The organism is Metabacillus niabensis (assembly GCF_902829255.1).
In the GTDB taxonomy this organism is placed as follows: domain Bacteria; phylum Bacillota; class Bacilli; order Bacillales; family Bacillaceae; genus Metabacillus; species Metabacillus niabensis.
Genome location: NZ_CADEPK010000298.1, coordinates 1 through 49,014, shown reverse-complemented (window position 1 = coordinate 49,014; position 49,014 = coordinate 1). Strand labels below are relative to the sequence as shown.

Sequence of the window (49,014 nt, the reverse complement as noted above, 5' to 3'; positions counted from 1 at the left end):
ATATACTAGTCATCATTAAGATTTATTATAATATTAGTTTCTTTAATTCTATACTTTTGTTTTGTCTTTATTTTTGTTTGGTTTTGTTTTTTTTTTTTCAAGCAGAAGACGGCATACGAGATAGGAGTCCGTCTCGTGGGCTCGGTTATGTGTATAAGAGACAGGGCTTAATCGATAAAGCAAAAGTGTCGGTGTTTTCATCTGACACTTTTTTGTTAGCGGAAAATGGTTAGCATTGGTGAATTCTAGATTTAGTGCAATGTACAGCAATTTAAATTTCTATTTTAGGAAAAGTACAATCATTTTGTAAGCGTTTTCTAAATTTTTGTATGATTTTTGGTGACAATAGTTAGGTATTTTTTAAGTAATAATTCAAATACAATAAAGTTACAAGGAGGGGGATATATGGAGTTACAAAAACAGAAAGCGTTTCCAAGTGACGCTGTTGCGACGGAAAGGATAAATAAGCGTAGCTTTTGGAAGGTGTTTGCTAGTCAGAAAATTTTATATATGATGTCACTTCCTTTTGTTGCGTTAGTATTCGTTTTTAATTACTTGCCACTTTGGGGATGGACAATGGCCTTTCAAAATTTCAGACCGGGAAAGGCATTTCTTGAGCAGGAATGGGTTGGTTTTGAGCATTTTATTCAATTATTTACCGATGAACGTTTTTATATGGCTCTGAGAAATACATTGGCGATGAGTTTATTAGGATTAATCGTTGGATTCACTGTTCCAATTATTTTTGCCATTTTACTAAATGAAGTAAGGCACTCCGTTTTTAAACGGACAGTGCAAACTGTTACGTATTTACCACACTTTGTATCATGGGTAGTTGTAGCAGGAATTGTAACAAAAGTGCTCTCTACTGATGGCGGAATTGTGAATGATATTTTACTAGGCTTAGGTATTATAGATGAACCATTTCAATTTATGGCACAGGAAACATGGTTTTGGGGGATTGTAACGGTCTCTGATTTATGGAAGGAAATGGGCTGGAATGCAATTATCTTTTTAGCTGCCATTGCAGGTCTTGATCCTCAACTATATGAGGCAGCAAAGGTAGATGGTGCCGGAAGATTGAGAAGAATTTGGCATGTGACATTACCAGGGATTAGACCGACGATTTTAGTTGTTCTTATTTTAAATATTGGACATTTAGTTAGCATTGGCTTTGAAAAGCAAATGCTATTAGGAAATTCTCTAGTTGTTGATTACTCCGAGGTGCTAGATTTGTATGCGCTTAACTATGGGATTGGCTTAGGTCAGTTCTCGTACGGTACTGCAATCGGGATTTTTAATTCGGTCGTAAGTATTACATTATTATTCCTTGCAAACGGAATATTTAAGCGTTTTTCAAATCAAAGTGTCATGTAGGAGGTTGGAAGAATGAATAGAGTCGGAACGAAACGTTTAAGTAAAGATTTTTTGTTTGATTTCCTTAACTATACATTGCTGACAGTTATTATGATTGTTACGCTTTATCCCTTTTTGAATGTGCTTGCGATTTCGCTAAATGATTCAACAGATACGGTTCGAGGTGGCATTCATATTTGGCCTCGTGAATTTACATTCAATAATTATTTGGAAATTGCAAAATACGATAATCTTGTTACAGGTTTTATGAACTCTGTATTACGGACTGTTATCGGAACAGTAATTGGAGTATTTGCACAGGCAATGGTCGCATTTACATTGAGCCGTGCTGATTTTCAGGGGAGAAAATTTGTCTCAACATTCATTGTGTTAACGATGTATTTTTCAGGTGGTCTTATTCCTGGGTATATGCTTATTCGTGATTTAGGATTAATGAATTCATTTTGGGTTTATATTCTACCTGGGCTAGTAAGTGCGTTTAACATTATCATTATTCGTTCATTTATGGATGGGATTCCTTTTTCACTTCAGGAATCAGCAAAAATGGATGGGGCAAATGATTTCACGATTTTTTATCGGATTATCTTGCCGCTTTGTAAGCCAGTATTAGCAACCATTGCACTGTTTGTTGCAGTCGGACAATGGAATAGCTGGTTTGATACGTATTTATATAACAGCATGAATGAAAGCTTAACAACGTTACAGTACGAGTTAATGAAGATTCTCGATAATACAACAGTTGGTGGTAATATTGATGCAAGTCAAATGAAGCCAAACGAAGCTGAAAGTAATCATGTATCACCAGATTCAATAAAAATGGCGATTACGATGGTAACTGTTATTCCAATTATGATGGTATATCCATTCGTTCAAAGATATTTCATCCAAGGGATGACATTAGGTGCTGTTAAACAATAATCATATGTTGGTGTCTACAGCTTAGGCTGTTTATACAATAAATCAGAGCATATAAAAGGGGAGGAATTCTTAAGTGAAGCCTTTAAACAAACTATTTACCTTTCTGGTTTTCGCGGTCCTTATGACAGTTATGGTTGCTTGTAAAGATTCGAGTGAGGATGCTTCAACAAAACCTAAAAAGACATCTGATGAAGGGACACCGATTACGTTTACGGTCTTTGACTCAGATGCTAATAATGATTGGGAGAACATGGAAAGCCCGATAGGAAAAAAGATTACTGAGGACACTGGGGTAACACTTGATCCAGAATTTGATATTGATGGCGGTCAAACAAAGATCCCATTAATGGTTGCTAGCGGTGAATATCCAGATTTGATTACTTCAAAAGGGGCAAGCCAGCTAGTTGAAGCAGGAGCATTAATCGACCTTGCACCACTTATTGAGGAGCATGCGCCTAATATTAAAAAAATGCTTGGTGATGAAATTGACCGTCTAAAATGGAGTAAAGAAGACCCATCCATCTATGTTTTGCCAAACACGGCAATTGACCACCAACCAATGACACCTGGCTTTGCAGCACTTGTGCAGCATGATGTTGTAAGAGAGCTAGGTTATCCTGAAATGAAAACGTTAGAGGATTTGGAAAATGCGTTAAGAGAATATGCTGAAAAACACCCTGAGATAGATGGTCAACCGACAATTCCATTAACCTTGCAAACAGATGGCTGGCGCTTCCAAGCCTCCACTTTGAATAGCGGATTTATGTTTACTGGTGCATCAGATGATGGCGAATATTATATTGATCCAGAAACATATGAGGCGACACTTCATTACCGTCGTCCAGAGGAAAAAGAGGTCTTTAAATGGTATAACCATATGAACGCAGAAGGATTATTAGATCCAGAATCATTTGTTCAGAAAGAAGATCAATGGTTAGCGAAAATGTCATCTGGCCGAGTGCTAGCAACGATAGCTCCAGATTACATGATTTATGATGCGCAAAATGCCTTACGTGATGCAGGTAAACTTGAAAGAATGTACGGTTTCTACCCAATTACATTAAGTGAGGAATTCAAGCATCATGCATATCAAAGCAATGGCTTCCAGGTTGGCTGGGGAATAGGAATTACAGTTGATTGTGAAGATCCTGTTCGTGCAATTAAATTCCTTGATTATCTAGTATCAGAAGAAACGCAGATTATGCTTAACTGGGGTATCGAAGGAGTTCACCATGAAGTTGTTGATGGTAAGCGTGTTATCCCCGAAGAGGAATGGGAAAAGCGAAGAAATGACAAAGATTATTTAAAGAAAACAGGTATTGGCTATAATTTCCAACGATTTGCACCACGATATGGTGATGGTGCACTTGATTCAACAGGGCAAACCTTTACCGTGAATACTCGTGAGCTTGCGATCGAAGGGTTAACAGATGTAGAAAAAGAAGTGTTAAAAAATTATGGTGTTGAGCTTTGGAAGGACTTATACCCAAGTGCAGATGATTTTCCAGTTAAGCCTTGGGGAGCAGCTTATAACTTAGCAATTCCAGCTGGCTCAAAGCTTGAGGTAGCAAATCAACGGATGCTTGATATTACATTTAAGCGGATACCTGAAGCGATATTGGCTGATCCAAATGAATTTGATGATGTATGGAAGAAGTATATGGATGATTTAGATAAAGCAGGAGTCGAGGAAGCAGAAGAGGAATTTTCGAAAATTGTAAAAGATACTGTTGAATTATGGAGTGAGTAAGCAGATGTTTTTTGGAAAGGGTTCTTATTTTGGAACCCTTTCTCAATTTATCAAACGATGATTTGGATAAAGCTTGCAGAAGTTTGTTTCAACTAAAATGGAGAAGCAAAGATAAAACAGGCCTATCTAATATAAGAGGTGAGAAAATGAGCAATATCGAGACTAGTCATAAAGTGAAAATGATTTTTCAGGCAGAAGAAGGAAGTTTATCAGGAGGATATATCTCAACTTCATTATCAGGTTTTTCGGGAAAAGGCTATGTTACTGGTCTCCTGAATGAAGGAGATAGTCTTGAGGTTAAAGCAGACATTCCGAATGATGGTCAATATAAGCTTTTGATTAGACTTGCTTCAATGGAAGGGGAGAAGAGAAATTTTCTTTACATTGATGGTGATTGTTATGGACAATTTATATCTGAAAAAACGGATAGCTTCGAAGAATTAGAGTTATGCACGCTCTTTTTTACGAAAGGGCTACATACAATAAAAATTGCTAAAGCCTGGGGTGGAGTGGATATTGATCGCTTCATGATCACGTCTACAACACCTACCAATCTTTACACCCCAACATTTCAGCTAGTGAATAAAGACTCATCTGCAAGTGCAAAAAAGTTAATGAATTTTTTTCGTGAGATATATGGTAAAAAAATCATTACAGGTCAGCATACAGCTGCTGCCCATGGACCAGAATTAGATCATATTAAGAAGGTGACTGGAAAGCTGCCGGCTTTAAGAGGATTTGACCTACTAAGCTATTCCTTTATGACCGAAACAGATGAACCTACAGACCATAAATTAATCGAAATTGAAGAAAATAAAGGATCGATTGAAAGTGCGATTGAATGGTCAACAAGATTTAATGGAATCGTAACGTTTTGCTGGCATTGGTATGCACCTACTGGAGGAAAGGATAAAACGTTTTATACCGAAAATACGCAATTTGACTTGAACAAAGCGCTTATTCCCGGTACTACTGAATATGAAGCATTGCTTTCAGATATGGATGAAATTGCTCTGCAGCTAAAGAAATTAAAGGATGCCAACGTACCTGTTTTATGGAGACCACTTCATGAAGCTGATGGTGGATGGTTTTGGTGGGGAGCGAGTGGTCCGGAAACCTATAAAAGTCTTTATAAATGGATGTTTGAGCGGTTTACAAAGGAACATCAATTAAACAATTTAATTTGGGTCTGGAATGCGCCGAATAAAGAATGGTACCCAGGAGATGATTATGTAGATATTGCAGGTGTTGATACATATGTTCCAAACGGTGAGTATGGACCGTTAAAATGCCAATTTGACCACCTGCAAGCACTAATAAATAATCAAAAACCAATTGCCTTAACAGAAAACGGACCGATTCCAGATCCGGAAAAGCTCATTAAAAGCCGGACACCTTGGTTATGGTATATGCCGTGGTACGGAGATTTTGTTTTTAACGGATTAAGCACTAGTGAAGAGCAGCTGAAAAAGGTGTACGATCATCCGTATTGTCTCACCCTTGAAGATTTACAAAGTGTAAGTTTAAAAGAATCATAAGTGGCAAAAAGAGGCTGGCTCCTTGAGTCATCCTCTTTCTGCGTCTCATGTAATCTAGCTCAAGTTATTTTGCTAGTTTCTTCATTAACTCTATCGCATTTTCCTTGTTTTCTGCACCCTTTTTAATAGCAGCAACAATTTGTGTTTCCTTCATATCAAATCCTTTGAAGATGCTCATGTCTTCAATGATGATTCCGTATAATTGCTCTGTTTTGTCCTCTTCAGTACTGCTAAATATAAGCTTGCTACTATCTACAGCTTCTTTTATCGAAGGATCAACCTGATCGATAGGCTGAAATACATCTGCTGCAACGAGCCGTTCATAATTAGCATAATCCATTAAGAAGATATCTGAATTGTCCTCAACAAGAGTAACGACACTTTTTTGCTGACTCGCAACATCCATTGAATCATTGACCGTTAAAGGTGAGTAGTTCAAGTTGACTGTGACTCGTTCCCAATCAGGAAATTGCGCTAAAATATTGTCAGCAACAGGCGTTGTTTCATTGCTAATATTAAAATACTCTCCTAGTAATAAGACGCGTACGTTTTCAGGTGGAAGATTTTCTAATGCTTTCTTTTCCTGGTAATTTTCAACAATTGTAAAGATGATTGAACCTAAAACTGCCAAGAGTACGAGAACACCAACGATATGAAGCTTGTAATAATAAAAGAAATGCCCTACCTTTTTTTTAAAGCTCTGTTCTTCAACAGGTGTAACCGAACCGTATTGTCTAAAGGTTTTAATTGTATTGTATGCTGTCGTTATTTCGTCCATATTTAGATCATTATTTGAAGTTTGTTCAGTTAATAGAGCGCGATTTCGTCTTACCCATACCATATATTGCTTTTCAACTTCTTCATCACTAGCAGTCTCGGAAACTCCCAATATTTTATATGCTTCGTTTATGTCCACGAAAATGCTCACTCCTTCTACCTATTGTTGTTCATGCAGTGTTGATTGTATTTAAATAGTTTGTTAAATCTATATATGTATTATATAAGGTAATTCCCAGAAAGGTAAGCGATTTCACTGATTGTTAGTCTCGCCTAGTTTTTTTGAAAATTTTTTAAAGTAAGAAATGATAAAAATTTGTACAACGTTTTGATGTCAATGCTCATTTCCAATATGTCTTTTACTTGCCAGTGCTGAACGAGGCGCTTGTACTCTATTTAGTTCAAACCTATCAATTATTATAACATAGGTTGTTATATAGGATGGATTATAATTAAGGAGCTGACTTACTACTAGTCCACATTAATTTCTTTTTTTTTAAACTCGTTTATTGTATCTACAAAATAATATAGATGAAAATATGCTATTTATTGTAAAATGCTAGATAATAAAAGGGTGATGAGGGGGAGCTGTAGTTGATTCAATATATTTCAAAGAGCTTACCTACAAAAGACCTGTATCTTAATCAGTTCGGATTTGAACAGTGTTCACCAGGTCATTATTTTGGACCTGCGATACGGGACTATTATTTAATTCATTACATAACAAAAGGAAAGGGAAGCTTTCGTGTCGGCGAGCATCTGTATGAATTAAAACGAGGACAGGGTTTTTTAATATGTCCAGATGCTGTAACCTTTTATCAGGCTGATAAAAAAGACCCTTGGCATTATTATTGGGTAGGGTTTAATGGCGAAAAAGCAGATCAGTTTTTAAAGGAAGCAAATTTAACTCAAGAGAATCCCATTTTATCTTATACGAAAGATGGATTTTTCGAAGAGCAATTTGAAAAAATGTGTAATGTAAAAAATGTTGAAAAGAATGGTGAATTAATGGGGTTAGGCTATCTGTATATCCTTTTGTCAGCATTAATTGAGTGTAATACTAAACTAGATTCGTTAAAAACATCTGGAAATAAGAAAAAGGAATATGTGAAACAAGTTCTTGATTTCATTTGTACCAACTATGCTAGTAAGATTACCGTAACAGAAATTGCTTCTGTGATTGGTTTAAATCGAAGCTACTTAAGCTCAATTTTTAAAGAAACAACACAATTAAGTATTCAGGAATATATCGTGCATTATCGAATTTCGAAGGCAAAAGAGCTGCTTGATAAGAAGGAGCTATCGATAGGTGATATTTCACGTTCAGTCGGTTACACTGACCCATTATTGTTTTCAAAAATATTTAAAAAGGTGAATGGTGTATCACCTTTGAATTATCGGAAGAAGAAGCAAAAAACATAAGTGGAGGCTACTGCTAAGTCAATAGAACGCAAAAAAACTAGAAACTTTTAGTGTTCTGAAAGGATGACGTGATATGAAAGGGAAAACGAATGGGATGAGACTGCTTGATTCAAAAAAGATCATGTATGAAATCATCACATATGAGGTTGATGATGGTGAAATAAATGGGGTAGCTGTCGGAAAAAAAATAAATAAGCCAGTTGATATGGTTTATAAAACACTTGTTGCTAGATGGGACAAGTCCATTTATGTCTTTGTTATTCCAGTCGCAGAGGAGCTTGATTTAAAAAAAGCGGCAAAGGCAGCTGGAGAAAAAAGGCTCGAGATGGTAGCAGTTAAGGACCTTTTAAAAGAAACAGGCTACATAAGGGGAGGCTGTTCTCCGATCGGTATGAAAAAAATATATCCGACCTATATCGATAAACGAGCAGCATTATTGGAAAAAGTCATTGTAAGCGGCGGAAAAATTGGATTTCAAATCGAATTGAGCCCTAATGATTTAGTAGGTGTTGTGAATGCAAAATATGTTGATTTAATAAAATAAAATTTATAATATTTTTCAGTTGCTAAATAGGCCAAAATATACGTTTGAAATATAAGCAAGAATTTGTTCAAAAAAAGTTCATTTTGATTAAGAAAATGGTTTCTTTTGGGGACAGTCCCTCATCATTATTGCGAGGGATTTGCAGTTTCGAAGGAGCCATTTTTTTATTTGGCCAATTTTCCCAAACGAAAATAAAAGAAATAGTTTGTGATCTTTTTCACATTATGGTAATATACTTTTCTGGAAGGAGATTTTTTTCATCTAATGATATTAATGGTGAAAATAAAGGAATTCGAAACCAATTAATCTTCCAAACAATAAATTCTTTTCCAAATTTGTTGAGAATTTGTGAAGAAACTTCGTCTAAATTTCGAAAATTGGTGAAAAATTGCTGAAAAATAGATTTCAAGAGTTTCGTTTTTCTATTCATTTGTTAATATATGTAGGTGATATAAATCTTACATGAAATTTTCTATTTGTATTATGACTTGTCTTGAAAGGATGGTGAACATAGATGTTCAAAAAAATGAAGCCATTTTTTATGTTAGTTACAGGGCTATTATTTGTTATGGTTTTAAGTGGATGTAGCGAAATGGCGATATTTGACCCGAAAGGTCCAAATGCAGAAACATTACGTGACTTAATTATGCTATCAATCTACTTCATGATTGGAATTATGGTAGTTGTTTACGTCTTGTTTACCTTTGTGATTGTGAAATTTAGAGACCGTAAAGGCAGAGGGGATAAAGATTATGAACCGAACATGCACGGTAGCACAAAATTGGAAATTATCTGGACAATAATTCCGATTATTATCGTTGTTCTGCTTTCTATTCCAACTGTTAAGGCGCTTTATGAATTAAAAGAGCCACCAAAAGAAACGGCTCATATTGAACCGATCGTTATTCATGCAACATCAGCTGACTGGAAGTGGATTTTCTCTTATCCTGAGGAGAATATTGAAACAGTTAACTATGTTAATGTTCCAGAGGATCGTCCTGTTCTCTTCAAAATTACATCTGCTGATTCAATGAGTTCATTTTGGGTACCGCAAATCGGTGGTCAAGTGTATGGAATGCCAGGAATGGTAAATGAACTATACTTACAAGCAGATGAGCCAGGAACATATGAAGGTCGTAACTCAAACTTTACTGGTCAAGAAATGGCAGACCATGAGTTTGAATTCCATGCTCTTAAAGAAGATGAGTATGAAGCTTGGGTGAAGGATACTCAAGAAAATGGAGAAAAATTAACAGAAGAAACATACGAAAAATTAATGATACCTGGAACAGTTGACGAAATGACGTTTTCATCAACACATTTAGATTTCGTTGATCATGGAATCGATTCAGGTGTATATGCATTAAAAGTTCGTGAGAAATACGGAATCGAACAAAATAAACATGGTCATGAAGAAAAGGTTGACCTAGATGAACTAGAGCCAGTAAAAGATGTAGAAACACATACAGACGATAGTTCTAGTCATCATCATCACCACTAAGAGGGGAGGAACTGCTCATGTTTGATTTTATAAAGGATAATTTAATCCTTAATGATCCAATGCTTATCGGAGCGAACATTTCCATTGTTTTAACAATGATTGCGATAGTGTTCATTCTTACTTATTTTAAAAAGTGGAAATGGCTTTGGACAGAATGGTTAACAACAGTAGACCATAAGAAAATTGGAATTATGTACATTATCGCGGCGGTTATTATGTTATTCCGTGGTGGTGTCGATGCATTATTAATGAGAGCTCAACTAACAGTTCCTAATAATGAATTTTTAACATCACAGCACTATAATGAAATTTTTACAACACATGGTACGATCATGATTATTTTCATGGCAATGCCATTTATTATGGGATTAATGAACGTTGTTATTCCACTCCAAATTGGAGCTAGAGACGTTGCATTCCCTTATTTGAACGCACTAAGCTTTTGGGCATTTTTCTTTGGAGCGATTCTTTTTAATATTTCCTTCGTGTTCGGTGGATCACCAGATGCAGGTTGGACGAACTATGCTCCATTAGCTATTGAAGGTAGCTCAGGGCCAGGTATTAACTATTACCTACTCGGTCTGCAAATATCTGGTATCGGAACGTTACTTACAGGTATTAACTTTATCGTAACAATTATTAAAATGCGTGCTCCAGGTATGACATTAATGAGAATGCCAATGTTTACTTGGACAGGATTAATTACAGCATTTATTATCGTGTTTGCATTCCCGGTATTAACTGTTACATTAGCCTTAATGACATTTGACCGATTGTTCGGCTCACATTTCTTTACAATGGCTGATGGTGGTATGCCGATGCTTTGGGCAAACCTATTCTGGATTTGGGGACATCCTGAAGTATATATCGTTATTTTACCAGCGTTTGGTATTTTCTCTGAAATCTTTGCAACATTTGCGAAGAAAACATTATTTGGTTATAAATCAATGGTTGTTTCAATCGTATCGATTTCATTCTTAAGTATGTTAGTTTGGGTTCACCACTTCTTTACAATGGGTGGCTCTGCTGCAGTTAACTCAGTGTTCTCGATTACGACGATGGCGATTGCGATTCCAACCGGTATTAAAATCTTTAACTGGTTATTAACCCTTTATAAAGGGAAAATTGAATTTACAGTTCCGATGTTATGGTCTGTAGGGTTTATTCCGACATTCCTTATCGGAGGGGTAACAGGGGTAATGCTTGGTATGGCAGCAGCTGACTTCCAATACCATAACAGTTACTTCCTAGTAGCTCACTTCCATTACACATTAATTTGTGGTACTGTATATGCTTGTTTTGCTGGATTCGTATTCTGGTATCCAAAAATGTTCGGTCATAAATTAAACGAACGATTAGGAAAATGGGTATTCTGGTTATTCAATATCGGATTTAATGTATGTTTCTTACCACAATTCTTATTAGGTTTCGACGGTATGCCAAGACGTATTTACACATACGGACCTGAAGATGGCTGGACTGGACTAAACGTTGTATCAACAATCGGTGGTCTCTTAATGGGTGTTGCCTTTATTATTCTTGTATATAACGTATACTACAGCTTCCGTTATTCAAAACGTGAAACTTCAGGCGATCCATGGGGTGTTGGCCGTACATTAGAATGGGCAACATCATCAGCTGTTGCACCACACTATAACTTTGCGGTAACACCAGAAGTAAAAGGACTTGACGCTTTCTGGTTAATGAAACAAGAGAAAAAAGCAGGTAAGAAGGAAAAAGTTGAATATAAACCAATTCATATGCCAAGCAATGCGGGTACACCTTTTGTCATCTGTGTATTCTTCTTTATTGCAGGATTTGGTCTAGTATTCAAATTGTGGTGGATGGCAATTCTTGGCGGTATCGGAATTTTAGCATGCATGGCATTACGTTCATTACGTTCTCATAAAGAAGATGAAGGATTCTATGTCAGCGTGGAAGAAATTATACAAACAGAACAGAATAAGGAGGCGTGAGTTTATGGCACAAGTAAATAGTAATATGAGTCCTAACACGCCCTTGGAATATCAATCTAGTATTGGTAGATTGAATATATTTGGATTCTGGGTCTTCTTGGGCGCTGAAATGGCATTATTTGCAACAATCTTTGCAACATTTTTTGTACTAAATGGCAACACAGGCGGAGGTCCTCTGCCTGGTGAGCTATTCGACTTGAAGAATACAATGATCATGACATTACTTTTGTTAACAAGTAGTTTTACGAGTGGCTTAGCTATTCATGAAATGAGAAGAAACAATACAAAGTCAATGGTCATTTGGACAATTATTACATTATTGTTCGGTTTAGGATTTTTATATTTAGAAATTGAAGAGTTTGTTCACCTTGTTCATGAAGGTGCAACAATCGGTACGAATGCATACTGGTCTAGCTTTTATTTCTTAACAGGTACACATGGACTTCACGTATCTATCGGGATTTGCTGGATTACATTAATTCTTTTACAAATAAAAAGTAGAGGTTTAACACCAGATACAGCTAAAAAGGTATTTATCTCAAGTTTATACTGGCACTTTTTAGACTTTGTATGGATTTTCGTCTTTACTGGTGTATACCTATTAGGGATGGTGGGATCATGAGTAGTAAAGCAAATAATCACCATTTTCCATGGATGCAAATTATCGGATTTTTACTTTCAGTTGGCCTAACTTTCCTAGCAGTATGGGTTGGACTTGATGCAGGCTTAGCAATGAACACAATCATTGTTATCGTTTTTGTACTTGCATTTTTACAAGCTGCGATTCAGTTATTTATGTTCATGCACGTAACAGAAGGTGAAGGTGGATGGCAAGTAGGTAAAATGCTATCAGCTACATTTATTGCACTTGTTATTGTTGTCGGTTCCGTTTGGGTTATGACATCAATGCACTAATAAATATAGAATCGACTGAGAGATGACTTTCTAAAGTTACTAATAAAAGCCTCGGCTAAAGGGTATTGACCTTTAATCGAGGCTTTTTATTTTGCATTCCTCACATTATAAAGTGAAATTGTTACTTTAGACTCTTCATATAAAGCGATTAGTAGCCCTGTTCTCAAAGGGTTATTAGAGCATATCAGCTGGATAAAGAACAAGCTCTTCATCACTATATAAGAAAAAGTATCTAGAAAAATATAAAAATAATATTGTACAAACCTATTTTCTATGATATATTTTATTTGCAAGTTAAGTGCAAACGATTTCGCAAATAGTTGCACAAATGTAGACGTATACATATTAAATATAAGCGAGAATAATGTAGAAAATTCAGTTATTTTCGGGGATTAATATGTAGAACAATTCGTTTATATTGCTTGTTAGTGCAATCGTTTTCCTTGATTGATGCACAAAATAAATATACGGGGGTATTAAGATGGGTAAAAAGAAATTCTTTTTAGGGCTTTTCTCTATTTTATTTCTTGTAAGCGTTGTATTAACTGGCTGCTCTTCTTCTGATGATGCTGGTTCGGGAGATGGTGGCTCAGATGGAGATAAAGTCACATTAGATGTGTTTCAATTCAAAGTTGAGTTTAAGGATCAGTTCGAAGATGTAGCAAAGCAATATGAAGAAGCAAATCCTGGTGTGAAAATTAACATTCAAACTGTTGGTGGTGGAGAAGATTACGGTGCAGCATTAAGATCAAAATTTGCATCTGGTGATGAACCAGCAATCTTCAACATTGGTGGACCAACTGATGTTATTGACTGGGAAGATAACCTAGCTGATTTAACAAATACAAAGGCTGCAGGTGCAGCGCTTGAAGGTACACTTGATGGAGTGACAAAAGATGGTAAAGTTTTAGGATTACCATTTAACCAAGAAGGATATGGTTTAATCTACAATACAGAAATTTTTGAAAAAGCAGGGATTAATCCTGATGATATTAAAGATATGGCTTCATTAGAAGCTGCTGTAAAAACGTTAGATGAGAAAAAAGGTGACCTTGATCTTGATGCTGTATTCGCATTACCAGCAAAAGAAACTTGGGTAACTGGTCAGCATTTAGCAAATGCATTTATTTCACCTGAATTTGATGGAAACGTAACAAAAGCATTTGAATCGAAAACAATTGGCTTTGAATATAGCGATGCAATGAAGGCATTCGTTGATTTACAAAACAAATATTCTGTACAACCTACAGTAAGCCTTGATTATTCTCAACAAGTTGAAGAATTATTCTCAACTGGTAAAGTTGCGATTATTCAACAAGGTAACTGGGTATATGGCTCTATCGCTGGCATTGATGAAGAGCTAGCTAACAGCAAGGTTGATTTCTTACCAATTCCTGTTCCAGGCTACAAAGAAGATTCTATTCCTGTTGGCGTACCAATGTACTGGGCTGTAAATAGCCAAAAGGATAAAAAGGTTGTAGAGGAAGCAAGCAAGTTTTTAGATTGGTTATATACATCTGACGAAGGAAAAGAAGTTGTAATAAACGATTTCAAATTCGTTCCTGCATATGAAGGGTATGATGCATCAAAAATTAGTGATCCATTATCAAAAGCAGTTTATGAATACTCAGAAGCTGGAAAAACAATTGGCTGGACATTCAGTGGTTATCCATTGAACTGGGCGCAAAATGTTCTTGGAGCAAATATCCAAAAATATTTACTTGAAGAAGCATCATGGGATGACATCATCAACGATTCTAAAAAGCAATGGGAAGAAGCAAGAGCCGAATAAATGTAAGTAGAAATGAGATTTGCTAGGGTCAGTCTCCTTTTAAAAAGGGACTGGCCCCTAATTAAAAAAGTGGGTCATTCCATAATGGAAGGCAAGTAATGCTATCTATTATGGAGTGCCTTACTTGTTCATCGTGCAGGGCGCTGAAAAAATAAAAATGAAAAAATTTGAACTTGAATGGTATCGTTCATTTATTGCTGAACAAGGTTCTAATTTACATCATGTGGAGGGATTATACATGCGTACTAGGGATTTGGCCTACTGGTTGTTTTTAGCTCCGGTGTTACTAGCATTATTATTAGTAATCATCGTGCCCTTATTAATAGGTGTTTATTATTCATTTACAGACTGGAATGGAATTAAAGTAGGTTCATTTGTTGGACTTGAGAATTATATCGATGCATTTAAGGATAAGGAATTTCTCGCATCTCTTTGGTTCACAGTGAAATTTTCGGTTGTATCGATAATCTTTACAAATGTAATTGGTTTAGGGTTAGCCCTTATTGTAACAACAAAAATTAAATCTAGTAAATTGTTAAGAACGGTCTTTTTTATGCCGAACTTAATTGGTGGATTAATTCTAGGGTTCATTTGGCAATTTATCTTCATTAAAGTTTTTGCTGGTCTCGGTGATATCCTTGGAATAGAGGGGTTAAAAGGCTGGTTATCTACTACTGAAACTGGTTTTTGGGGCTTAGTTATTCTAATGAGCTGGCAAATGGCAGGTTATATTATGATTATCTATATTGCCTACTTAGAAGGCCTACCAGGAGAATTATTAGAAGCTGCTGAAATTGATGGAGCGGGCCCTTTCAAAAAATTCCGTTATGTGATATTTCCATTAGTTGCTCCGGCTTTTACAGTTAGTATGTTCTTAACATTATCGAATTCTTTTAAACTATATGACCAAAACCTTTCATTAACTGCAGGTGGTCCTTTTAATTCAACACAAATGGTTGCGATGGAAATTTTTAAAACAGCGTTTGGTGAAACAGAAATGGCGTTTGCACAATCTAAAGCAGTTATTTTCTTCATTATCGTTGCCGTGATTTCATTAACACAAGTGTATATCAACAAGAAACGGGAGGTTGAAATGTAATGCGGAGAAAAAGCCTTCTACCTATAGAAATTTTAGGGATAATACTTGGATTGCTATGGTTATCACCCTTTTATTTGATGATAGTTAACTCATTTAAAACAAAAAAAGAGATTTTTACAGATGTTTTAAAATTACCTAGTGAATTTACGTTTGATAACTATATTGAAGCGTTTGAAGAGCTTGATTTTATGCATACACTAGTAAACTCTCTCATTATTACCGTTATAAGTGTTGTTATTATCGTCATCTTTTCATCAATGGCTGCATATGCGTTATCTCGTAATAAAAGCAAAACTAGTACAGTTTTATTTATGTTATTTGTTGCAGCGATGTTAATACCTTTCCAATCGGTAATGATTCCACTTATTACGGTATTCGGGCAGGCGGATATGCTAAATCGTGTGGGACTTATTTTCATGTATCTAGGCTTTGGTAGCAGCTTATCGATCTTCCTATTCCATGGGACGTTAAATGGAATTTCTAAATCATTAGATGAAGCTGCAATTATTGATGGCTGTAACAAGTTCCAAGTTTTTTGGTACATTATCTTCCCGATGCTTAAACCGATAACTGTAACGGTTGCGATTTTAAACATTATTTATATTTGGAATGACTACTTATTACCATCATTAGTTATTAACCAAGAGGGATTACAGACAATTCCTTTAAAAATGTTCTTCTTCTTTGGAGAGTATACGAAGCAATGGCACCTAGCTTTGGCAGGTTTAACAATTGCGATTATCCCAGTTATTCTCGTTTATTTCTTTGCGCAACGCGAGATTATTAAAGGGATGACAGAGGGAGCTGTTAAGTAAGTAGAAAGGTATCATGCTCCATGAGCTATATAAATTTCTTCTTACTAAAGAAAGAGCTATCGTAAAATAGGCTTGCTTCCCAAGGTGTCTCCGCTTTTCTTCTAATTGAAAAGCGGAGTTCCTGCAACTATTTAATGAATAAGATTTTTTGTGGATACCGTTTCCAAGTATTTGTTTCTTAAGTAAAATAGAAGAATATATAACTAAAAGAAAATAAGAACTTATTGTAGATTTGTATTAATTAAATTATAAAAAAGGGGTTCTCTTTCTTATAAAGGGGCAGCTCCATAAGAGACAGCTTGAGGGTAAGGTGGTTGTTAAAATGATCGTTACAATAAAAGATGTTGCCAAAAAGGCAAATGTTGCACCATCTACGGTGTCAAGGGTGATCGCGAATAGCCCGCGTATAAGTGAAAAAACGAAAAAGCGTGTTCGTGAAGTGATGGAGGAGCTAGGATATTATCCAAACTTTCAAGCGCGTAGTCTTGCGGCAAAAAGTACGCAATCTATTGGAGTCATTATGCCAAATTCGGCTTACCATGCATTCCAAAATCCATTCTTCCCAGAAGTATTAAGAGGAATAAGTAAAAATGCCCATGCGAATAAATATGGAATTTATTTATCAACAGGATCCACGGAAGAAGAGATTTATGCAGAAGTAACGTCTATGGTTCAAGGGAGACGTGTTGATGGTGTTATCCTCCTCTATTCACGAATCAATGATAAAACGATGAAATTTCTACAGGAAACTAATTTTCCTTTTACGGTCGTTGGGCGTCCTGATCAAAATGAAGAGCGAATTACCTTTGTTGATAACGATAACATTTTCATAACAAAGCAAGTAACAAAATATTTAATCGAGCTCGGTCATCGTCATATTGCATTTGTAGGTGGCAGCCTTGACTTTGTTGTGACAATTGACCGCCTTAATGGATATAAGCTAGCCCTTAATGAAGCAGGTATACCTTTTAATAAAGACTATATGGTACATGAAGAATTTATTAAAGATAATGGAAAAGAAGCGCTAAAATCACTTATGTCTTTAGATTCACCTCCTACTGCGCTTGTGACACAGGATGATCTTATAGCATATGAAATGATTAGTCATTTAGGAGACATGAACATTAAAGTGCCTGAAGATATTTCAATTGTTAGTTTCAATAACTTAATGCTCTCAGAACATTCAAAACCACCATTAACATCAGTTGATATTTGTATTGACCAGCTAGGTTTTGAAGCAACGAGCTGCCTTATTGAAAAAATAGAAAAGCCTGATACATTACCAAAGAGAATTACGATCCCAACGAAATTTATTGAGAGAAAATCATGTGAACGAAGACAATCATAATTTGATAAATAATTAGGTTAAAGAGAGGAATCAACATGAAGAAAGCATGGTGGAAAGAAGCCGTAGCCTATCAAGTTTATCCAAGAAGCTTTATGGATTCAAACGGTGACGGAATCGGAGATCTTCAAGGGATGATTTCCAAATTAGATTATATTAAAGAGCTCGGAATTGATGTCATTTGGATTTGTCCGATGTACAAATCTCCAAATGATGACAATGGATACGATATAAGCGATTATCAGGATATTTTAGATGAATTCGGAACAATGGCTGATTTTGATGAGCTTTTAGCTGAGGTCCATAAACGCGGGATGAAGCTAATTATCGATTTAGTGATAAATCATACGAGTGACGAGCATCCATGGTTTATTGAATCACGCTCGTCAAAGGATAATCCAAAGCGAGATTGGTATATTTGGCGGGACGGAAAGGATGGAAAAGAGCCAAATAACTGGGAAAGCATTTTTAATGGTTCGGCATGGGAATATGATGAAAAAACAGGTCAATATTATATGCACATCTTTTCAACAAAGCAGCCTGATTTAAATTGGAAGAACGAAGAGGTTCGTCATTCTTTATATCAGATGATCAATTGGTGGCTTGACAAAGGAATTGATGGATTCCGAGTCGATGCGATTAGCCATATTAATAAAGAAGAAGGCCTAAAGGATATGCCGAATGAAAAAGGTCTAAAATATGTCCCATCCTATGAAAAACATATGAACGTTGAGGGAATCCATAAATATTTAAAGGAATTAAAGGAAGAAACCTTTGTGAAATATGATATTATGACCGTTGGTGAGGCGAATGGTGTTAGCGCTGACAATGAAAAGGATTTGGATGAATGGGTCGGCGAGGAAAATGGGAAGTTCAATATGGTCTTCCAATTTGAGCATTTAACTTTATGGGATGCAAGCAAGAAAAAGAAATTAGATATAATAGAATTAAAGGATGTTTTATCGAGATGGCAAAAAGGTCTTGAAAATAAAGGGTGGAATGCATTATTCATCGAAAATCATGACCAGCCGCGAAGAGTCTCAACATGGGGAAATGATGAGGAATATTGGTATGAAAGTGCGACTGCATTAGGAGCAATGTATTTCCTTATGCAAGGAACACCGTTTATCTATCAAGGCCAGGAAATAGGTATGACAAATGTGAAATTCAATCATATTGAAGACTATAATGATGTTGCCACAAAAAATCTCTATCGTTTTAAACGTGAGGAAGGTATGTCACATAAAGAGGTTATGGAAATCATTTGGGCATCAAGCAGAGATAATTCGCGAACGCCAATGCAATGGTCTTCTGAAGTCAATGCAGGTTTTACAACTGGGACACCATGGATAGGAATAAATGAAAACTATAAAGAAATTAATGTAGCTGCTCAACAGGAAAATAACCGTTCAGTGCTGCAATTTTATAAAAATATGATTCGCTTAAAAAAGGCAAATGAAGTATTCACATATGGAACATATAATCTTATCCTTGATGATCACCCACAAATATATGCTTATACACGAACAACAGAAGATAATCAAGTTGTAGTGTTTGCAAATCTTTCAGAAACGATGGCGACTTGGGAGGAACATTTAGCTTTCCATGTTCATTCTAACGACCTTTTGTTAGCGAATTACGAAGTAGAAGACCATGATTCTGTGAATGTTTTCACATTGAAGCCATATGAAGCAAGAGTATATCGAATCAAATCATAAGAGAGAAGGATATCACTAATTTAATGTGGTATCCTTTTTTCTTTGGAAACTATTAAAACAGGTTAACCTGGCTCCGTTATCACGGATTTCTATTTATTGTAAGCATAGCAAATGCTTACAGTAAAAAAGCTATGGTAAGATGAAAAGGATTGACGTGAGGGAGTGAATAAACATGGCTCAACATGATTTTACTGAAGGGAAAGTTGGAAAGCAAATATGGTTATTTTCCCTTCCTATCATGCTAACAAACTTATTGCAAGTTTCCTATCAGTTTATCGATAGCTTATGGGTTGGTAATCTATTAGGAGCAAATGCTTTAGGGGCTATTTCTGTTTCAAGTACAATTATTTTCACGATACTATCGTTCATTATAGGAATTAATAATGCAACATTAACAATCCTATCTCAGCATAAAGGACAAGAGAATGATGAAGGATTAAAAAGCTATGTAAATGCCTTTGTTGTCGTCCTTTTATTTTTATCAATTGCGTTAGGGATAATTGGCTATTTATGTTCAGAATGGCTCGTAACAATGCTTGGGACACCAGAATCAATGATTTCTGATGCAACTGTGTATTTGCAAATCAATTTTATTGGAATCCTCTTTTTATTTGGCTATAACTTCATTGGAACGGTGATGCGTGCACTTGGTGATAGCAAAACACCAATCCGTTATGTTGCGATCGCTGTTGTATTAAATGCAATTCTTGATCCGATTTTTATTCATAGCTTTAATTTAGGAATTGATGGTGCTGCATATGCAACTGTTATCTCACAAGGAGTTGCATTTTTGTACGGGATGATTGACTCTATTAACAGACGTCTTGTTCCCTTTACGATGCCAAAATTACCGAAAAGAAATGAAGTCTTCACAATCTTAAAGCTAGGTATTCCATCAGGTCTACAAATGACCGTGATTTCAGCTGGTGTGATGGCGATAATGGGTGTTGTCAACACGTTTGGTGATAATGTTGTAGCGGGATTTGGAGCAGCGCAACGATTAGATAGTATTATTATGCTCCCGGCGATGGCACTCGGGACGGCTGTAAATAGTATGGCAGGGCAAAATATAGGTGCGGGTAAATGGAATCGTGTCCATCAGATTGCCAAATACGGTGTCCTAATGAATTTGTTCATTATGTTTATCATTAGTTTTATAGTTGTTGGATGTGCAAAGCTTGCAATCGGTCTATTTATTGATGAGGAAGCAGCCGTTCATTTTGGGATGAGGTATTTGCAAATTATTGCCTTCTTTTATCCGTTTTTAGGTATTAATTTTATTTTAAACGGAATTGTTAGAGCTGCAGGAGCGATGCTGCAAGTTCTAGTCCTAAATCTTATTTCGTTTTGGGTATTAAGAGTCCCGTTAACTTATTTATGTTCCCTATCGTTAGGAGAGAATGGCATTGCAGTTGGAATGGGTGTAAGCTTTGTCATTAGCAGTGCTTTTGCCTATGGGTATTATAAATATGGGAAATGGAAGGAAATGAAAATAACTAAAATAGAGAAAGGATAATAATGTGATTAATCAGAAAAATTACTGGAAAATCATTTAACTGCCTTGACACTTGCTCTATTTATCGTCATAATAGGTGAAAATTAAGAATTGCTTAAAGATGGTATAGAAAAAGCAATAAAATCCACGTATAATAAAATTAAGAATAAACATTGAACGTATATAGAGGACTAGTAGGCGTCCCTTTTTGTTACAGAGAGTGAAGTTTAAAGCTGGAAGACTTCATACAATAAAGCCGCTGAACCTACCTCTTTTAGTCCTATGTAAACATAGGCGTTTCCCAGCGTTAATGGGTAAAGTGGGATGTTGGTAGCAACATCCAAGCAAGGTGGTACCACGGAAGCAGAGCTCCTTTCGTCCTTATTTATTAGGATGAAAGGAGCTTTTTTATATTAAGTTACATCCGTAGGTAAGAGAATGTTACGGAGGAGAAATAATCATGGAAAAGAAGCGGATCGTTGTCAAAATTGGCAGTAGCTCATTAACGAATGCGAAAGGACAAATTGACCAAGAAAAATTTTCTGATCATGTGCAGGCTGTAGCGATGCTTAGAGAAGCAGGACACGAGGTATTGCTCGTTTCATCAGGTGCAGTAGCTGCTGGCTTCGCTCGATTAGGCTATCCAACTAGACCAACAACTTTAAAAGGAAAGCAAGCTGCAGCTGCAGTTGGGCAAAGTTTACTTGTCCAATCTTATATAGACATGTTTGCTCAATATAACATTGTACCTGCGCAAATCTTGTTAACAAGGAATGACTTTTCGAAACAGGAGCGATACAAAAATGCATATGCGACAATATCGGAATTGCTGGAGCGTGGAATTTTACCGATAATAAATGAAAATGACACGGTTTCAGTTGAGGAGCTTACCTTTGGAGACAATGATATGCTTTCGGCACTCGTAAGTGGGTTAATCCACGCAGACCAGCTCATCATTCTAACAGATATTAATGGCTTGTATGATGAAAATCCACGAAAAAATCCGTTAGCAAAAAAAATTGACTACTTACCGGAAGTTACGGATGAAATGCTAAATGCCGCTGGTGGCTCAGGTTCTAAGGTAGGAACAGGTGGAATGAAATCAAAGCTGATGGCTGCTAAAACAGCGATATCATTAGGTGTTCAAGTGTTTATCGGATTAGGGAAGGGCAAGGAAAAGCTTCTTACGATACTTCATGGTGATGGAGATGGAACATATATCGGGAAGGAAGGGCTATCTTCCATTAATAACAGTAGACAATGGATTGCATTTCATTCAGAGGTATCAGGTTGGATCTATGTTGATCAAGGAGCAGAGGAAGCGTTATTATACAAAGGAAAAAGCCTGCTTCCCGCTGGAATCTTCAATTTTACTGGAAGCTTTCAAAAAGGTGATGTCGTTGAAGTAATTGGCCCAAATGGAATTCTTGGAAAAGGTGAAGTGCTTTTCTCTGCAGAGGAATTACAAAAAATCATGGGGAAAAGAAGCGAAGAATTAAGTAAAGATGAGGTTTTATCATCGATCGTTGTTATTCATCGTAATAAATGGGTAAAAGCATAGAGGGAGGAGATCAAACATGAGTGAAGTATTAGAAAAAGGTAAAGCCGCGAAAAAAGCAAGTTTTGTAATGGTAGATATGTCAACGGAAGCAAAAAATGAAGCATTAGCTAAAATTGCAGAGCAATTACTTGTAGACAAGGAATTCATTATTCAAGAAAATCAAAAGGATCTTGATGCAGGACGAAAAAATGGCTTATCAGAAAGTGTTCTTGATCGCATCATGCTTAATGAAAAACGGATTACAGATATGGCGGAGGCAATCCAGTTGTTAATCCAATTGAAGGATCCAGTAGGTGATACATTAGAAACGATAGAAAAGGAAAATGGCCTCCTTATTAAGAAAAATCGCGTGCCAATCGGAGTTATTGGGATGATTTATGAGGCAAGACCAAACGTAACGGTTGATGCTGCTACATTGACGTTAAAAACAGGAAATGCGGTCATTTTAAGAGGAAGCTCTTCTGCAAGCTTTTCAAACAAGGCATTAATGAAGTCTATCCATAAAGCATTAGAAGCTAGTCAGGTTCCTGTTGAGGCGATTCAATTAATTGAAGATACGAGCAGAGAAACAGCAAAGGATCTGTTTCATATGAAGGAATATCTGGATGTTTTAATTCCTCGCGGTGGAAAGAATTTAATTGACACTGTTGTAAGGGAAGCAACTGTTCCAGTACTTGAAACAGGAGCGGGGAATTGTCACGTATTTATTGACCAAACGGCAGATTATAAAATGGCCGAAAGCATTGTAATCAATGGCAAAACTCAGCGTCCATCGGTTTGTAATTCTATTGAATCACTATTAATTGAGGAAAACTGGTTTGCTCGCTATGGTAAGGAATTACTTGAAGCAATCCATGATCGTGATGTTGAAATATACGGTGATGAAGCTGTGAAAAGTCTATTTGGTGCAGCAAAACCTGCTACAGAAGAGGATTGGTACGCTGAGTATCTTGCTTTATCCATAAGTGTGAAGGTCGTAAAAACTGTTGATGAAGCAATCCAGCATATTAATAAATATGGTACAAATCATTCTGAAGCAATTATTACTGAAAATGAAGAGCATGCAAATAAGTTTTTAAATAAAGTTGATGCAGCTGCAGTTTATCATAATGCATCAACCCGTTTTACAGATGGTTCAGAGTTCGGATACGGAGCAGAGATCGGAATCAGTACCCAAAAGCTACACGCTAGAGGACCAATGGGGTTAAATGCTTTAACATCAACGAAGTTTTTTGTTTATGGTAATGGGCAAATTCGTAATTAAATAGATAAATAGAGGGATTGTCTAAAAGAGCAAATGTCATCCCCACCAATCATAAAGCTATAAAAGGTTTGGTGGGGATTGACTAGCAGAGGAGGACAGCCCTTTTTTACATCTTAAAACTATCGTTTATAGTAACAGTTAGGAGGCTTTAAGACATTGGAGCATATCCGCTTTTATCCTCAAGGTGATCAAGCAATTACTGTTAGTTTTGGAGATGAAATCAATCAAGAGCTTCATGAGGAAATTATTAGCCTCACGAAGCTTTTGGATTTAGAGCCTTTTCCAGGAATGATTGAAGCCGTTCCGAGCTTTACAGCAGTAACGATTTACTACAGCCCTTTTGACGTGAAAAGGAAGTATTTGAACTTATCGATTTATGAAGACGTTGTCATGCAAATAAAGCAAAAGCTACAAAGCAAGAAGGTGTCGCGAAATGATCCACCTACAATAATAACAATCCCTGTTTGCTATGGTGGTGAATATGGACCAGATCTTACTGAAGTTGCACGATACCATAAGCTTTCAGAGTCAGACGTAATCAGGCTTCATTCAAATCATGAATATGTTGTTTATATGGTCGGGTTTACGCCAGGTTTTCCTTATTTAGGTGGCATGTCAGAGCGTCTTGCAACCCCGAGAAAACAAACGCCAAGAGTAGCGATCCCGGCAGGAAGTGTTGGGATTGGTGGAAGGCAGACAGGAATTTATCCTCTTGAAAGTCCTGGAGGCTGCCAAATCATTGGACGTACCCCGTTACAGCTTTTTAATTATAACAAAAACGAACCAACCCTTTTAAAGGCAGGGGATATTGTTCGCTTTAAACCGATAACAGCTGAACAATATGATGAATGGGATGGTGAATGAACGTGACGTTAAAGATTCTTGACCAAGGTTTGTTAACGACAGTTCAAGATTTAGGAAGAAATAAATTCCAACAATTTGGGGTTAGTGGTTCAGGTGTGATGGATGAAATGGCAGCAAGAATTGCCAATGTCCTAATAGGTAATAAAGAAAATGATGCTGTATTAGAAATAACGATAATTGGTCCAACCATTCAGTTTGAACATGGTTGTGTAATCGCAGTATGTGGTGCAGATCTGTCAGCAACAATTGATCATCAGCCAATTCCATTATGGAGACCTATTTATGTGAAAGAAGGTGCAATTCTTCGATTTGGACGGCCGATTCAAGGATGTAGAGTTTATTTAGCTGTTGCGGGAGGAATTGATGTTCCAATCGTTATGAATAGTCGTAGTACGTATAGTAGAGGAAGATTTGGAGGATATAAAGGACGTCCGCTGCAACGTGGGGATGTAATAAAATGCTCTCCTCATTATTCTAGCATGACAAATAAGCTACTCAGTTATTTTAAAAAGAGAATCAATGCATCTTCATATATGACGGTAAACTGGACTATCCCATTTTTCTTCAGTTCATATGTAAACAACCATCATGAAATTAACTTTATAAAGGGGCAACAATTTGCCCAGTTTACTAAAGAGGCAGTTGCCAAATTTGAATCTGCCTCCTATACAGTTTCGCCAAATTCCGATCGAATGGGCTACCGAATGCAAGGGCCTGCTTTACAGTTAGCTGCTCCACAAGATCTTTTATCAGAAGCTGTACCAAAAGGAACGATTCAAGTTCCAGAAGATGGTCAGCCAATTGTATTAATGTCTGATCGGCAAACGATTGGAGGGTACCCTAAAGTCGGTTACGTTGCGACAATTTCCATGCCGTCATTAGCTCAAGTAATGCCAGGTAAAAAGCTTACATTTAAAAGAATATCAATAGAAACAGCGCAAAATGAATTAATCAAAAGAGAACGTGAATTTTTGCTTTTAAAAACGAGTCTCGCATTAAAAATAAGGGGGCTTTCTTATGCGACAAATTGATCTTAATTGTGATATGGGAGAGAGTTTCGGGAGCTATTCATTTGGCGCCGATCATGAGCTCATCTCGTTTATTTCCTCAGCCAATATTGCCTGTGGGTTTCATGCAGGTGACCCGACAACGATGAAAAAAACAGTCCGACTTGCACTGGAGCATTCAGTGAAAATTGGTGCACACCCAGGGTTCGATGATATAAAGGGGTTTGGTCGCAGAACGATCTCGATAACACCTGAGGAGGCGTACGATATAGTTCTATATCAAATCGGAGCTCTTAATGGTTTCGTTACTGCTGAAGGTGGGAGGCTGCACCATGTTAAACCACATGGTGCACTCTACAACATGGCTGCAGTGAATAAAAAGTTAGCAGAAGCTATTGCGATGGCCATTTATAAAATAAACCGAGAGCTTATTTTGTATGGGCTATCTGGAAGTGAGCTAATTGCAGCTGGAGAAAAGTATGGCTTGAAAACAGCAAATGAAGTATTTGCAGACCGAACTTATCAAGCGGATGGTACTTTAACACCACGAAATGAAGAGGCTGCCTTAATCAACAATGAGACAACTGCTGTTGAACAGGTGTTAAAAATGATCAAAACAAATAAAGTGATGACAACAGGAGGGAAGGAAATCTCAATTCAGGCTGATACGATTTGTATTCATGGAGATAGTGAGCATGCGGTTCGGTTTGCTAAGAAAATCTATTATGCATTACAAGAGCATAAGATTAACATAAAGGCGGTTTAACAAAGCAGCTTATCTCAAACATTCGTATAATACTGAAAAAATAGATTGATAGTTAGGCATGGTGATACAGTGGAATTTATTACAGTATTAATCCCAATTTTCTTTATTTTTGGTATCGGATTTGTTGGTCAGAAGCTGATCGGATTTGATACAAAGCCATTATCGGTTATGGCGATTTATTTAATGTTGCCGTTTTTAGCCTTTCAAACGTTTTATGCAGCAGAGCTAACAATGGATTATGCAATCATGACGTTATATACAGTTGGCCTCGCTTTTTGTATCATCGTTTTCATTTACTTCATCGCCTTTATTAGAGGGTACTCGCTTAAACGCACATGCAGCATGATTTTAGCTTCTGCTTTCATGAATAATGGGAATTATGGAACACCGCTTATCTTTTTTGCTTTTGGTGAAGCAGGGTTACATTATGCCGTCATCATTATGGTCATTCAGCAATTATTAATGTGTACAGTTGGCGTATATTATGCTGCAAAAGGCTCACCTGAAGGCGGTGGCATGAAAAAGGCATTTAAGGAGGTTGTAAAAGTACCAATTGTATATGGTGCGATCCTAGGTATTACTTTTCAATTTTTACACATTCCAGTTAGTGGGTCGTTTATGGAAGCAATCGAAATGGTTGGAAATGCATCTATCCCAACGATTATGATTATTCTTGGAATGCAGCTTGCAAACATATCTGCAAAAAAAATCGAGATTGCACCTTTGTCACTGTCGTTAAGCTTACGATTATTACTATCTCCTGTCATTGCTTATGTCATTACGCTATTCCTCCCGATCGATGATTTACTAAAGCAAATTATGATTGTTTTATCGGCAATGCCAACTGCTGCAAATACTACAATGTATGCCTTGCAATATGATACAGAGCCGCAATTTGTTTCAACGGCAACTCTCTTTAGCACAGTATTAAGTTTAGTTACGTTACCTGTTGTGTTATATGTTTCAGGGGTACTGTATGGTTAGAGAGCGTTTCGTTTTTATTAGCTAAGCATAATGTAGTTAACCTCCTATTCTATAAGAAGGAGGTTTTTTTATATGCTCTTATTAAAGAAAGGAAATCGACAACAACGTTTCACAGAGCCAAATTTTATTAGAAATAAATCTATTTCATAATGGCTGAATCAACCAATAACATGACGTAATTGACCATGAATTTGCCCTCGGTTGCCTTTATGATATTAATAGGGAAATAGACAAATCAATGCTTTTAAAAGACGAAAAGGGGGGATAGCACTTGAAAATCATTATGATCTCACTTGATACATTAAGGGCAAAGCGTTTAGGCTGCTACGGGTATGAGTTATCAACAAGCCCATACATTGATCAGATTGCTAAACAAGGTGTCCTTTTTGAACAGGCCTTCGCCTCTGATATACCAACAGAGGTTGCGCATACTAGTATATTTACTGGCAAAGTAGGTCTTTCAACAGGTGTAGTATCACATGGTGCACAAACAACTTACTTACAAAAGGAATATGATTGGCTTCCAACAATTATGAGAAAGTCTGGTTTTACAACAGCAGCTGTCGATAATTTATATCATTTAAAGGAATGGTTTGCTAGAGGCTATCAATATTATATCAACACAATTGGGCAAACAAGATGGATTGATGGGAAAACAGTAAATGCATTGGCAAAGCCGTGGATTCGCGAGCATAAAGATGAGGATTTTTTTCTGTTCCTTCATTATTGGGATCCGCATACACCCTATTTACCACCTAAACAATATGTCCCGCAATTTTATCAACAAGGTCGGGATCCATATGACAAAGCAAATAAAAGTATGACACCTGCCTTTAATCATCCTGCATATCCATTTTTTAAGTATCACCATTTTGATTTGCTTGGAGATATTACTGACGCTAATTATGTAAGCGCTTTATATGATGCGGAAATTAGATATTTGGATGACATAATTAAAGAGTTAGATGATTTTCTCATACAGCAGGGGATTAAAGATGACACAATGCTTATATTATTTGGTGACCATGGTGAAAGTTTAACAGAACATGATATTTATTGGGATCATTGTGGGCTTTATGAGGCTACTGTCCATGTCCCGATCATTATTCGTTGGCCTGGAGTAGTAAAAGAAGGTTTAAGAATAAAACAGCTCGTCCAACACGTTGATTTAATGCCAACGATATTGGATGCATTGAATATTGAGCTCCCTAAAGGTATAGACGGTAAAAGTCTTTGGCCAATCATTGAAGGGAAAGCGAACAACGTTCATTCTGAAATTTATTTAAGTGAGTGTGCATGGCAAGCGTCAAGGGGAATCCGAACTGACCGATATAAATACATTGAAACATATGATCCAGGTCCTTTTACAAGACCAGCTTTTGAACTCTATGATCTATTAACTGATCCAAATGAAGAAACAAATCTTGCGGAGCTTTTACCAGATAAAATAGATAGCTTTAAAAGAAAATTAACAGCCTGGATACATTGTAAGCTTGGCGAGCGAGAGGATCCGATGAAATTGGTTATAAGGGAAGAGGGATTACCTTTTAGAAAAAGAATAGAAAAGGTTTTATCACAATACGACTTAACCTGGGATGAGTGGAAGGCAAATCCACAGCGGGACAAAATTGATAAACATGTTAAAGAAAATCGTTTCTTACAAAAGTAGCTTCATAGAAACTTTTGGACATATTGTAAGCTTGAATTTATTCATGAAGTTTAAACTAATTGGGGGGATAAAAATGAAAGGCTTTAAGAAATTATCAATGCTTTCGCTTATCATCGTATTCATGATTTCAATGCTATCAGGTTGCATTGTACCGAGCACCTCACAAGAGAATGAAGAACAGTCTGAAGGGGAATTTAAAGGAACAATCAAAATGTATGCCGGAACGTATAGCCCAAATAGAATATTAAACGCTAATCAAAAGCCAGCGACTGTCATGAAGAAGCTTGCAGAGGAGTATGAAAAAGAAACAGGTATCAAAATTGAGTTTATTAAACCGCTGCCCGCTGATCAAGACTATATGACATGGGTTCGAACAAAGGCATCCGGTGGTCAACTTCCCGATATTATATGGAGTCAATGGTATGATGCAAATACTGCCTTAGCTAAAGGGACGTTAACAGACTTATCAAAGTATTTAGATGATCCAAATCCATATGTAGACAATAAACCTTGGAATGAGCTTCTAAATAAACAAATCATTTCAGATACAAAATCAGCTGATGGAAGCACGTATGTCATTAATGGAGATTATGTTGGGACGGCTACTTATTATAATGTAGAGGCGTTTGAAAAGGCAGGAATTGAGAAAACTCCTGAAACATGGTCTGAATTTATCGAAGCTGCCCAAAAGCTAAAGGATGCTGGATACATTCCGTTTGCATGGAATCTTGCTTCAACTCCAACAGGAACGGACCGTATCACATGGTTAACTCGTTTATTTTTCACAAACTTTTTTGCAGATGAGTATGATGAGCTTCGCTTTACAGGCAATGAGGGAATTACGAATCAGGATCAAGTTATTGCAATTAAAAAGGGGATATTTGGCTCGGAAAATGAAAAATGGATGGCGATTTGGCCAATTTTAAAGGACTTCTCCCAATATTGGCAGCCTGATTTTACTGGAGGAGACTCAAATGGACAAGGAACGATGCTTGCTTTTCTTACTGGTGAGGTTGGAATGTATTTTGATGGTTCATGGGCATCTCAGCAAATAAAATCAGCTGAACCAGACTTTGAATGGTCATCGTTTAAAAACCCATATCCAGATAAAGTGATTTCGGAATTTGCTACCGACTTTGATTCATCTGCTTCAATTGGCGGACCAAGTGCTTCCTTCCAATATGCAGTCCCTACTAAACAGGCGAATAATTCATTAACACCAGCAAAGGAAAAAGCAATTGTCGATTGGTTGATGTATTTAACAACACCAGACCATAATGAGGAAATTGTGAATGAGCTAGGCGAAAATGTTCCAACCGTTGCAGGTGCAGAACCGATAGAAGAGCTAAAAGCTTTATCAGATCTTACGAATCAGCCGTTACAAAGTGTATTTGGCGGGATCAATCTTGAAAACAAAGAGCTTGATGCGATTTATCGAGCCTTCCAAAGCTATATTTTAGGAGAAACGTCTCTAGAGGAATTTGCCAAGGTAGCTGATACGGAAATGGAAAAAACGGCTGATGCTTTAATTCAACAAAATAATTGGGATTTATCAGAATACTTGGATGAGTAAAAAACAGTGATGAATTAAAGAAGGTGACTCAAAAGGGTCTGACCCCCGTATGTAGTAAAGTAACCTTATCATTAGTCTAAAATATTGTGATTGCAGGGTTTGAACCTTTTTTTGAGCCACCCTCTTCTAGATGAAAGGAGATGTGCTTATGCCTGAAACAGTCCAACCTCTTGAAAGTGATAGAGCCATAAAAAGAAAAAAGCGAGGAAAGCTGCGTTATAACTGGAAATCTGGCTATGGAATGCTAATTCCTTCTTTTATTCTTTTAATTACATTCACGTATTATCCGGCATTAATTGCAATTGGGTTTTCTTTTACGAATTGGGATGGATTTAATCAACCGCAATTTACTGGGTTTCAAAATTATTTAACGCTATTCAAAGACAAGATTTTTTTAATATCAATGAAAAATGTTGGGATATGGACAGTTGTAAAAGTAATTGTTGAATTATTAATTCCGCTCATTGTCGCTGTTATGATTTTTCATTTAAAAAGTAAAAGAATGCAATATATTTACAGAGTGTTATTCGTCATTCCAGTTGTTGTGCCAGGAATTGTTATGTTTATGATTTGGAGCTTTATTTATGACCCTAATGTAGGTGTACTGAATACGTTACTTAAATCATTAGGTCTTGAAGGGCTGATCCAAAACTGGCTTGGAGATCCTCATATCGCCCTCTACGCGTTAATGTTTGTCGGATTTCCATTTGTTGTTCCATTTAATTTATTAATCTTTTATGCAGGATTACAATCTATTTCTGAAAGTGTATATGAATCTGCTAAGCTTGATGGGATTACAAGGGTAAGAAGATTTTTTCAAATTGAAATTCCATTGGTAATGGGGCAAGTGAAGCTAATTCTCATTTTAACCGTGATTCAATTGCTGCAAAATGTGACCTTGCCACTTGTTATGACAAATGGTGGTCCAGGTTATTCATCATATGTTCCAGGGCTATATATGTATTTCCTTGCTTTCCAGAACGGTGAATTTGGCTTAGGAATGGCTGTTTCAATGATTATCTTTGTGATTGTCCTTATTTTAACTTGGATTCAAATGAAATATATTAATCCAAGTACTGAATATAAAGCTTAGTTTAAAAAGAAAGGAGTTATAATATGCTAAAAACGATTAGGCAAGATTTGTGGAGCCATATTGTCCTTATTTTGCTGGCCTTTCTTGCATTGTATCCATTCTTCTATATGCTCATTACTTCGTTTAAAACAAATGGCCAATTTTATCGTAACTTTTTTGGCATTACGTTCCCTTTACATTTTGAAAATTATGCAACCGCCTGGGAGGCAATTGGAGAATATATCTTTAATTCAGTGTTTATTGGTATCGCCAGTGTCTTGATTATTATCGCAACATCTGCTTTAGCTGGTTACTCGTTTGCGAGATTAAGGTATAAGGGTAAGAATTTTCTTTATATGTCAGTCGTCGCATTGCTAATGATCCCAGGATTGCTAACGTTAATCCCATTATTTTTATTAATTAAAAGCTTTGGCTTGTTAGACTCATATATTGGATTAATTATTGCCTTTGCAGCAGGCGGTCAGGCATTTACTATATTTGTTTTTCGTCAATCATTTGCTTCATTACCCGAAGAGTTATTTGAGGCAGCACGTATTGATGGGTGTGGAGAGCTTCGTGTATTTTGGCAAATTGTTCTCCCGCTATCAAAGCCGATTATCGGAACGATGGCGATTTGGAATCTGCTGTCAATTTGGAATGAATATATGATGCCACTTGTGTTGATGAGTAATCCAGAAAAATTCCCAATTACAGTAGGGTTGATTCAGTTCGAAAGTCAATTCGTTTCACAAACATTATATGGTCCGATGTTTGCCGGCTACACTATTGCATCTTTACCACTGCTTATTCTTTTCTTATTTACAATGAGACTATTTATGAAGGGACTAACTTCAGGGGCAGTTAAAATATAACATGGGATGTTTTTTAAAATCCATTTTTTAAATCGACTTACAAAGCAAAAGTAAATAATATGGCGCTAAAAAGTGAAAATGGCTGAATCCACCATGAAAGTGGCAGAATGGGCGATGATGATAAGCGTGGTTAAAGCTATGATTTAACTATCCTATGAAATAAGAAAAAGGGGGATGTGAGTTGATAGGGAAAAAGACTTGGATTATACCAGATGGTTTTTTGCAGCCGAAAAGTATTGGTAATCAAATCAGTCATGAAGCCGTCTGTGTCCTCAATTTAACAGACCAATTGGCAGAAATTCAATTAACCTTTTATTTTGAAGATCTCGAGCCAATGGAGCGTTTCTTTTCAGAATGTGGATCTGAAAGAACCCATCATATTCGCTTAGACAAACTGACCGATCAACAGGGGAAAGAGGTTCCAAGAGATGTGCCATATGCAATAAAAGTTGATAGTACAGTACCGATTATTGTTCAACATAGCAGATTAGATACTTCCCAAGAAGCACTTGCCTTATTTACAACAATGGGATTTCCAATTGAATAGAAATGAATGAAACGATAAAAAAGTGAGGGATGGATAAATGACGTTAAAAGTAGCGATTGTAGGTGTTGGAAATATAGGAAGCATTCACGCGTCTGTCTATAAGGAAAATCCGAATACAGATATCGTCGCAGTATGTGACATCGTAAAGGAAAAGGCTGACAGAGCAGCAGAAAAATTTGGTGGAGTTGTCTTTTACAGTGTAAGTGACATGCTTGCTAGTGGCTTAGCGCTCGATCTTGTAAGCGTATGCACAAAGGGGGAGGAAAATGGAGGAGAGCATTTTGCGCCAACGATGGAGCTATTAAATGCAGGGATTCCCGTCTTAGGTGAAAAGCCGATATCCAATAACATCGAGGAAGGCAAACAAATGGTTGAGCTGGCAAGCGAAAAGAAGATTCCATATGCAGTAAATCTAAATCATCGCTTTACACCTGCAGCGGAAAAGGCAAAGGCTTGGGTGGAAAGTGGCCGTCTTGGTAAGCTTCACATGATTAATATGAGGATGTGGATTAACAACCCAATTGAAACCTCACCATGGTTCCATTTGCGTGCGTTACACCCACATTCCTTTGATGTCATTCGATACTTTTGTGGTGATGTAAAGCGGGTAGGAGCTTTTATGATGAAAGGGGAAGGACGAAAGATTTGGTCAAATGCACAAATAATTCTTGAATTTGAAAATGGTGCAATCGGAAATCTGGTAGGCAGTTATGATGCAGGTGCCAGCTATGGATTAGAGCTTTGTGAGGTTGTCGGTTCAAAGGGAAGATTTGTACTAGAGGATGCATGTGAACAATTAACTTTTTACCCAAGAGCAAGCATCGAAACAGAAAGCTATCGTTATCTTGGCGGGATGAGAGCATTCCCTGAAACATTTAAAAGCCGAATTCATGCATTTATCGACCAATTAGTTACAGGTGCTTCCTATGATGAAATTGACGGATCAGGAGAGGATGCGCTTAAAGCTCAATTTATTATTGAAGCAGCTATTAAGTCATTTGAAACAGGAACGATTGTAAATGTAAAAGATGTAGAGCTTATTGCGGGAGGGGTTAAATGATGAAGCTTGGTGTAAACTCTGTATTGTTTAAAGATTTTGATTTTGCAACTGCGGCAAGACAAATCGCTTTATCTGGGTATGACGGAGTTGAAATATCAGCTATTAAAGGAATGTGTGAGCATTTAGAATTAGATCGCTGGAAGGAACAAGCTGATGACATACGTTCAATTGCTACGGAAAATCGTCTTGAAATTTTATCGATGGAAGTAGCATCACTTGATGAGGAAAGGCTAATAAAGGCATTTGAAGCAGGGGCAGAGCTTGGAATACCTATTATAAATGTGGGGCCTGGCGGGAAATCAGGAGTAGAGGGAGATCTTCAGCAATCAATTGATACCCTAAATCGTTTAACAAAAATCGCAGAGACATATGGTGTAACACTTTGTGTAAAAGCTCATGTAGGAAATGCAATTTATAATACACCGACAACTTTGCAGGCAATGCGGGAAATTTCCTCTCCTGCGTTTGGGATAGATATGGATCCGAGCCATATTTATCGAGGAAATGAAAACCCTGAAGAAGAGATAACAAGAGTAATAGAAAGAGTGAAGCATATTCATATAAGAGATTGCAAAGGGAGAACAAAGGGCCCTGGGGAAATACAGAACCAAGCCTGTGGACGTGGGGATATAAATCTATTTGGGTATTGTAAAGCGTTGGTCGATGCCAATTATTCAGGACCTGTAGTTTTAGAGGTCATCGGAGCGAATCAGCATTCATTAGCAGATGTATCGATTGTTGCTGCTGAAAGCTATGGCTATCTTAATGCTTGTTTAAAAATATTAGGTGCAAGAGAAGAAAATTTTGCTGAGAAAGGATAATAAATGATGACGAAAAAACCGAATGTCATTCTTTTTGGAATTGATAGTTTAAGAAGAGACCGGATGAGCTCCTATGGGTATAGCCGCTTAACAACACCACATATTGATAAATTTGCTGAAGAAGGAGTTCTTTTTGAAAATCATTTCAGCCCAAGCATACCGACGACACCGGGATATGCTTCGATGCTAACAGGGATGGACTGCTTTGGGACAGATGTTGTCGCACTTCGACATAACGGACCGTTAGGAGAACATGTAAAAACACTCCCAGAGCTCCTCGGTGAACATGGATACAATACAACTTGTGTAGGCTTTACCGGAAATCCTTCATCACGAGGCTTTCAACAATATTTAGATTATGAAGCGTGGCAGCCTGATGAAACAGGGCGTTGTCCAAAAGCCGAAAATTTAAATGAGGTAACAATTCCTGAATTAAAACGACTTGCTGAGGATGAAAAACCATTTTTCTTATTTTTAAGACATATGGATCCACATTCACCATACTTACCTCCTAAGCCATATGAGAGAATCTTTTATGGCGGTGATGAATACGATCCAGCAAATGAATCATTAAATGAGATGAAAAAGTTTAAACCATTTGCAGATTTTTTAACATCATGGATTCCTGAAGGCTGTACAGATTCTGAGTATGTCGATGCCCAATATGATGGGGCAATTGCTTATATGGATGCATGTATACAAAATATATTAACAGCTGTGAAATCACTCGGTATTGAGGACGAAACTATTATCATCATTACCTCTGATCATGGAGAAACATTAAATGAACATCAATGCTGGTATGATCATCATAGTTTATATGAGCATAATTTAGTTGTTCCATTGATAATCAAATATCCTAATAAATTGCCTAAAGGGAAAAGAATTTCTGACATTACATTAATAAAGGATATAATGCCGACGATATTAGAGCTTCTTGAAATTAAAGCAAATATATCCTTTGATGGTCGAAATCTTATGCCGCTCATAGCGGGAAAGCCTCAAGAATTTCAGCAGGAATCAGATTTTTATATTACCGAATGCACATGGATGAGAAAGCATGGCTGGCGTACTCCTGAGTGGAAACTAATTCGAGCACTTGAGCCGGATTTTCATTTTAAACCTGAAATTGAATTGTACAATTTAATAAAGGATCCGGAGGAATTAAATAATCTTGCAGATAGTGAACCACAAATTGTCAATTTATTATTAGGTAGAATGGATGCTTATATCGCCAAACGTGAACGCGAAACAGGAAGAATAAATCCAATGTATACGAATTTGCATTGGCACGGTCTTGAACGTGGGCCATTTAGGTCATCACAGGAAGCATATGATTCGATGTATATAGGATCAATTCATACTGCACAGCAACTTCAAGAAAAGGAATAAGCTAGGATCTGCAGAATAAATAGAAAGTAATCTAAACTTAAATGCTTCGGTGATTTCATAAATCCGAAGCATTTCGTCTAATAAAGAGGTGATGAAATTGTTAAAAGCAGTGGTTGTCGGTGTGAATCATATCGGGAAAATTCATTGTCGTTATTATCAAGAGCACAAAGATGTCCAATTAGTAGCAGTCTGTGATTTAAATGAATCTTTAGTAAAAACAGTGGCAAACGAGTTTAAAGTGAACGCTTATACAGATTTAAAAACAATGATAGCGAATGAACAAATTGATATTATTAGCATCGCGACAGGCGGTAAGGAAAATGGATCCCATCACTACGAACCAACGATGACAGCGATTGAAGCAGGTTTAAACGTATTAGTTGAGAAGCCGTTGTCAAATAGCTTACAAGAAGCAAGGGAAATGGTCGATTTCGCCCGGAATAATCATGTCAGGCTAGCCTGTAATTTAAACCACCGCTTCGTACCGATCGCTTATCAGGCGAAGAACTTAGTCGATAGCGATCAGGTCGGAACATTGCTTTTCGTCAATATGAAGTTAACGATAGGAAACCCTAATGAATCAAGTCCGTGGATTCACTTAAGAGCCCTTCATCCGCATTCAATAGATGTAATGAGGTATTTTGCAGGAGATATTCGCCGTGTTCAAGCTTTTATGACAAAGGCACCTGGACGAACGGTATGGTCAACAGCGTCGATTAATTTAGAATTCGAGTCCGGAGCTGTTGGTCATTTAACAGGTAGCTATGATATGGATAACAATCATCCAATTGAATATTGTGAGGTTGCAGGAAACAAAGGAAGGTTCGTTATTGATAATGTTTATGAAAATCTTACGTTTTATCCACATAAAAGCTCTGAAATTAAGGTTGTTCGAAACTCAGTTTTAACAGGGATGAACGGGTTCAATGAAACGTTTAAAAACCGAATTGATACGTTTATTAATGAAATTTTACATTCCGTCCCACCAGAGCAAATTTCAGGTTCAGGTATCGATGCCTTGGCAGCGCAGACTGTGATTGAAGCAGCAATCCGTTCTCAAATGGAGAATGGGGCAGTAATTGAGGTGACAAAATGAATAGGTAAAAATGTAAACCCTTACAAGTAGATGGTATGAATGTTTGAATTCCTAGAGAAGCTTTACGTATCTATCTTTTATCTAGGGGAGGAAAGGAAATGGAGACAACAAAGTATCATTGTAGTGATTATATGAAAACAAAAGAATTTCCATTTTGGATTCAACGATTTCATCACGATTCTTCAAATCTTCCACCTGAACATTCACATGAGTTCGTCGAATTGGTTTATGTTGTGAAAGGTCATGCAAATCACATATTTGAAGGCCAATCTTATACAATTAAAACGAATGATGTATTTATCATTAATCCAGGAGAAGTACACACTTTTCAAATTGAGAAGAACCAAACGATCGAAATCATAAATTGTTTATTTCTCCCTTCAATTATTAAAGATTCCTTGTTAAAGGAATTAGGTGTCTCCCAATCAATGGACTATTTTTATATTCATCCCTTTTTAGATAAGAACGAGAGGTTTCATCATTTGTTAAATCTAGATGGGAATTATTCAATTAGGTTTTTACACTTACTAGAGGGGATGATGTATGAATGTATGAAGGAAAATTCATGCTTCTCAACGTTAATTCGCCTGCAGCTCGTTGAATTACTAATTTTATTATCAAGAATTTACAATGAACGAAATTCCCGTACGGTAAGGTCGCAAATGATCGCGAATGATAGTCAGATTTTAATTCAAAGAATATGTGGGTATTTATCAAGAAACTATGATCAAAAAATCTCCATTCAAAATCTTTGTCATTTATTTAATATAAGCTCACGCCATCTAAACAGATTGTTTAAGCAGGAAACAGGCTACACAATTGTTGAAATGGTTCATAAAATAAGAATTGAAAAGGCGAAGCAATTTTTAATCGAATCAAACGACAAAGTCATAAATGTTGCATTAAAGGTCGGTTATGATGATCCTGCTTTTTTTAGTAAGCTATTTCGCAGGGTTGTAGGATGTCCTCCTGGAAAATATAAAGAAACTAAACTGGTTCATTCTAAATAGGATCCGATACATAGAGGGATAAAATTGGTTATTAATTTTACAAAGGGCTAGACTTTTCAAAACATTGGCCGTGCTCTTTCGGAGAACCGACAACGATAAAAACACGTAAAAAAGCTTTCTTAAAACCCTTATTAACATTTTATGTTTGTTTAATATCTGACATTATAAGGTGTAAACTATAAAGGATAGATGAGCTGAATAAAATATGCTCTATCTATCCTTTTTTATACTACAAATGACCCCAATTACTACAACAAGAATTGTATGTTTGTTGACTAAAGCACCCATTTGTTAAATAGAGTAAAAGGCATTCCTTGATAAAGGAACGAAATAAATTAACCTTAGTACTTAGCCTTACAACTCTAGAGAAGTTAAAGCTTTTTAATAATGATTCATTTAATATGATAAAACTATAGCAATTAGAACTGGTTCTTACTATTTCAATTTGGGTAGTAGATTGTCATACTTAAACGGGCTATTTCATTGCTTAAATTCATATACGAATGTGGTTTATCAGCCTTAAACCTAATGGAATCATCTTTATTCAATTTATAGCTCGTTCCATTTATTCTTATAAGTACCTCACCATCAAAAACAGTAATAAATTCCTCAGTCCCTTCCATATGTCCAACTGATTCTAATTTTCCCTCTGGATCTATCTCAACTGAGTATATTTCAAACTTTTTACCCTCTGTAAATGGAAATGTGGAGAAAACTCTATACTTCCCATCGTCTTCTGATAAAACTTGAACATCGCTTCGTAAAACGACTTTTGCTTCTGTTTCTGGAGCATTAATTAATGATGTAAAAGAAATTTTCAGTCCATTCGCTATCTTCCAGATTGTTGTTATAGTTGGACTTGACTCGCCTCTTTCAATTTGGCCAATCATAGCTTTACTTACACCGCTAAGTTCAGAAACCTTTTCTAAACTTAGTTTTTGTTTTTCTCTTATAGCTTTCAGGTTTCGCCCTAATATTTTTTGGATTTCTTCCATAACATCACCTCTTTGCAATTTACAGTATAACATCCATAATGTACAATATAACATACAAATAGTATAACATACATTTGTACAATATAACGCTCGATTAGGAGGTATATATGCCTTTATTACCATTTCTTTTATTTGTCATAATAAACTGCTTTACTCCTGGACCAAATAATTTTATGGCTATGTCATTTGCTGCCAGACTTGGATTCAAGAAGACTCTCAAATTTTGTATGGGGGTTGGATTAGGTTTTTTTACACTTGTGTTACTATGCAGTATTTTTAACCATTTACTAATAAAAATTATGCCAATGATTAAAACGCCCTTAACTATATTGGGTGTTGGTTATATGTTATATCTAGCATTCAAAACGATTACGGACAAAGGATCAAATAATAACGAGTTTGATAACAATGCTAATAGCAACCTTTTTTTAATTGGCTTTTTTGTACAGTTTGTTAATCCAAAAGGCATTCTTTTTGGAATTACAGTAGTATCATCATTTATCCATCCTTATTACAGTTCCTACTTATTTTACTTCTTTTATTCTCTTTTTCTAGGAATTGTGGGTATTATTAGTTCGTCTAGTTGGAGTTTATGTGGGACTATTTTTCAGAAGTTCCTAACGAAATATAGAAGTGTTTTTAACTTTATAATGGCTTTATTATTAGTCTATAGTGCTATCTCAATAATGAACCATTAAATCAAGAAAAGCTGCAAGGATTTAACCTTCTGCTGTTTTTATGTTTGCCTTTTGATACAATTACCGTACGTTTATGACAAAAGAAATTCATTTACTATCGGAATGTTGCCAAATTAAAATAAAAAGAGGTTATTATCAACATAAGAAAAATCCGAACAATAATTTGAATTCTGCTTTAAACTTCGTATCTTTTTGTAAGTAGCGATACTTGTATACATTGTTACTTTTACTAGTAGTCGTTCTGGTTGATTTCCGCTACAGTACTCGCTTTCCGCGGGGTGGGTGGTGAGCCTCCTCGGTGTAAACCTGCGGGGTCTCACCTCTCCCACGCATCCCGCAGGAGTCTCGCACTTACGCTCCAATCAACCTTAATAAAGTTTGCACAAAAAACCGACCTCTTCGTAAAGAGTCTTTTCTTTTATAGTTTTTTGCAATAAGCAATGTTCGGTTTTCATTAGAAATATTTTCGTTATGTCCCACCCTCGTTTTATTCTTTTATTGGCACCAATTTTTTATCCATGAATTCTACCACTAACTCTCAATTGGTTTCTGTCCAACAAACTGGATGACATGTGACAAACCATTATGAAGCTCTCCTTCTTTTCGGATAACCTCTCCCATAAAGAAGTGAACAATTCTCCAATTTGAAAAAGCATTTAAGAACTCTTCAGGACTATAAAGAAGCTCAGGATCCTGTGGTCCTCCACTCTTGTATGGTATTTGATGAACCGAATAGACTTCTGAGATAAAATACCCTCCTGGCTTTACTGCATCTTTAACGCTATCTAGTGTCTTTTTTCGTAATTCCTTGGGAAAGTGACCGAAAATACAAATAAGTTCATCCCACTTGTCCTTATCCCATCTAGCATCATTTAAATCTACAAGCTTTGTTTTTACTCTAACATTTCTAATTTTCGCGAGTTTTTCTGTTTTGACTAACCCGGCTTCCGCATAATCCCAAGCAGTTACATTCATTCCTTGTTCCGCTAAAAAGATGGCATTACGTCCTTCCCCCTCAGCAATAGCCAATGCTTCTCCAGTTAAACTTAGCTTTCTATGGATGTCTGCAAGAAATTCATTTGGCTCCGTTCCATAAACATACTTCTCATCTTTAAAACGGTTATTCCATCCATTCATATACTAGTTCTCCTTTTTGTATTTGTTATTCCCAAACAAATAAACTCTTTTACATTTAATTGTACTTCATCTTTCTATTGCTCTAATAGTTTTTGAAAAATAATGTAAAAAAGGACTGAAAAGCCCTTTTCTTAGGATGAATATTTAAATATAAAAGATTGCTCTTATCAACAACCAAGATTATAAAATTGCTATCCAAGTCTGTACTGCTGTCGTTAATAGTAAAATAACGATTAATCCTTGCAAAACCTTCGTGTTCACTCTTTTCCCAGCATTAGCTCCTAATGGTGAAGCTATTAAACTAGCGACAACTATTATCAATGATGGGAGAATTTGTACCTGTCCTGTAGAGATTTTTCCAGAAAGTGCTCCAATTGATGAAATAAGTGTAATGGCTAATGATGAGGCGATCGTCATTCTCGTTGGAATCTTTAAAGCCACAAGCATAATCGGAACTAACAAGAATGCTCCCCCTGCACCTACGATACCAGCTCCCAGACCAACAATAAAACCGAATAAAGCGGCAAGCCATTTGTTAAACTTAACTTGTTCTAGACGGCTATCATCTTTCCCCCTTTTAGGGACAAACATCATGACAACAGCAATAAGCGCTAACATTCCATAAACGATATTCATTCCGCTTTCAGACAAGTGAGTAGAGCCAATCCCCCCAATAAAGCTTCCAATTAACGTGCTAGTTCCCATATACACAATTAACGTTTTATTTAAAAAGCCGCCCTTACGATAAGCCAAAACACCACCAATCGTCGCAAAGAACACCTGGAAGGCTGTAATTCCCGAAACCTCATGTGCAGTAAAATTACCTACACCTAGCATAGCTGGAATATATAGAAGCATTGGATAGTTGATGATGGCTCCCCCTATTCCTAGCAAACCAGAAATAAATGAACCTACAAATCCAATGATAAAAAGTGTCATGATAAGATGTATATCCATGTTGCTCCCCTCTTTAGAAAAAAGGGAACCTTATTTGGGCTCCCGTTATTTTTCAGCCTTTTTTTATCCAAAATGTTAACACTCCATTTTCATCCTCATGTTTAAATAAGTTATGCCCTCCCGATTTTTCCCAGACTGCTAAATCATTTTTTGCCCCTTTATCCGCCTAAGTGCACTTATATTACCTGACCTGTTTCAATTTCTTTCATTGCCTTTTTGTATTTTCTATCGGCATTGGGCACGCAACCCCTTTTGCATCTTCCATCACGATTTTTCCTCTTAGTTAAAATTAACGGACTGCACAACGGTTAGGCCCAATTTCCATCTCACGTTGATTGTCCAAGTCTGGATTGATTTTCCCCATATTTGTTTCACGAATTTCTTGATAAGCATTTGGCTGCGGTGGTAGGTTTTCCGTTACTAGCTTTCTAAATTCAACTTCATCCTCTATAGTTAAACCGTGATTGTTTTTAAACAATGATCTTAATTTTTCTGATACACTGCCATCATCATTTAGCTCGTCTATCATCATAAAATGAGCAGGTAGGACAATCAGTTCGTCTGATAATTCTCTGTAGCGATTATATAGAGTGTTTCGTAAATCTCCCACCCAATCTTCTGCCTTCCCTGCTAGGTCTGGTCTTCCAATTGAATCAATGAACAAAATATCGCCTGAAAGCAAGAACTTTTTATCAACTACAAAGGATGTAGAACCAATGGTGTGACCTGGTGAATACAATGCAGAAATATCAATCATTGTGTTACCGATTGTTATGACTTTGCCTTCTTCTAGTGGCTCATAGTCAAACATTACTTCTGTCGCATCCTTAGATGGTAGCCAATAGGTAGCACCCGCTTTTTCAGCAATTGTACGTCCACCGGAAATATGGTCAGCATGAAGATGTGTATCAAATACATGTGTAATTTTTGCTCCCAGTCTTTCGGCAAAATTTAGAAAGATATCCGTCATACGTGTTGCATCAATTACGGCCGCTTCTCCATTTGAAACAACCAAATAAGATAGACACCCTTTACCGATTCGAACGAATTGATAGATTTCCCCACCATCCTTTAAATCGCCCACTTTAACAGGCTCTAAATGTTCACTCCATGCTTTCATCCCACCCTTTAGGTATGAAACGTTTAATCCGGCATCAGATAGCATTTCCGCTACCATTACCGATGAACCTTCCTTAGCACAAACAACTAGCACATCTTTATTAGTAGGTATTTTCTCAATGATTTCATCTACTCCATCAAGCAATTCGAAGTAAGGAACATTTAAATGCTCAAAGCTTACTCCTTCAATTTTCCAATCGTTAAAATCACTTTCGTTTCGAACATCTAGAATATATAATTCTTCTTTTTGAATAAGCTTTTTCGTCACATCTTTTGACGTCATTACATTTACAGTCATCCTAAATACCCCCACCCGTATTAATTTATTCGAAAAAATAATCTTAAAAAGTTAAAGTTACATCTGCATCATTAGCAAATTCTAAAAAAGTAACAGCGCCACCTACTTCAATGCCATCTATAAAATCTTCCTTTTCCAATCCCATAACATCCATTGTCATTTGACATCCGATAAAGGTAACACCCAATTCTTGTGCCATTGTAACCAGTTCTGGAATCGAAGGAATATTTGCCTTTGTAAACCCTTCTGCAAAATGTTCTTTTCCTTCTGGCATTTGAAGCTGTTTGTATGCTTCTTTATGGATTAAATTTAACCCCTCAAAGGTGAAGAAAATAGCCACTTCCTGGTCAGTTGCTGCCGCCGCCGTTGCAATATTAAATACCTTGTATGCATCAAATAATCCACCATTACTTGCAATAATCGCTACTTTTTTATTCATTGTAGATTCCTCCTAGCTTTTAGTCGTTGATTCCTGTTTTTTTACCATTCCATTGACCCATTCCTGGTACAACATTCGTGACATTTGCAAAACCATTATTGGTTAATTTCTGAGCTGCAAGATCGCTACGATTTCCAGTTCGGCAAACCACGTAGATTTCATCTTCTTTGTTTAATTCATTTAATTTGTTATCCAATTCATCTAAGGGAATGGAGATTGCATTTGGAATATGGCTAAAGGCAAATTCAGCAGATTCTCTTACATCGATAACAACGATGCTTTCACTTGCTTCAAGCCTTTTTTCTAATTCCTCGTTATTAATGATATTTTGGTGTTTCTTTTCAATCACTTCATCATTAGAAGATTTGCGGAGATAATGTATGAGAACATTACCTTCTTCAATTGTCCCTAAATAGTGATGGCCTGTACTTTCAGCCCATGCCTTCATGTCAGCTGTGGACCCTTTATCTGTCGCTTGAACTTCTATTACCTGACCTGCCTCTAGGTTATTCATTGCCTTTTTCGTTTTAACAATCGGCATTGGACATGCTAATCCTGTTGCATCTAATATCATATTTGCTTTCAAATTCTCCATTATAACGCCTCCACACATACCCAACAGGGTATTATTTTTGTTAAAAAAATTTATTCGACTTTCCCTTCCCAAGCAAGCATTCCACCAACCATGTTGATTACGTTAAATCCATACCCTTCGAGGAGTTGTGTGGCACGGCCACTTCTTCCTCCAGAACGGCATACCATGATATATTCTTTCGTTTTATCTAATTCATGCATGCGAAATTCAACTAACCCTAAAGGAATATGAACAGCGCCTCGTATCATTCCAGTAGCAACCTCGTCTGCTTCACGTACATCAATGATATTTAATGATTTACCTTCGTTTAAGAAAGTCTCGACCTCTTTTGCATTGATTTGTTTCATTTTTAGTCCTCCATATGTTGATTTAAGACCAAGCACTCATGCCGCCTTTAACATTTGTTACGCTTATAAATCCCAATTTTTTTAGAGTTTTACTAGCCTGTTGGCTTCTCATTCCACTTTGACAAATCACGATTACGTCCTTTTCCTTTGAAAGCTCGCTTTCTGCCTTTTGAGCAAGCTGATGAAGAGGAATATTTTTAAATCCGCTAATATGGTTTCCTTTAAACTCACCTGGTGTTCGGACATCAATAAATTGCTTGTTCTTGTTCATTAATTCCCTTTTCAACTCGCTTGTGGTGATTTGGTTAACACCTTTAATCGGCAAAAATCCCTTAACAATAAAAAATAGGAATAATACAATCAATAAATAAATTAGAACATTCATTTGTAACCTCCCGCTATCGTGAATGTGCTCTTAAATAAACAGATTAACATTACCTTCCTCGGCATCTGCTAAATAGGCAGCAACTCCAGCATAGTCAATGCTGTCTAATAGCTCTTCCTGTTTAAGTCCTAGCAAATCCATCGTCATTGTACACGCTACTAGCTTTACCTCTTGTTCTTGCGCCATTTCAATTAATTGTGGTAAAGGTACTGCGTTATGCTTTTTAATAATATCTTTAATCATTTTCGGACCAAATCCAGCAAAGTTCATTTTTGAAAGCCCCATTTTATTTGCACCTTTAGGCATCATTTTGCCAAACATTTTTTCCATGAATCCTTTTTTCACCGGAATATGTTCATCTTTACGTAAGGCATTTAATCCCCAAAACGTGTGAAAGATCGTTACTTCATGATCATAAGCTGCAGCCCCATTTGCAATAATATAGGCAGCCATCGCTTTATCATAATCACCACTAAATAAGACAATTGTTGTTTTTTTCTTTTCGGTCATGCTGTATGCCCCCTTGAAATTAAATATAAACCTATACCTGTATAGGTATTTTAAGTAAAAAAAATTTACCCTTTCTTAATCCAAAACTTTAATACGTCTTTATCCTTTTCATATTTCAAAAGCTCATGACCAACTGAATTAGCCCAGGCTGTTAAATCATTTTTAGCCCCTTTATCGGTTGTATGAACTTCTAAAACTTGCCCAGTTTCTAGTTCATTCATCGCCTTTTTTGTTTTAACAATTGGCATCGGACAAGCCAAACCTTTAGCGTCTAACACTTTATCTATTTTCATCGTTGCATTCCTCCTACACTATTTTTTTACCCTTACCCCTATGGGTATATTATCAGAGAAAATAAAAGAGGGTGTCACCCCATTTTATTATCGACTTTTTACCAGAAGGTTTACAGCTTCTTTGACTAGTTCTTCTGTACTTTCACCATTCATTTCAGCATTGCGGACACACTCGACTAAATTCTCGCTAACAATTAACCCAATTGTACGGTCAAGGGCTGTTCTTGATGCAGATAGTTGAGTTATAACTTCCTTACAGTCTTTATTCTCTTCCATCATTTTCAAAATCCCTCTAAGCTGTCCTTCAATCCGTTTGATTCTATTTTTCATTTGATCATTGTAATCCATTGTTTTCCCTCCTTTACCATTTGTAAGTTTATATTTAGAAGAGATTCATTAGAATATAGCTTGTGATAAATGATCAATGTATATCCGACTACTCCTTAAATAACCTGTCCCGATATTTCACAAGTCTGCCTGGAACAATACATCAATTATCATCAACAAGTTCCATAATATACCCCTCAGGGTATAATGTCAACTATAATAAATCTTGCTCTAAAATAAATAGACCGCTATAAGTATAGCAGTCCAAAAAATCAATTATCAAAATAAAGAGCTTATCGATTATACATCTCATAAATAGTTCCTAATTTTTCCTCTAAACGACTAAACCGAACGAAACGATCCTCTCGTAAATATTCCTTTTGATTTATCATCAAAAGCATAATAGGGGCAGTTAAAATTAGGAATTTTTCCGCTACCTCTTCTACCTGTCTTGCATTAATATGTCCCAGAAGGATATGTGGGTATTACAATAAAATTTGCAAATCCCAATAATGCTAATACTTTCCAACGTTTAGGGGCAGTTGTCCAATCACTTGTGAGCTCATAAAATAAAATCTAATTAGGAAAAACTATTTATTCACAAGTTAACAACTTAGAAATAACTAGCTATTTGATGTTGTTTGTAAACCGTTTACTTTTTAGTTAATTAATGCTTCCAGACCTACTTGTTTAATAAATTTATAAAATGGTTGACGTTTCTTCCCATTTTGTCCGTAAACAGCAATAATTTTCTCAACTGAGTCATATAATTGCTCTTGCGTTAAATTTTCTAGCAACAAGGAACCAATCTCGGCGTCTTTACCTTTTGCTTTTCCTCCAACATATAAATTGTAATGATCTCTAATTTTCATAATACCAATGTCACTTAACATAGGTTCGCCACAACCAATTGGACAACCTGTGTAAGCAACCTTTAAGGTAAATGGCACGGGTTTTCCTGCTATTCGGCGATTTACCTCTTTTGCTACTGGCATTCCTTCTTCTTTCTCGCCTTTGCAAAAGTTACAAGTTCTTAAGCTCTTAACGAAGTTTCCAACTGGATAGCATTCTAATCCCACACTTTGAAACTCTTCTATCATTACCTCTTTTTGGTCTTCTGGAATTTCTATATAGAGCTGCTGGAATGTTGTTAATTCCAGTTCCTCATCCTCCTGTACATATTTTGCGATAGTTATAAGCTGTTTGGCAGATAGTTTTGCACCAAATCCTATGCCTCCATTTACAGCGATTCTAATGCTCTTTGCGTTATTCATTGTATTCACCTTCCTTTATAAACTTTATGGGGGTATAGTATAGTTTCGATTGAAAAATAATAAACCTGTTGTAATAGGTCTCACAAATTCACAAATTCAATATACTATACCCCCCTAATGTATGTAAAGGTTATTTTGAAACAGTTTGGATAATGTCATTATCATAAATTATGAACCTTTCAATACTCCCTTTACACACAAACATAAAAAGGACTCTCTCAAAAATTGTAAATCTTGATAAAGTCCTTTAAGCCATATTCTAATTCTTCTTATACAATTAATCTTTCCAATATCGATCATAAAGGTTTTGCATATGAGTTGTCATTAACTTAACAGCTTTGCTTTCATTATGTTCTTCGATAGCTTTAATAATCATTTTATGCTCTTCAAAGTTAACGACTTGATAATCTGGGCGAGTAAATGTCCGATCTCGGATAAGCTTCCACATTTCCTGTTGTTTCATCGCCTCACTAATTGCAGACATAATTTTAATATATAAATCATTATGAGACGCTTTAGCTATTCCTTTGTGAAGTGCTTCGTCTGTCTCTGGGGCATATATGCCTGCCTTTGTTTCTTCTTCCATTTTTTGAATAGTAGATCGTAGTTCCTCAATATCTTCATCTGTAGCTCTTAGTGCCGCATATTTTATAATGATCGGCTCAATATTCATTCTTGCTTCTACAATGTCTTCCGGTGAAGTTGAATCAAATATAAAGGGTGAATCAGAGCAGTTTGAAATCTGAGTATTTTTAACATACACTCCTTCACCTTGACGTGAATAAATAACACCATTCAATTCAAGAGCGCTTAATGCTTGCCTAACCGGAGCACGACTAACTCCAAACTGGGCACAAAGCTCTCGTTCTGCAGGTAATTTATCACCTATATTAAAAGATCCTGATTGGATTTCTGAAAGAATTTGATTATAAATTTGTATGTATAATTTCTCACTGGATACCCGATTAAAGCTAATTTTAATCACTTCTCTCAATATATATTCTTAATAAGAAAACGTTTTAAAACACATACAATTATAAGCATTTCTTTTTTAAAGAGCAACACTCTTACAGGGTTAAAATACATATCTAAAACTATAG

Annotated in this window: 47 protein-coding genes, 1 pseudogene and 1 other annotated feature; of the genes and pseudogenes, 33 read left to right on the top strand and 15 right to left on the bottom strand. The window is 36.4% G+C overall.

The features are described 5' to 3' along the window. The first annotated feature begins 405 nt into the window (after positions 1-405). The 4 genes from HU235_RS17100 to HU235_RS17085 all read left to right on the top strand — a co-directional run bounded on the left by HU235_RS17100 (position 406) and on the right by HU235_RS17085 (position 5,583). Positions 406-1,377 (top strand): ABC transporter permease, encoded by a 972-nt coding sequence (locus tag HU235_RS17100; RefSeq protein ID WP_095298555.1) that lies wholly within the window; start codon positions 406-408, stop codon positions 1,375-1,377. Positions 1,378-1,389: 12 nt separating this feature from the next. Next, positions 1,390-2,295, top strand: a complete 906-nt coding sequence (locus HU235_RS17095; RefSeq protein ID WP_174880983.1) for a carbohydrate ABC transporter permease — start codon at positions 1,390-1,392, stop codon at positions 2,293-2,295. Between the two features lie 73 nt (positions 2,296-2,368). Further along, on the top strand, positions 2,369-4,045 hold the full coding sequence (locus HU235_RS17090; RefSeq protein ID WP_307190540.1) for an ABC transporter substrate-binding protein: 1,677 nt from the start codon (positions 2,369-2,371) through the stop codon (positions 4,043-4,045). Between the two features lie 146 nt (positions 4,046-4,191). After that, positions 4,192-5,583 (top strand): glycosyl hydrolase, encoded by a 1,392-nt coding sequence (locus HU235_RS17085; protein ID WP_174880982.1) that lies wholly within the window; start codon positions 4,192-4,194, stop codon positions 5,581-5,583. Positions 5,584-5,647: 64 nt separating this feature from the next. Here the strand turns inward: HU235_RS17085 and HU235_RS17080 are convergent, their stop codons facing one another. Then, a complete protein-coding gene (locus tag HU235_RS17080; RefSeq protein ID WP_174880981.1) occupies positions 5,648-6,499 on the bottom strand; it encodes a J domain-containing protein in 852 nt (283 codons plus the stop codon). A 455-nt stretch (positions 6,500-6,954) separates the two neighbouring features. On the opposite strand from HU235_RS17080, the gene HU235_RS17075 reads away from it, so the two are divergent. The 28 genes from HU235_RS17075 to HU235_RS16940 all read left to right on the top strand — a co-directional run bounded on the left by HU235_RS17075 (position 6,955) and on the right by HU235_RS16940 (position 38,540). Then, complete coding sequence (locus HU235_RS17075) at positions 6,955-7,782, top strand: AraC family transcriptional regulator (RefSeq protein WP_174880980.1); 828 nt, start codon at positions 6,955-6,957, stop codon at positions 7,780-7,782. A 73-nt stretch (positions 7,783-7,855) separates the two neighbouring features. Next, a complete protein-coding gene (gene ybaK / locus HU235_RS17070; RefSeq protein ID WP_174880979.1) occupies positions 7,856-8,326 on the top strand; it encodes a Cys-tRNA(Pro) deacylase in 471 nt (156 codons plus the stop codon). A 514-nt stretch (positions 8,327-8,840) separates the two neighbouring features. Further along, entirely contained in the window at positions 8,841-9,827 is a 987-nt protein-coding gene (gene qoxA / locus HU235_RS17065) for a cytochrome aa3 quinol oxidase subunit II (protein WP_095298566.1), read from the top strand. 17 nt (positions 9,828-9,844) lie between these two features. Further along, positions 9,845-11,803 (top strand): cytochrome aa3 quinol oxidase subunit I, encoded by a 1,959-nt coding sequence (gene qoxB, locus HU235_RS17060; protein ID WP_095298568.1) that lies wholly within the window; start codon positions 9,845-9,847, stop codon positions 11,801-11,803. 4 nt (positions 11,804-11,807) lie between these two features. Beyond that, entirely contained in the window at positions 11,808-12,425 is a 618-nt protein-coding gene (gene qoxC, locus HU235_RS17055; protein WP_095298570.1) for a cytochrome aa3 quinol oxidase subunit III, read from the top strand. Further along, positions 12,422-12,718 (top strand): cytochrome aa3 quinol oxidase subunit IV, encoded by a 297-nt coding sequence (qoxD, locus tag HU235_RS17050; protein ID WP_145580583.1) that lies wholly within the window; start codon positions 12,422-12,424, stop codon positions 12,716-12,718. The genes qoxC and qoxD overlap by 4 nt, the downstream gene beginning before the upstream one ends. A 481-nt stretch (positions 12,719-13,199) precedes the next feature. Next, positions 13,200-14,510: an ABC transporter substrate-binding protein gene (locus HU235_RS17045; protein ID WP_174880978.1), complete on the top strand. Its 1,311-nt coding sequence runs from the start codon at positions 13,200-13,202 to the stop codon at positions 14,508-14,510. Between the two features lie 238 nt (positions 14,511-14,748). Continuing rightward, positions 14,749-15,609: a carbohydrate ABC transporter permease gene (locus tag HU235_RS17040; RefSeq protein WP_095298604.1), complete on the top strand. Its 861-nt coding sequence runs from the start codon at positions 14,749-14,751 to the stop codon at positions 15,607-15,609. Next, positions 15,609-16,424, top strand: coding sequence for a carbohydrate ABC transporter permease (locus tag HU235_RS17035; RefSeq protein WP_095298576.1), 816 nt, complete (start codon positions 15,609-15,611; stop codon positions 16,422-16,424). The genes HU235_RS17040 and HU235_RS17035 overlap by 1 nt, the downstream gene beginning before the upstream one ends. Positions 16,425-16,746: 322 nt before the next feature. Then, positions 16,747-17,772, top strand: a complete 1,026-nt coding sequence (locus tag HU235_RS17030; protein WP_145580581.1) for a LacI family DNA-binding transcriptional regulator — start codon at positions 16,747-16,749, stop codon at positions 17,770-17,772. Positions 17,773-17,807: 35 nt separating this feature from the next. Further along, positions 17,808-19,487, top strand: a complete 1,680-nt coding sequence (locus HU235_RS17025) for a glycoside hydrolase family 13 protein (RefSeq protein WP_145580580.1) — start codon at positions 17,808-17,810, stop codon at positions 19,485-19,487. A 172-nt stretch (positions 19,488-19,659) separates the two neighbouring features. Further along, complete coding sequence (locus tag HU235_RS17020; protein WP_174880977.1) at positions 19,660-21,003, top strand: MATE family efflux transporter; 1,344 nt, start codon at positions 19,660-19,662, stop codon at positions 21,001-21,003. 151 nt (positions 21,004-21,154) lie between these two features. Continuing rightward, positions 21,155-21,368: a binding site (T-box leader), on the top strand. A gap of 74 nt (positions 21,369-21,442) precedes the next feature. Beyond that, on the top strand, positions 21,443-22,543 hold the full coding sequence (gene proB / locus HU235_RS17015) for a glutamate 5-kinase (RefSeq protein ID WP_145583964.1): 1,101 nt from the start codon (positions 21,443-21,445) through the stop codon (positions 22,541-22,543). A gap of 16 nt (positions 22,544-22,559) precedes the next feature. After that, entirely contained in the window at positions 22,560-23,807 is a 1,248-nt protein-coding gene (locus tag HU235_RS17010; protein WP_145583962.1) for a glutamate-5-semialdehyde dehydrogenase, read from the top strand. Positions 23,808-23,972: 165 nt separating this feature from the next. Further along, the gene (gene pxpB, locus HU235_RS17005) at positions 23,973-24,671 is read left to right on the top strand and encodes a 5-oxoprolinase subunit PxpB (RefSeq protein ID WP_174880985.1); all 699 of its coding nucleotides are present in this window, start codon (positions 23,973-23,975) and stop codon (positions 24,669-24,671) included. A 2-nt stretch (positions 24,672-24,673) separates the two neighbouring features. Then, complete coding sequence (locus HU235_RS17000; RefSeq protein ID WP_145583960.1) at positions 24,674-25,702, top strand: 5-oxoprolinase subunit C family protein; 1,029 nt, start codon at positions 24,674-24,676, stop codon at positions 25,700-25,702. After that, entirely contained in the window at positions 25,689-26,444 is a 756-nt protein-coding gene (locus HU235_RS16995) for a LamB/YcsF family protein (RefSeq protein WP_145583958.1), read from the top strand. Before HU235_RS17000 ends, HU235_RS16995 begins: the two co-directional genes overlap by 14 nt. A 69-nt stretch (positions 26,445-26,513) precedes the next feature. Beyond that, positions 26,514-27,428: an AEC family transporter gene (locus HU235_RS16990; RefSeq protein WP_145583956.1), complete on the top strand. Its 915-nt coding sequence runs from the start codon at positions 26,514-26,516 to the stop codon at positions 27,426-27,428. Positions 27,429-27,699: 271 nt separating this feature from the next. Continuing rightward, positions 27,700-29,097, top strand: coding sequence for a sulfatase (locus tag HU235_RS16985; protein ID WP_174880976.1), 1,398 nt, complete (start codon positions 27,700-27,702; stop codon positions 29,095-29,097). 73 nt (positions 29,098-29,170) lie between these two features. Then, positions 29,171-30,670 carry an ABC transporter substrate-binding protein gene (locus HU235_RS16980; protein ID WP_174880975.1) on the top strand — a complete coding sequence of 500 codons (1,500 nt, stop codon included), beginning with the start codon at positions 29,171-29,173 and terminating at the stop codon, positions 30,668-30,670. A gap of 148 nt (positions 30,671-30,818) precedes the next feature. Next, on the top strand, positions 30,819-31,763 hold the full coding sequence (locus tag HU235_RS16975; RefSeq protein WP_174880974.1) for a carbohydrate ABC transporter permease: 945 nt from the start codon (positions 30,819-30,821) through the stop codon (positions 31,761-31,763). Positions 31,764-31,786: 23 nt separating this feature from the next. Then, positions 31,787-32,614: a carbohydrate ABC transporter permease gene (locus HU235_RS16970; protein ID WP_095298625.1), complete on the top strand. Its 828-nt coding sequence runs from the start codon at positions 31,787-31,789 to the stop codon at positions 32,612-32,614. Positions 32,615-32,795: 181 nt separating this feature from the next. After that, positions 32,796-33,161 carry a sensory rhodopsin transducer gene (locus HU235_RS16965; protein ID WP_145583948.1) on the top strand — a complete coding sequence of 122 codons (366 nt, stop codon included), beginning with the start codon at positions 32,796-32,798 and terminating at the stop codon, positions 33,159-33,161. A 37-nt stretch (positions 33,162-33,198) separates the two neighbouring features. Beyond that, positions 33,199-34,221 carry a Gfo/Idh/MocA family protein gene (locus tag HU235_RS16960; protein ID WP_145583946.1) on the top strand — a complete coding sequence of 341 codons (1,023 nt, stop codon included), beginning with the start codon at positions 33,199-33,201 and terminating at the stop codon, positions 34,219-34,221. After that, a complete protein-coding gene (locus HU235_RS16955) occupies positions 34,218-35,042 on the top strand; it encodes a sugar phosphate isomerase/epimerase family protein (RefSeq protein ID WP_095298631.1) in 825 nt (274 codons plus the stop codon). Before HU235_RS16960 ends, HU235_RS16955 begins: the two co-directional genes overlap by 4 nt. Positions 35,043-35,048: 6 nt before the next feature. Next, complete coding sequence (locus HU235_RS16950; protein ID WP_174880973.1) at positions 35,049-36,434, top strand: sulfatase family protein; 1,386 nt, start codon at positions 35,049-35,051, stop codon at positions 36,432-36,434. A 97-nt stretch (positions 36,435-36,531) separates the two neighbouring features. After that, on the top strand, positions 36,532-37,530 hold the full coding sequence (locus HU235_RS16945) for a Gfo/Idh/MocA family protein (RefSeq protein WP_095298635.1): 999 nt from the start codon (positions 36,532-36,534) through the stop codon (positions 37,528-37,530). A gap of 98 nt (positions 37,531-37,628) precedes the next feature. Then, the gene (locus tag HU235_RS16940; protein WP_095298637.1) at positions 37,629-38,540 is read left to right on the top strand and encodes an AraC family transcriptional regulator; all 912 of its coding nucleotides are present in this window, start codon (positions 37,629-37,631) and stop codon (positions 38,538-38,540) included. Between the two features lie 440 nt (positions 38,541-38,980). Here HU235_RS16940 and HU235_RS16935 read toward each other — a convergent pair whose 3' ends face one another. Then, the gene (locus tag HU235_RS16935; protein ID WP_174880972.1) at positions 38,981-39,535 is read right to left on the bottom strand and encodes a helix-turn-helix domain-containing protein; all 555 of its coding nucleotides are present in this window, start codon (positions 39,533-39,535) and stop codon (positions 38,981-38,983) included. A gap of 107 nt (positions 39,536-39,642) precedes the next feature. On the opposite strand from HU235_RS16935, the gene HU235_RS16930 reads away from it, so the two are divergent. After that, the gene (locus HU235_RS16930) at positions 39,643-40,233 is read left to right on the top strand and encodes a LysE family translocator (RefSeq protein ID WP_174880971.1); all 591 of its coding nucleotides are present in this window, start codon (positions 39,643-39,645) and stop codon (positions 40,231-40,233) included. 531 nt (positions 40,234-40,764) lie between these two features. Here HU235_RS16930 and HU235_RS16925 read toward each other — a convergent pair. The 13 genes and pseudogenes from HU235_RS16925 to HU235_RS16870 all read right to left on the bottom strand — a co-directional run bounded on the left by HU235_RS16925 (position 40,765) and on the right by HU235_RS16870 (position 48,899). Continuing rightward, entirely contained in the window at positions 40,765-41,370 is a 606-nt protein-coding gene (locus tag HU235_RS16925; protein ID WP_174880970.1) for an SAM-dependent methyltransferase, read from the bottom strand. A gap of 180 nt (positions 41,371-41,550) precedes the next feature. Then, a complete protein-coding gene (locus tag HU235_RS16920) occupies positions 41,551-42,327 on the bottom strand; it encodes a sulfite exporter TauE/SafE family protein (protein WP_174880969.1) in 777 nt (258 codons plus the stop codon). Positions 42,328-42,379: 52 nt separating this feature from the next. Then, positions 42,380-42,592: pseudogene (locus HU235_RS25110) on the bottom strand (sulfurtransferase TusA family protein). A gap of 24 nt (positions 42,593-42,616) precedes the next feature. Next, on the bottom strand, positions 42,617-43,744 hold the full coding sequence (locus tag HU235_RS16915; RefSeq protein WP_174880968.1) for an MBL fold metallo-hydrolase: 1,128 nt from the start codon (positions 43,742-43,744) through the stop codon (positions 42,617-42,619). 43 nt (positions 43,745-43,787) lie between these two features. Continuing rightward, a complete protein-coding gene (locus HU235_RS16910) occupies positions 43,788-44,183 on the bottom strand; it encodes a DsrE/DsrF/DrsH-like family protein (RefSeq protein ID WP_095303241.1) in 396 nt (131 codons plus the stop codon). 19 nt (positions 44,184-44,202) lie between these two features. Beyond that, positions 44,203-44,778 carry a sulfurtransferase TusA family protein gene (locus HU235_RS16905; protein WP_174880967.1) on the bottom strand — a complete coding sequence of 192 codons (576 nt, stop codon included), beginning with the start codon at positions 44,776-44,778 and terminating at the stop codon, positions 44,203-44,205. 50 nt (positions 44,779-44,828) lie between these two features. After that, the gene (locus HU235_RS16900) at positions 44,829-45,125 is read right to left on the bottom strand and encodes a rhodanese-like domain-containing protein (protein WP_174880966.1); all 297 of its coding nucleotides are present in this window, start codon (positions 45,123-45,125) and stop codon (positions 44,829-44,831) included. A 22-nt stretch (positions 45,126-45,147) separates the two neighbouring features. After that, positions 45,148-45,510, bottom strand: a complete 363-nt coding sequence (locus HU235_RS16895) for a rhodanese-like domain-containing protein (protein WP_174880965.1) — start codon at positions 45,508-45,510, stop codon at positions 45,148-45,150. 30 nt (positions 45,511-45,540) lie between these two features. Next, positions 45,541-46,020 (bottom strand): DsrE/DsrF/DrsH-like family protein, encoded by a 480-nt coding sequence (locus tag HU235_RS16890; RefSeq protein ID WP_174880964.1) that lies wholly within the window; start codon positions 46,018-46,020, stop codon positions 45,541-45,543. A 65-nt stretch (positions 46,021-46,085) separates the two neighbouring features. After that, positions 46,086-46,313: a sulfurtransferase TusA family protein gene (locus HU235_RS16885; protein ID WP_174880963.1), complete on the bottom strand. Its 228-nt coding sequence runs from the start codon at positions 46,311-46,313 to the stop codon at positions 46,086-46,088. 87 nt (positions 46,314-46,400) lie between these two features. Beyond that, positions 46,401-46,661, bottom strand: a complete 261-nt coding sequence (locus HU235_RS16880) for a metal-sensitive transcriptional regulator (protein WP_174880962.1) — start codon at positions 46,659-46,661, stop codon at positions 46,401-46,403. A gap of 638 nt (positions 46,662-47,299) precedes the next feature. Beyond that, on the bottom strand, positions 47,300-47,914 hold the full coding sequence (locus HU235_RS16875) for a nitrite reductase (protein WP_174880961.1): 615 nt from the start codon (positions 47,912-47,914) through the stop codon (positions 47,300-47,302). Between the two features lie 277 nt (positions 47,915-48,191). Then, positions 48,192-48,899, bottom strand: coding sequence for a FadR/GntR family transcriptional regulator (locus tag HU235_RS16870; RefSeq protein WP_174880984.1), 708 nt, complete (start codon positions 48,897-48,899; stop codon positions 48,192-48,194). Between the last annotated feature and the right edge of the window lie 115 nt (positions 48,900-49,014).

What these genes read in the sequence shown, in the direction of transcription:
- HU235_RS16955 (WP_095298631.1), top strand. Translation starts at nt 34,218, where the DNA reads ATGATGAAGCTTGGTGTAAACTCTGTATTGTTTAAAGATTTTGATTTT.
- ybaK (WP_174880979.1), top strand. Translation starts at nt 7,856, where the DNA reads ATGAAAGGGAAAACGAATGGGATGAGACTGCTTGATTCAAAAAAGATC.
- qoxC (WP_095298570.1), top strand. Translation starts at nt 11,808, where the DNA reads ATGGCACAAGTAAATAGTAATATGAGTCCTAACACGCCCTTGGAATAT.
- HU235_RS16890 (WP_174880964.1), bottom strand. Translation starts at nt 46,020, where the DNA reads ATGACCGAAAAGAAAAAAACAACAATTGTCTTATTTAGTGGTGATTAT.
- HU235_RS16885 (WP_174880963.1), bottom strand. Translation starts at nt 46,313, where the DNA reads ATGAAAATAGATAAAGTGTTAGACGCTAAAGGTTTGGCTTGTCCGATG.
- HU235_RS16925 (WP_174880970.1), bottom strand. Translation starts at nt 41,370, where the DNA reads ATGAATGGATGGAATAACCGTTTTAAAGATGAGAAGTATGTTTATGGA.
- HU235_RS16935 (WP_174880972.1), bottom strand. Translation starts at nt 39,535, where the DNA reads ATGGAAGAAATCCAAAAAATATTAGGGCGAAACCTGAAAGCTATAAGA.
- qoxD (WP_145580583.1), top strand. Translation starts at nt 12,422, where the DNA reads ATGAGTAGTAAAGCAAATAATCACCATTTTCCATGGATGCAAATTATC.
- HU235_RS17030 (WP_145580581.1), top strand. Translation starts at nt 16,747, where the DNA reads ATGATCGTTACAATAAAAGATGTTGCCAAAAAGGCAAATGTTGCACCA.
- HU235_RS16995 (WP_145583958.1), top strand. Translation starts at nt 25,689, where the DNA reads ATGCGACAAATTGATCTTAATTGTGATATGGGAGAGAGTTTCGGGAGC.
- HU235_RS16880 (WP_174880962.1), bottom strand. Translation starts at nt 46,661, where the DNA reads ATGGATTACAATGATCAAATGAAAAATAGAATCAAACGGATTGAAGGA.
- HU235_RS16900 (WP_174880966.1), bottom strand. Translation starts at nt 45,125, where the DNA reads ATGAAACAAATCAATGCAAAAGAGGTCGAGACTTTCTTAAACGAAGGT.
- HU235_RS17040 (WP_095298604.1), top strand. Translation starts at nt 14,749, where the DNA reads ATGCGTACTAGGGATTTGGCCTACTGGTTGTTTTTAGCTCCGGTGTTA.
- HU235_RS17095 (WP_174880983.1), top strand. Translation starts at nt 1,390, where the DNA reads ATGAATAGAGTCGGAACGAAACGTTTAAGTAAAGATTTTTTGTTTGAT.
- HU235_RS16905 (WP_174880967.1), bottom strand. Translation starts at nt 44,778, where the DNA reads ATGGAGAATTTGAAAGCAAATATGATATTAGATGCAACAGGATTAGCA.
- proB (WP_145583964.1), top strand. Translation starts at nt 21,443, where the DNA reads ATGGAAAAGAAGCGGATCGTTGTCAAAATTGGCAGTAGCTCATTAACG.
- HU235_RS17085 (WP_174880982.1), top strand. Translation starts at nt 4,192, where the DNA reads ATGAGCAATATCGAGACTAGTCATAAAGTGAAAATGATTTTTCAGGCA.
- HU235_RS16910 (WP_095303241.1), bottom strand. Translation starts at nt 44,183, where the DNA reads ATGAATAAAAAAGTAGCGATTATTGCAAGTAATGGTGGATTATTTGAT.
- HU235_RS16950 (WP_174880973.1), top strand. Translation starts at nt 35,049, where the DNA reads ATGACGAAAAAACCGAATGTCATTCTTTTTGGAATTGATAGTTTAAGA.
- HU235_RS16915 (WP_174880968.1), bottom strand. Translation starts at nt 43,744, where the DNA reads ATGACTGTAAATGTAATGACGTCAAAAGATGTGACGAAAAAGCTTATT.
- qoxA (WP_095298566.1), top strand. Translation starts at nt 8,841, where the DNA reads ATGTTCAAAAAAATGAAGCCATTTTTTATGTTAGTTACAGGGCTATTA.
- HU235_RS17025 (WP_145580580.1), top strand. Translation starts at nt 17,808, where the DNA reads ATGAAGAAAGCATGGTGGAAAGAAGCCGTAGCCTATCAAGTTTATCCA.
- HU235_RS16875 (WP_174880961.1), bottom strand. Translation starts at nt 47,914, where the DNA reads ATGAATAACGCAAAGAGCATTAGAATCGCTGTAAATGGAGGCATAGGA.
- HU235_RS17035 (WP_095298576.1), top strand. Translation starts at nt 15,609, where the DNA reads ATGCGGAGAAAAAGCCTTCTACCTATAGAAATTTTAGGGATAATACTT.
- HU235_RS17020 (WP_174880977.1), top strand. Translation starts at nt 19,660, where the DNA reads ATGGCTCAACATGATTTTACTGAAGGGAAAGTTGGAAAGCAAATATGG.
- HU235_RS16970 (WP_095298625.1), top strand. Translation starts at nt 31,787, where the DNA reads ATGCTAAAAACGATTAGGCAAGATTTGTGGAGCCATATTGTCCTTATT.
- HU235_RS16920 (WP_174880969.1), bottom strand. Translation starts at nt 42,327, where the DNA reads ATGGATATACATCTTATCATGACACTTTTTATCATTGGATTTGTAGGT.
- HU235_RS17045 (WP_174880978.1), top strand. Translation starts at nt 13,200, where the DNA reads ATGGGTAAAAAGAAATTCTTTTTAGGGCTTTTCTCTATTTTATTTCTT.
- HU235_RS16960 (WP_145583946.1), top strand. Translation starts at nt 33,199, where the DNA reads ATGACGTTAAAAGTAGCGATTGTAGGTGTTGGAAATATAGGAAGCATT.
- HU235_RS17100 (WP_095298555.1), top strand. Translation starts at nt 406, where the DNA reads ATGGAGTTACAAAAACAGAAAGCGTTTCCAAGTGACGCTGTTGCGACG.
- HU235_RS16980 (WP_174880975.1), top strand. Translation starts at nt 29,171, where the DNA reads ATGAAAGGCTTTAAGAAATTATCAATGCTTTCGCTTATCATCGTATTC.
- HU235_RS16895 (WP_174880965.1), bottom strand. Translation starts at nt 45,510, where the DNA reads ATGAATGTTCTAATTTATTTATTGATTGTATTATTCCTATTTTTTATT.
- HU235_RS16930 (WP_174880971.1), top strand. Translation starts at nt 39,643, where the DNA reads ATGCCTTTATTACCATTTCTTTTATTTGTCATAATAAACTGCTTTACT.
- HU235_RS16975 (WP_174880974.1), top strand. Translation starts at nt 30,819, where the DNA reads ATGCCTGAAACAGTCCAACCTCTTGAAAGTGATAGAGCCATAAAAAGA.
- HU235_RS17010 (WP_145583962.1), top strand. Translation starts at nt 22,560, where the DNA reads ATGAGTGAAGTATTAGAAAAAGGTAAAGCCGCGAAAAAAGCAAGTTTT.
- qoxB (WP_095298568.1), top strand. Translation starts at nt 9,845, where the DNA reads ATGTTTGATTTTATAAAGGATAATTTAATCCTTAATGATCCAATGCTT.
- HU235_RS16940 (WP_095298637.1), top strand. Translation starts at nt 37,629, where the DNA reads ATGGAGACAACAAAGTATCATTGTAGTGATTATATGAAAACAAAAGAA.